This is a genomic window from Herpetosiphon giganteus (genome assembly GCF_016907925.1).
Classification (GTDB): domain Bacteria; phylum Chloroflexota; class Chloroflexia; order Chloroflexales; family Herpetosiphonaceae; genus Herpetosiphon; species Herpetosiphon giganteus.
This window is the reverse complement of sequence record NZ_JAFBCZ010000003.1, coordinates 288,358-334,128: the sequence shown is the minus strand read 5'-3', so window position 1 is coordinate 334,128 and position 45,771 is coordinate 288,358. Positions and strand designations below refer to the sequence as shown.

Below are 45,771 nucleotides of genomic sequence, written 5' to 3'. Positions count from 1 at the left end.
ATCGAGGACGTTCTGCGTTAAGCCAAGGGGTTTAGGGTTCATCCTTTCGGCATGCATCATCACAATCCGTTCATTTAACTAGCAACAGTGGTTATATAAAGCCAACAAAAAGCCCCTCTCCTGCTTAGCAAGCGAGGGGCTGTGGAGAAATTTAAGACCCTATTTCAGGGCTTTGACGACTTCCACACCATTGGCGGCCATATGGTGCAACGAGAACACATGATGAAAATCGCCAGGATGAGCATATAAACCAAGCTCGCTGGCCACTTCCAGCGGCGTGTCGTAGGTATCAACACATTCGGCGGGCAAGACCACGCGGCGCTGGACGTTGCGCGCATTGGCATCCAAACGCAAGAACATCGCCAATTGATAGACACATAAATCCGAGCAATCGCCAGTCACGATGTAGGTGTCAACTTCGGGATGCTCAGCGACCCACGCTGGGAAGCCAGTGCTCAAAGCAGCGCTCAACGAGTTCTTTTCGAAAATCGTAAAGCTATCGGCAAATGGCAAGGCCCGCAATTCGGGTGCGGTATCGGCTTCGTTCGTGCCGCGCAAACAGTGCACCGGAAACGCGCCGAATTCTACTGCATCGGCTGGATGCGCATCTTGCGGCAAGATGAAGTGGCGCACGCCGCCAGCATGAGCGGTTTTGAACAGCTCAGCAATCGGCGCAACGATGCTTTGTACCCGTGGGCTAGATAACGCGCCATCGGTGCAAAAACCCACAATAATATCCACACAGGTCACCGCTACCCGATCAGCGCCAGCGACCAGTAAATCGTCGAGTGGCAATTCGGGCAAGTTGGCGTACCAGTTATCCAAATATTCCAAAAATCCTTGGCTATTCTTCGCAAGCATGGAAACTCCCTTTGAAAGGATGAAGTATGAATTGTGAGCTTAACTATTTCATCCTTCATAATTTCTAATAATCGACTGGCCGCAAGTAATATTCGCCGATGGCGGTGCTGGAGAGCATGGCAGTGCTTGGCAAATGGCGTTTCCAGTGGGTTGTATTGACTCGCCGTTGCACAATTGCCACTTCATCGGCATTAAAACCACGCGCAACCAATTGCTCAGGCCGATAGCCGCTTAGCAAATAAGCCAACACCCGATCAGCCTTGCGATACGAGATGCCAAAATCATCTTCGTCGGTTTGGCCAACCACCAGATCTGCTGAGGCTGGCTTATGCACAATCACATCGGGCACACCGATGGCCGAAGCCAATTCCCAAACTTGGGTTTTGAATAAATCGCCCAGCGGATTGACCGGCGGCGCATCGTCGGCATGCCAGGTGTAATAACCAAACAAACGCTCGGTTTTATTGCCAGTGCCAATCGGAATACAACCAAGTTTCTGTGATTGATCAAACAGCACGATCATGCGCGTGCGAGCCATCACATTGCCGCGTCGCCGACCATCTGCATCTGGCTCAAAGGCCAAATAGCCATCAACAGCGTTGGTAATTTCGATTGTGCGCTGCTGAATGCCCAAATCATCAATCACCAACTGCGCGTGATCTAAGCTGTCCGACGATGAAGTGCGATAGGGCATGCGCACGGCCAACACGTTCTCTGGGCCAAACGCCTTGGCACACAGATAGGTGGTCAAGGCCGAATCCACACCGCCGGATAGCCCAATGACAACTTGTTTAAAGCCACGTCGAAATCCAACTTCATCGCGCAGAAACTCGATCAGCCAATTAAGCGTGAGTTCGGGATTGATGCGCAATGGCTCGTCGCTATTTGGGTCGAAGCGCGGCGCAGCAATAATTGGAAAGCTTTGCTTGCCCACCGTTGCTTTAGCGCGCTTTTCGCCTTCGCTATCGATTGTATGTTTGTGTGAGCTGGCATCGCTCAGCCCTTGCGAATCGCTGGAAAGCGCCGTATCCCAGCTGCTTTGGCGCTTTTTGCCTTCGCTGGCAGCGTTAACATCGCGCAAAATAAAGGGCAAGCGTTCTTCCAAATCAGCTAACAAAGGCAAATCAGCCCGGGCCAAGGTCAAATCGCTCAGATCAATATCGACCAACAGCACCGCTTCCGACCACAAGGGAGCGCGCGCCCGTTCATCGGAGCGTGGCCCAACCACGACCGAGCCGCCAGCAAAGCCTTTGCCGCCTTCGAAGCCGACAATTTGGCAAACTGCCAAATATACGCCATGCTCACCAGCAATCTCACGAATCCGATCATCCCAACGAGCGAGGTTGCTTGGGCGATCTTCGTTGGAGCCACGGGCAGGCGAGGCGCTAACGACATATAGCATTTGCGCCCCATCGAGCGCGGCCACTGTGCCGCTCAGCGAGTGCCATGCATCCTCGCAAATTAAAATTGCGACGCGCCCAAAGCGGGTATCGAAAGCGGCAATTTCGCGGCCAGCCTCAACAAACCGTGCTTCATCAAACACGCCATAGGTTGGCAAAAACATCTTGCGATGCACATGACCAATGCCCGCCAAATTGCTATCGCTGCCCAGCGTGGCGTATAAAGCGCTATTGTAAAAACGCTCGCGCCAACGTTCATAAAAACCAACCACAATATCCAGCGCGGGAGCGTCAGCGCCACAAGCAGCCAAATACGTCTGTTGCAAATCGTGAAACAGCTGGCCTGCGGTGAGAGCTTGTTCACGCACGCCGCCTTCAAGGAAATAGCCAGTCAAGGCAGTTTCCGGCAACATCAGCACATCTGGGCGGCGCTCGTTGCTGCCAAATTGGGCGAATAATTCGCCAAGCCGCGCTAAATTCGCAGCATAATGCCCCTTGCGTGGGCGAAATTGAGCTAAAGCTAAAGTATACATAAACACCCCTATTGAAAGGATGAAGGATGAGGGTTGAAGGATGAAGTAATCAAACTTAATCTGTTTCGATCAGCCTTCAGCGATCTAGCCTGAGATACGCAAAGCAGATCACTCGTTAGAAGGACGAAGGATGAGGGTTGAAGGATGAAGTAATCAAGCTTAATCCTGTTTCGATCAGCCTTCAGCGATCTAGCCTGAGATACGCAAAGCAGATCAATTTTTGGATCATAATTTGCGTTAAGGCTTAATATTCAAGTTTGAAAGATGTTTCATCCTTCATAATTTATCCTTCATCCTTCATAATTATCCTTCGTCCTTCTTTTTGGCTTCGCGATAGCGAAAAACAAAATCGCCTTCAATGCGTGAATCGCGGAAACGATAGAGCCGAGCTGGCCGCCCGCGACTATTGAGCAGTTTGCCAGTATCTTCGAGCAAATCCGAATCACGCAGCTTGCGATAAAAATTAGCTTTATCGAGCTTCTCGCCCAAAATTTCTTCATAAATTCGTTTGAGCTTGGGCAAGCTAAATTCCTTGGGTAGCAATTGAAAGGCCAAGGTGGTATATTCAAGCTTCGAGCGCAAACGATCAATTGCAAAGCGCAAAATCTTTTCGTGGTCGAAGGCTAAATCCTTGGGCAATTCATCGACTGGAAACCAGCGCACTGCATTCGATTCGTCGGAAACTTGCAGGGCTTGTTCTTCGGTGCGAATTAAGGCAAAATAGGCCACGCTAATCACGCGGGTGCGCGGATCGCGCCCAGGCTCGCCGAAGGTATACAGCTGCTCCATATACACATCGTGCACCCCAGTTTCTTCTTCCAACTCGCGCCGAGCAGCCATTTCTAACGATTCATCCATGTTGACAAAGCCACCAGGGATGGCCCAATGGTCGGCGTAGGGCCAATGTTTGCGCTGCACCATCAGCACATGCAAGCGCCCACTGCGTAAGCCAAATATCACCACGTCGACCGTTACAGAAGGCCGCTCGTATTTTGTCGCATCGTAGTTTTCAGCAGTTTCGGTCATAGCTGCTCCTAATAGTGTTATTATGACACAAAGTATAAACATGAATGGAGCAGTTGTCAATAGGGAGTATTAGAACATAGAACATAGAGCATATAAATTTTTATGGTTAACAATGAAGCATACAAAGCGAGCAGATATTTACTCTGAGCGCTGTAACATTTCGATAGCCAATAGCCTGAAGCATAATGTTCTATGCTCTATGCTATTTTTACCAATCCCTGATCCCTGCCCCCTGATCCCCAACCCCTATGTTCTATGTGTACTGATTCATTACGTTAACAACGATTCCCCCCTCACCCCCTAGCCCCCTCTCCCGCCCGCGAGCGAGGGGGAACCGTTGAATCAGTGCTCCCCTCGCCCGCGTTCAGTGGGAGAGGGGCTGGGGGTGAGGGAATGCACCTAATCCCCAACCCCTATGTTCTATGCTCTATGCTCTTTCCCTCGCTTTTACAATCGGATGTTGGTTCTATTGCGTTCACTTCATGGCCATAGTACAATACTGGCAACTGCTCCAAGTGAGCTGCATTCTCACACAATCAATTGCCCAAGCCCATAAGCTTGTGGTTGGTTGCAGAGAATGACGCTGGTGAACAAATTGGGTGCTGGTTATAAGCACCGCACATTCGCAACACTTGGATCGTGAACGTACAATGCAATTCAGCATTGAGAACTGGTTAAATCTCCTCGCCCTTTGGTTTGCAATGGGGCTTTGATGCGGGTTGAGGATTATGCGTAACAGCAGCAGCCAATTGAAGAACGTTCCACTAGGAGCAGCCCTTTGCCAGCTTCTTACCTTGCTTGGGTAAGAAGCTGGTGCACTTTAGGTTTTTTTAAGGAGGCGTACCGTGGAATGGAACATTAAGAGCCGTAATATTAAGCTACACGATGCGCAAAAAGCATTTATCCAAGAAAAATTAGGCAAATTAGAACGCTACCTTGACGGAATTAACGATTGGAAAGTGGAATGCCGTTTTGAAACATTGCGAGGTAGCGGCGAAACATATACCGTCCAAGTAACGTTGTTGGCCGACCACGGAATTATCTTACGAGCCGAAGAAAGTGATCGCGAGCTGTATCCAGCGGTCGAAGCAGTGCACGATAATTTGCAGCGCCAAATTCGCCGCTTCAAGGAAAAACATTATCGCCGTGGCAAATTGCGCCGCTCAGCAGGCGAAATGATTGCCGCTCCGCTGCCAGCCTTGCCCGAAGATGCGGAACAAGCAGAAGAACGCCAAATTATTCGGGCCAAAGATGTAACCTTGCGCCCAATGTTTAGCGATGAAGCCATTGAACAAATGGAGTTGCTGGGCCACTCGTTCTTCGTGTTCCGCGATGCTGAAACCGAAAAAATCCAAGTTGTCTATCGCCGTAACGATGGCAATTATGGCTTGATTATGCCACGCTAAATCGCCTTCTTGCAGCAGGGATCACATGCATGTGTGATCCCTGTTTTGCTTTAATCAGGCATAATGCAAGAGCCTTGATTTTTGTGGAGTGTGCCAATGATTTTCTATTTTGTGCGCCATGGAATTGCCGAAGATTGGGCCGAAAGCGGCCTTGATCAGGATCGGCGCTTAACCGAGCGCGGGCGTAAGCGGATTCGCCAATGTGCCCAAGCCTTGCGCTTGCTGGAAATCAAACCAGATCTGATTTTGAGTAGCCCCTTGCCGCGAGCCGCCGAAACCGCCAGCATTATTGCCGAAGCGCTTAGCACTGACCCACCAGTGCACAAAGCGCAATTGCAGCCCGATGCTGCCAATAGCGATTTTATGGCCGAATGCCTCAACGCCGGTTGTTCAAGCTTGATGATCGTTGGTCATCAGCCGAATCTTAGCGAGTATGTGGCGCAGCTTGCAGGCTATGGCACCAACCTGATTTTCAAAAAAGGCACGGTTTGCCGAGTTGAAATGCAGGGCGAGCATGGCCAAATTAGTTGGCTGCTAGCGCCAAAAGTGCTGATTGCGCTGGCCGATGCCCGCCAAGCCAAGCCCATAAAACAGAAGCATTAGCAGCTCATTTTCAGCAAAATTATAGCTTGTAAGCAAACTACAAGCCTGTTGAGAGCAACGTTTCATCGTTATCAGCGACCTAGTTGCGTATACTCACGCCTATAGTTATCTAGGAGGAATACTGATGAAACGTTGGATTCTCTTGTTCGTTGTTGTTGTTGGTTTAGCGTTACCCCAGGCGAGTTATGCCGCCGAACAGCAATGTTTCGAGCAAACTGGCTTTTGTATCGAAGGTCGCTTTCTACAATATTGGCAGCAAAATGGCGGCTTGCCAGTCTTTGGCTATCCACTCAACAAAGCAGAAGATCGCTACAATCAGGATAGTCAGCAAACTTTTTTGACCCAACAGTTCGAACGCGCTCGCTTTGAGTTGCACCCTGAGTTTGCCGCTCCGTACGATGTGTTGCTGGGACGGATGGGCGATGATTTGCTGCGTTATCGCAATCTCGATAGCTCAATGTTACCGCGTGAGACCGGTTCCAAAGTCGATTGTTTGTGGTTTGAAACCACTGGGCACAATGTTTGTAATCAGGCCAATGGCTTGGGCTTTATGCGCTACTGGCAAAGCAATGGCTTGAACGACCCAAAACTCGATAGCTTTGGCCGTTCGTTACAATTGTTTGGCTATCCGCTAACTGATGTGCAAATGGAAACCAACGCCAACGGCGATACAGTGATGACCCAACATTTCGAGCGTGCGCGATTCGAATGGCATCCCAATCAACCTGATCAATTCAAAGTGTTACTTGGCTTGGTGGGCAAAGAATCGCAGCAATTGCGCTATGGCGAAGGCTCAAGCCCCAGCAACCTCACCATGATCGATAGCCGCTTGTTTTTCACCGCTGATGATGGCGTTCATGGTCAAGAGTTATGGGTCAGCGATGGCAGCGATGCAGGCACGCGCATGGTCAAAGATATTCGGCCAACTGGCTCAAGCAACCCATATCGATTAACCGCCGCGCTTGGCCAAGTGTTTTTTGTAATTACAACTGATGCTAACGACCAATTATGGGTCAGCGATGGCACTGAAATTGGCACCAAACTGGTCTATTCGTTTATGCGCCCAGCCGTCGAACAACCAGCAATCGTTGATATTGCAGCAGTTGCTGGCGGGGTCATTGTTTTGGGCAATAGCATTGAAACTGGAATTGAGCCATGGTTCAGCAATGGCAGCAGCGCTGGCACGTATCTGATTCGCGATATTAACCCAGGCCCAGCTGGCTCGGAAATTAAAGTTGAAACCTGTTGTAATTATTATTTTGCTGGGGAATTCACTTCCATGGCCAATGGGCTGGTGTTTATGGCCAACACTGGCAGCGCTGGCAACCAACTGTGGCTCAGCGATGGCAGCAGTCAAAACACGCGCCAAATTAGCAACTTTGCAGCAAATAATGAATTTGTGGCCGAACTCGAACGCTTGAATGATCAGCAGATTATTGCAGCAGTTCAGCAACCTGAGGCTGTCCAAATTGTCCAGATCGACATGGCAACCGGCAAGCAAAGCCAACTCACCAGCCATGCCCGCTTTTACCTTGGCACGCGCTTAATCGTTTCGGCGCATAATCTGGTCAATATTGGCAACAAGGTTTATTACCACGTGGTTGATGAGCTTAATTCAACCCTCTGGCAGGTTGATGGCCAAACAGGCGCAAGCCAAATCAATTTAGCTGGCTATCAGCTTAAAAACATCAGCAACGACCAGAACCAAAGCCAATTGCATCTCCAATTGCTGAATGCTGATCGCAGCGAGGCTGGCTTGTGGGCCTGGGATGGCACGAAGCTACAACAACGCAGCGGGCTTAATATTCAACAACTGCGGATTAATGGTCAGCGCATCTTTGGGATTAGCGGCGAAACATCACCCTACCGCGTGTATGCTAACTCGACCAGCAACCAAACGCTGGCCTACCTTGGCTCGGGCTTTCATCGTTTGGCCAATAGCCCAGCGTTTGCCCAAGTAAGTCGCTTTAGCACCAATCAAGGTATCTTCTTGGCCTTGCCAAGCTTGGCTCATGGTTTAGAGCTGTGGTATAGCGATGGCAGCACGTTGCGCATGGTCAAAGATATTCGCCCATAACAAACGAAGTTCAACAGCTGGCTCCACTTGTCGCAACAGGTGGAGCCTTTATGGGCGCATCAGCACCAGCTCAGATTGAATTTAGCTTGTAAGCAAATTCGCAGTCGTTTCGCAGCAAAGCATCATCGTTATCAGTGAAAGGGCTTTCTATACTCTACGTATCGATGTAGTGGAGGAACCATGATGAAACGCTGGATGCTGTTGGGTTTGATCGTCGCAAGCTTGGGATTACCGCAAGCGAGCCATGCCGCCGAACTGCAATGTTTCGAGCAAACCGGCTTTTGCACTGACGGACGTTTTTTGGAGTATTGGCGGCAAAATGGTGGCTTGGCGGTTTTTGGCTATCCGTTGACCACAATCGACCTTGTATACAATAATGATAGCAGGCAGCACTTTCTAACTCAGCAATTCGAGCGCGCCCGCTTTGAGTTTCACCCCGAATTGGCCGCACCTTACGATATGTTACTCGGGCGGCTGGGCGATGATCTGCTGCGCTATCGCAATCTTGATAGTGCATTGTTGCCACGCGAAGCTGGGCCGCAACAAGGCTGTTTGTGGTTTGAAACGACTGGCCACAATGTCTGCAATCAAGCCAATGGGCTGGGCTTTATGGCCTATTGGCAGAACCATGGCCTGAACGATCCACAGCTTGATAATTTTGGCCGTTCGTTGCAATTGTTTGGCTATCCATTGACCGAAGTTCAAACCGAAACCAATGCCAATGGCGATAGCGTACTAACCCAACATTTCGAACGCGCGCGCTTCGAATGGCATCCCAACCAGCCCGATCAATTCAAAGTGCTGCTTGGCTTGGTTGGCAAAGAATCACAGCAATTGGTGTATGGCGAAGGTTCCAATCCTAGTCACCTGACGATGATCGATTCGCATGTATTTTTCACTGCTGATAATGGTGTGCATGGCCAAGAGTTGTGGGTCAGCGATGGCACTGACAGCGGCACACGCATGGTCAAAGATATTGTGGCAGGAGCCGAAGCGACGTGGCCAACTCAATTAGAGCCTGCCAATCACGGCGTATTTTTTGTTGTCAATCAGCAAGCAGCAGATCAATTGTGGTTCAGCGATGGTACTGAGCTAGGGACGCGGATTGTTAAAGAGTTTGAAGCCAACGCCAAGCTTACCAATTTTAAAAGCTTGGGCAATGGAGTTATTTTTTGGGCCGATGATGGCGTGCATGGCATCGAACCATGGTATAGCAACGGCACTGAAGCGGGAACCTATATGCTGCGTGATCTCAACCCTGGCAGCGAAGCTTCTGCTATTTCCGATGGCTATATAAGTTATTGGATCGATTATGCCCCAATTGATAAGGGCATGGCCTTTATTGCCTACGACAGCCAAAATGGCGCACAGATCTGGTGGACGAACGGCGAAAGAAATGGGACGCGCCTCGTCAGCCGCTTGCCTAAATCGTTTGGGCGCTTCGAGTTAGAACGCTTGGACGACTTACACCTAATTGCAACCTCAGGCCATTTGGACTATGAGCTGGGAGTATGGAATATTAACCTTGCCAATGGCGATCCTCAATTTTTGGCCAGCTACCCGATGATTGCCACCACCCGCAATCCAAACCCAGTCAGCCAATTAACCGCGGTTGGCGGAATGGTCTATTATCTGAGCAAAACCCAAAATGGCGAGCTGAGTTTATGGCGCACCAATGGCGATCCAGCCCAAACAAGCCAAATCAATCTGCAGGGCTATCAAATTGAAAGGCTGGTCGCATCAAGCGAGCAAGTGTATTTCGCGTTGAGCACAGCTGAATTTGGTAAGGTTGGCTGGTGGTATTTTAATGCGAAGAATGAACTAACCCAACTAACACCTTTGGCGCTACAGTTGCATCCTACAGGCAATCGGGTGTTTGGCTGGGAATCGCTGCCTGCTGGGCTGCGGCTGTATAGCAACGACGGACGCAATCAGCCACTTAAATATCGTGGCTCGGTGATGGGCAAAGGCACAACCTTTCCATATTCAACCAACGAGCAGTTTTTTGACCTGAGCGATTTTCAGCATGGCAAAGAACTGTGGTATAGCGATGGCAGCACGCTGCGCATGGTCAAAGATATTCGCCCATAACGATCTGATCTACGTTTAGCAATAAACTCCACTTGGAGCAACAGGTGGAGTTTTTGCTTGCCAATCAGCCAAATTTCAGCTTGCCATGAGTTTGTAAGTTGATTCACAGTCGTGTACCACACGCCGTTCATCGCCCAAAACAAGCCCAATCGCTATACTCAGCATATTGATGTATTGGAGGAATAGCGATGAAATATTGGATTCTTTTGGGCTTGATCGTTGCCAGTTTGACAATGCCTTACGCCAGTCGAGCGGCTGAGCAGCAATGTTTCGAGCAAACTGGCTTTTGTATCGAAGGCCGCTTTTTGGAGTATTGGCAGCAAAACGGCGGCTTGCCAGTCTTTGGCTATCCGTTGAGTATTGCTGAAAGTCGCTACAATCAAGATAGCAATGAATTTTTCCTGACTCAGCAATTTGAACGGGCACGCTTTGAATTGCACCCTGAGTTTGCCGCGCCCTATGATGTGTTGCTGGGGCGGCTTGGCGATGATTTGCTGCGCTATCGCAATATTGATAGCGAGATGCTACCGCGTGAAACTGGGACACAACAAGGCTGTTTGTGGTTTGAAACAACCGGGCATAATGTGTGTAATCAAGCCAATGGCTTGGGCTTTATGGCCTATTGGCAAAACCATGGCCTGAACGACCCCAAGCTCGATAGCTTTGGCCGTTCATTACAATTATTTGGCTATCCGCTGACTGATGTTCAAACCGAAACCAATGCCAATGGCGATACGGTGTTGACTCAACATTTTGAGCGTGCGCGCTTCGAGTGGCATCCCAATCAGCCTGATCAATTCAAAGTGTTGCTTGGTTTGGTTGGCAAAGAATCACAACAATCACGTGGTGGTGAAAGTTCGTGGCCTTATGAATTAACGTTGGTCAATGACACGCTCTTCTTTACTGCTGAGGATGGGATTCATGGCCGTGAGTTATGGGCGAGTAATGGCAGCGAAAACGGCACGCGCTTAGTTAAAGATATTGAGCCTGGCGCAGGCGATGGCTGGCCATATCAACTTGCTGCTGGCAAGCAAGGCCTGTTCTTCCTACGCTATGCCAATGATAACTACGAACTATGGTTTAGCGATGGCAGCGAGGCAGGAACCCGTTTGCTAAAACAGCTTGCAGGTAGCAATACCTATATGACCAACCTAATAGCCTTGGGTGATGGAATCCTCTTTTTTGCCAACGATGGCATAAGCGGAGTTGAGCCATGGTATAGCGATGGCACAGCAGCAGGCACGCAGCTGTTGCGCGACATCAACCCTGGTGCAGGTCACTCGAACGTAGAAACTGGCTATAGCTATTTTTGGAGTGAATACACGCCCATGGCCGGGGGTATGGCCTTCTTAGCCCGCAACGAGCAGGCTGGAGCACAAGTGTGGTGGACTGATGGTAGCGAGGCTGGCACGCGCCAGATCAGCAATTTTGCTGGCGATCTGCATAGTGTTTTTGAATTAGAGCCATTAGATGCAAACCATGTAATCGTTGCAGCGAGCAATGAAGGCACATTTGGCATCTGGAATGTCAATATCAGCACTGGCGAGCAGCATGTTTTGGCAACTCACCCATGGATTACGGGCAGCATTCGCAACCCATTACCAGCATCACAACTGACCAAGGTTAATAACGAGGTGTATTATCAAGTCTATACTCAAGGGATTGGCACCAGCCTCTGGCGTACCAATGGCCAACCGCAACAAACCAGCCAACAAAACCTGAATGGCATGACACCCTATCGCTTGCTGAGTGCCAATAACCAACTGTTTGTCCAGCTCTACAATGAGATAGAACCAACTGGTTGGTGGCGTTTCAACTCGGCTAACGGCTTAACTCAATTCACCCCACTCGACTTGATTCTAGAGGATACGGGCAATGGCTTGATTGGCTGGCATTTGGGCGAAAAGGGAGTACGGGTCTACCGCAGCGCCGCCGACTATCAAGCTATGAGCTACCAAGGCTCATTGATGAGCATGAGTGGCAATACATTCGACGCAACGAAACGAGCTAGCAATGCCAAACGCAGCTTCTTTACCTTGCTCGATATGCAACATGGTGGCGAGCTTTGGCTGAGCGATGGCCAAGGTTTGCGCTTGGTCAAAGACATTCGGCGCTAATCGAATGCGTGGCGCAACCTTGCCTGTTGCGCCACTTTGCTTATTCGGCCACTACCTCAAGTTTGGCTTTGAGCTGGCTCCATAGTTCAAGTGCTTGCACTTGACTCAAGCCCGAAAACTGTCCATCACCAACTTCAATCACAATCCAATCGCCATTGATAAGTTGGCCAATATCGACAGCAATAAATGGTGTGCCAACCCGCCGAGCAGCTTCGCAGGCTAAATTCTTGACGCTAGCAAGCTCGGCAGCATTCAGTACAAATTCCTCACTTGGTGCATCCCAATAGAAGCCATAGGCCAAAACTTGATTTTGATAGACAAAGACACGATATTCGCGACCTAATGGAAAGGCCTGATAATGGCTTTCAAGCATGCGCAACTGAACTAAACGACGCAAAATAACCCGCCCACGCGCTTGCGCTGGTTGGCTCAAGAGTTGGGCACTTAGGCGTTCAAGTTCGGCGCTGGTCGTTGCTACACACGCTTGCCAACCCTGCTCCTTATTCGATTTGATTGCGCCTTTGACAAAGATCGGCCAACCCAAGCGAGCTTCTGCTGCGGCTAATTGGCCAAGCTCAGTAATGACACAACTTAATGGCGTTAGCTCGTCAAGCAAGGGATAGAAACGATCGAATTCCATGGCAGTTTGATACTGTTCTGGGGTATTGATGAGCCAAATATTGCGGGTTGCTGCCGCTTGATAGAGCGCAGTGTAATGCTCCGGCTTTGGAATATAGCCAACCCAAATTCCCGTTTGCGGCTGCTCGAAAACTGGCACATAGGCTAAAGCAGCATCAACATCTACCCAGTGCTCAGGCTCTGCTGGCAACGAATAAACCCGCATGCCAAGCATGCGGGCAGTTTCCGTAATTTGGTTGAGTTCGCGAGCATTAACAGTGTGCTGCTGGACGGTTGCTTGACTCAGAACAACCAACATCGCTGCTCCTTTATGCCTTCTGTAACCATTGGCCAATCACCTGCGACATCCCTGTGGTTTCTTCTTCGAAGCCCAATTGCAAGTAGAAGCGTTGTTGATCATCGGTAAATAAACAAACGTGTTGGCCTTGCAAATCGGCCAAAATCTGCTTCACCAAACTGCTAGCAATACCTTGGCGGCGATAATCGCTGCGCGTCCAGACATCGACGATGTAGGCGTTGCATACGCCATCGGATAAGGCACGCGCTTTGCCGATAATTCGTTCGCCATCGAGCGCAAAACAGACGCTATAGCTGGCGGCAAACGATCGTTGGTATTGCTCTGGCGTGCGCCCATTATCAAACTTATCGGCTGCAAGCTCAGCTTTTAATCTGGTCCAATCGATGGCTTCTAAATCGCGCTTGTAGTGAATTGACATTGCACTCCCTCATTGAAGAACATAGAGCATAGAGCATAGAGCATAGAGCATAAGCGCGGTTTGGAGATCGGTCTCGGGAACGGGGGTTGGAATTTGTAGGAAAAAAAAGGCAATCGGTTACATTGGATCTGATCCCCTCACCCCCTCGCCCCCTCGCCCGCCAGCAAGGAGAGGGGGAACCGCTGAATCCGTGCTCCCCGCCCGCGTTCAGTGGGAGAGGGGCTGGGGGTGAGGGCATGCCTCTAATAACCAAAAGCCTGATCCCCGACCTCCGATCCCCAACCTCTATGTTCTATATTCTTTACGGATACTGCGCCCAGCCTTGGTAGAGTTGACGGCCAAGCAGGCCTAGCTGAATTTCGTAGGCACTGCCAGCCAGCTCAGGATGATGCTCGAAGCGGTTACGCTCGAAATATTGCACCAAAAAGCCTTTGCCTTGGGCCTCGTCGTATTCCCAAAATGCTTCGCTGACCGGAAAACCATACAAGGCAATGCCGCCATTTTGCTCCCAATATTGCTTGAAGGGATAGCACAAGCTATGACCAGTTTCGACGAAATAGCTACATTCAGCAGGCGGATTTTGGGCTGGCGGAAGGCTACGCCAATCAACACCACCACGTTCGAGCGAACGCACGCCCAACAAACTGAGTTGCACCCGAAATTCGGGCTGGTTGTTAGGATGTAATTCAAAGCGATTGCGCTCAAAATATTGCACAATCGTTGGCATGCGGCCTGGGCCTGGCTCGGTCAATTCGTCGGTTAATGGCAAGCCAAAGCGAGCCAAACCACCATTTTGATCCCAGTAGCTCAGGAAACCACCAAGAATCGTATGCGGCGTTTCGGCGAAACTCCGGCCTGCACCGCTGTAGCCGCCATATTCAACCCAAATTGGCATGCCACGTTGATCGGGCTGGATTTTGACGGTGCCAGTGTCGGTGTTGACGACACGTAGCAGCGTTCCATCGTAGGCTCGTACTTGCACATGCTTGCAATCACAATTAATTTCGAGATAGGGCGGCGATTGCGCTTCGTGGACCCACCACAAAATATCAACCGAACGATCGCCGTTGCTCCAATGTTGCCAACCAAGCCCACCATCATAGGGCAATGCATAATTTGCTTGCCAACTCAAGCCACCCAAATTATGGGTCAGATGATAATAGGCGCTATAGCTTGGCTTGCGAATCCGTTGATCATCAAAATTGAGTGGATAGGTGCGCCGCAACATGCCAAAGTGAAATTGATTTTCCGTTGGGTCGTTGATCGGGCGGGTGTAATTGCTATTATCACCTGTGTCGTTGCGGAAATCGTACCAAAAGATTTTCTCAACGCCTGGATGGGTCATCGCCAGCAGATAGAAGCGTTGCAACCACGCCGCTTGTTCAGCTTCATCAACAATTCCATCGCTTTCTGTCGACCAACCAACCTCGGTATACCAAATCGGCTTGCTGCCAAATTGTGCCAGCAGGGCATCGATTTCGGCAGCTTGTTCGCGATAGGTCTGGGTGCGATCGCGACGTAAAACCGGCACTTCGGGCGCATCTGGGCGGTAGGGGTGCAAGCCCAAAATATCAAACATTGGCCAAGCGCCAAGATTATACAACCGTTGCAGATAATCGGGCGTATCGTAGGCAAATTCGGGAATTTCGCTCCAAATATCTGCGACACCACCCAAGACAATTTTGGCCTCAGGGTCGGCAGCGCGAATTGCAGCACTAGCAGTTTGCAGGACGCGCACAAAATCATCGACGTTGTAGAGGCCACTTTCATAGCCCGATGGCACCAGATTTGGCTCGTTCCAGACTTCCCAATATTTGATCTGGCCACGCTCACGGCCATAGCGGGCGACCGTTGCATACACATAATCGCCCCAATCGTTCAACCATTCTTCTGGGTGCGGATTGCGGCCTTTGAACCAAGCAGGATTATAATCGAGCAAGCCCAAAACGTTGATGCCAGCTTCGGCCTGCAACTGAATCGCCCGATCATAATTATAGAATTTTGAGCTATCGCCATCCCAGCGAAAGGGGCCATCTGGCTCAAACTGAACCTGATCCCACCAAATTTCTTCGCGGTTCCACTGAACACCAGCTTCGCGCATCAACCGAATCATGGTGGGCATTTCATCGGCGCGCACGCGGTTGCCCAATGAGACCACCATGCCAAATGGCGTTGTTTTATCACCCCATGGAATCTCGGCAGCAGCGGCGGGAGTAGCGGGGTTGGCCAGCAAAAACGGTGTGACGACGAGCACCAGCGCCAGCACCAGAGGGAGCAAGCGTTTGTGCATTGCAGTTTATCCCTTGTACAATCAGAATTCTTCTCAACGTTGCGTAGTGTACCATGCTTGCCTTGGTTTGCTGCTGATAAAAAGCTGAAAAGTTACCAAAGAGCATAGAGCAAAGAACATAGAACATAGTAGGGGTTGGGGGTTGGGGATCGGGGATCAGGCTATGGGCTATGGGAACAATAATCAAACAAATCTGTACAATCTGTGGCCAACGAAAAGGATGAAGGATGAATTATGAGGGATGAAGGGCTAAAATCAAAAGGCAGAAGTCAAAAATCAAAAATCAAAAGCCTAATCCTAAAAATCTGTGTCAATCTGTGGCCAACGAAAAGGATGAAGGATGAAGCCATTTCCCCCTTCGTGCTCTTCGCGTCCTTCGTGGTTTCGTTATTCGTTCTTCGTGCCCTTCGTGTCCTTCGTGGATCAAAAATTACGGCTCACTATAGCCCACAACTGCTAGTTCTGCTTGCTTGGGATCGCTGCTGAAAATCAGGGTTGCGCTTTGCTCAGCGTGGCCGGGCAGGAGATCAATCGTTACATTGCTTTCTTGATCATCCACCTTGCCAACAACCTCGACCGCTGCCGCTGCTTGATCGCCATCGTTGCGCACGGTTATTTCAAGATAAAACTGCTCGCCAACTTGGCGCACCTCGCCCATTGCAAGGCTAAATTGAGCTGGTTCGTCGCCTTCGGTGGCCCACAGCCAGCCAATCAAGCCAACCAAACAGCTGAGCAGCAAGACTGCGATCGCGAGCGAAACCCATTCGGCGGTTGTGCGTGCTTCGCGTTTTTTCATACGGCTAATCTCCCTGCCGCGCCGCCAACTGTGGCAGGCAAGCCCAAAACAATCGTGTAATCGATAATTTGCGCCAATGAGGTGCTTTCATCAATTTGGTTGAATACCCGCAACGTGACCAAGGCAAACACCAGCGAGATAATGTATGAAGCAATCGTTTCGCTGAGCGGCGATTGAAACAAGCCACGATCGCTTTTACGCTGCTGATGGTCGCCAAACTCAGCTTGAAACACAATCACATACGAAATCAGCAACGAGGCCGCCATAATTAGCCACAGCCACCACGGCGGCAACGAAGCAGCAATCACGCCAACTTCATCGGTTGGTGCAATCGAAAGTCCAACCACCGTTGCTCCAAGCATCGTCCCGCCTGCATCAACCAAGGTCGCATGCCAAAAACTTTGCTGCTCGGCTTCCTCTTCATCATTATCTTCGCGGCGCAACAAGCCATTGGCCATGCCAACGCCAATGGCACATGGCATGGTTTCCAAAACAACTTTGCCCAAAATAACGTCATACGCCAGATCAAAACTGACGCGCCGTAACACAATCAAACTAAAACAGGCCACTAACGCACCGAGCGCCAAGGCTTCGATGCTATCCGCGAGCGAGCGGCCCCAGGTTTCATCGCTATTGCGTCGAAAGCCAGTTGCCCGATTGAGCGCAACCAAGGCGATATAGGTTAGGCCAAGGTACAACAACATATGCAACGGCGTGAGATCGCTGCCAATATCCCACACTTCCATTGTGTAGAGCAACGGAATGCCAAACAAAAACGCGCCAGCTATTCCATTGAGCAAATCGTCAAACTCACGCCGCCACATACTTGATTCCTATCGTTGCTGCTCGGCCAATTTTTGGTCGAGGCGTTGTTCGGCTGCCAAACGCTCCAAGGCATGCTCGCCCAAATCGACAAATTGCATGCCTTCGATCAAGCTTGGATGGACATGTTGCAAAGCCAAGTACATCTGTTGGGCAATCGCGCGATAGCTCGGGTGGCCTTGCGGCGCGGCGCGTAGCTCAATCAAATGATAGGCTTCGCGCAAATTCAAGCGAAACCGCCAACGAATACGATAAGCAAACGGCACCAGATATTGCGCGGCTTCAGGCAAATCGTCCTCGATAGTTTGCACCGCTGCTGCCGCCTGATCAAGCGCTGTGCAATAGGCCTCGGCAACGCCAGCGCCCTCAAGCTCGGGCGCAACTGTATAGCCATGCACCACGCTATAGCGCTGACGCTCTTGGGTCAGAATTCGGTGGCGCTGCAAATCGCGATAAGCGCCAATATCGGCTAGAAAATCAAAGGTATAGTAAGTTTCTTCGAAGGCGCGGCCTGGGCGATGGAAACGCGAGCCGCGTTCGCCAACGTAGGCCCGTAGAATCGCAATCCGCTGATCAGTTGGCAAATTTCGTGCCCAGCTTTGGAGGTTTTCCAAGGGCTGGTCGCTGTGTGGATAGAGGATCGCCGCCACAACTTTGGCCTCTGCATCAGGATCATATTCCACTAAACTAACGCTCTGTTGATTGGGGCTAGCTCGAATTTCGGGGCTAAACGCAGCACCTGATTGACGCATCGTCGCGAGATATTGGCTATAAGCAGCGCCGCGCGCGGTTTTGGCCCGTTTAACGAATGAAGGAATCAGTTGATCAAGCTCATGTTGCAGATTAACCCCCACACCACGAACTTCGCTATGTTCGGAGCCAGCTAATTTGGTCAGCAAATATTCATAGGCTCGACCATTGCCAAACAAGCCAACATTGGTGAGCGTCGCCATTGGCAGCAAACCGCGCAATAAATCAAGTGCTTTGGCCCGCGTCGCGCTGGCGTAGGCCCGTTCGCTGGTTTTGGCATCGCGCGGGCTGGCGCTTTGGACCCACGCTTGCACAGGCTCGATCAAGGTGCGATAGCTGTCGAATAAGCGATCAAGCGTTTGTTCATAGAGCGCGGCGTGGGGTGATTGCATAATTTCCGCCACCCGATGATAGCGATATTTGCCAGCCACTTGGCGATCGAATGGCACATAACGGGTAGATTTTTCCAGCGGATCGAGGCCCAAGCGGCTATCTTCGAGCGCCTTGGCGACAATGTTGCTTACGCCTTCGCATGCCACGTGTGCCCCACCCAATTCGGCAACCGAATCATCGCCATAGCCCAACAACACCCTTTCGTAGAAAGCTTCGGCCTGTTTGGTTGCCACCAATTGATCGTTGCCATTGCTGGCGGCATGGCCAACAATTGCCTGAAAACCAGCCTCTGGCGCTTGAATAAATTCATCGAGCAACATGCGGCGTAGGCTCTTATCGCTGCGGCTGTAACGCGAGAACAAGGCACCTTTGACAACTTCTGGGAGATTGCGCAAGCCAAAAATTGGCTGATCGAGGTTGGTGACAAACGGTGCTAGAATCGCCTGTTCTTCAGGCGTAAATGTATCGCCCCAAGGGTCGTGCATGAGAATTCTCCAGTAGATTATTTGTTTCAAACTTGGCTATTTTATCCTGAGATGGGAGAGTTGATACCGAGGATAGCTACTAGGGTGGATAGATCAAGATGGTTTTGATGTGGTTTGAGTGGCTATTATGAGGATTTTAAGTGTTTCAAGCATTGATTCACCACCCTTCCGTCCCGCCTCAAGGCGGGAGACGCAGGGGTTTTCATCCCCTGCACCCCTAATATTTATCTTGTGGACTATTGCAATTGATACTGTGACCCCAAAGTTTCCCCTTCGTGATCTTCGCGATCTTCGCGGTTTCATCCTTCGTGCTCTTCGTGGATCAGAGACCTACCACATAACGAGCTGATCAATTTCGCTAGCTGATAAGCAAGCCAGTTGCTCAGGCAGTTGTTGCTGCACAAGTTGCTGAATGGCGGCGGCAATTAACGAAGGATTGCTCGGTCGCCGACCTGCATCTTGCAATGATGTTGCCAGCTGCGCCAAAACGATCAAACAGCCAAAATTGCGAATTTGGGTAGGCTCGATTGCTTGATTAACAGCAATTTTTTGATGCGCATGGCCATAAGTGGTTAACCCTGCGGCCAAACCTATTAATATCGCTTGGCGGTAGCTTGGATCAAACGGCACGTGCCGATAGCGCAGCAAACATTGCTCAATCTGGCTAAAATAGCTAAATTGCAGGCCAAGCTTAATGTGAACATGCTCATTCGCAGCCTCAAACTCAAGATATGGCTGGGGATTTAAGTTGTTGTAAATTAATTCATCAAGATAATCGCGCAGCCCATTGGGATAAAACAGGTGGTTGATTGTAGCGTGAAGCTGATCGATGACTTCAATTCGACAGCCAGCAAACAGCGTTGCCAAGCCACGCAACGAACCGAGTAGTTGATGGATTGAGCTAGCCCGCTGGATGAAAATAGCGTGGTTGGGCACAAAATGGATGCTTCGGTAGTTAGCTTGGCTGGAACCAAGCTGCTGTACCGCTGGGACAGTAAGTTCACCGTTGTAGCTCAATTGATAATGTTGACCATCGTGGTGCAAATCGATTGTGCAATGTTGAGCAGCGCCAAATAGATGCAGCAACTCGGCTGTCGGCAAGCCACAATCAGCAACCGATTCTAGAGTTGCTCCAAAATCTTGCACTATAAAGCTGGCTTCTGGCAAGCTAGTTATCTGAATCCGCTGTGCATGCTGCTTGGTTAGGAGAAAATCGATATATTCAATCAATAAGCCTTGAATTGCTGTGCCATCATTGCCGCCATAGTACATTCCTACATTTTCGCGGCGAAGTTGGATTTGGTTTAGATTCGATGGTAGTTGAATGTTGCTCGCGCTGTATACAGAATTATCGGGCATTCATAAACCTCTGCTCAGCGTTTATTGGCTTGAATCAAGGCGTTTTCTCCACCCTTCCGTCCCGCCTCAAGGCGGGAGACGCAGGGGTTTTCATCCCCTGCACCCCTAATATTTATCTTGTGGACTATTGCAATTGATACTGTGACCCCAAAGTTTCCCCTTCGCGCTCTTCGCGTTCTCCGCGGTTTCATCCTTCGTGCTCTTCGTGCTCTTCGTGGATCAATCGCGTGGCGGCTGATCGGCTTTGGGGCGTTTTTCGTGTTTTTTGCGCAGCACAGCGGTCACTTCCGAGCGATTATGGAATAGTTGGCGTGCGCCAATCACCCAATAGGCGGTGCGTAAAATACTCAGCGAGTGATAGGCAATTTGGGCGCTATGCTCGTGAGGCAATTTGAGCGTAACCACCGCCAAGCCATCATTGGTCAAAGCATTGGCAGCATCAACCATCAGCCACGCCGAATCGCGGGCATCAATCCGCATATCATTGACAATCACAGTAAAGCGCTCTTGAGTTGGCAAAAAGCGTTGCGCCAAGGTTTGCAAATGGCGCACACCTTGATCGTAGCGCAAGCTGGGGTGCAAATCAGCTGGATCAATCGCGACAACTGGCAAGCCAGCGCGGCGCAAAATCCGCGTCCAACCACCTGGTGCAGCGCCCAAATCCAAGGCTTGTCCATGATCGGGCCAGTCGATATTGAACAAGGCTTGGGCTTCGAGCAACTTAAATTCAGCGCGGCTTAATTGGCCTTGTTCGCGGGCAAAGCGATGTGCACCACCAGCCCATGCCGAGCGATTGAATTCAACGCTCGAAACGCCAAGATAGGCCCGATCCATACTCAAGGCAACCGAAAGCACACCCTGCGGATTGCGCACATCCAAGGGCAAGCCGCTCACTTGCGAAACTGCTTCGGCCAAGGCTTCGTTGATTTCAAAACGAGTTAATTTCACATGCTCATCGAGCAAGCGGGTTTGCACTGCAAACGGCTTGCGGGCTGGCAAATGCGGCGCAAGATTCAACGCCACTTGGGTCAAACGCTCCAAATCATCGGGCGTGCCTTCGAGCACAACTTCGCGATGAACTGGCGCAATATGGCGGATAAAAACGGCTGGCCGTTTGGCCAAGGTTGCTTGCCATTCAGCTAAAGGCTGCTCTAGCTCAACCAAGGCGACCTCAGGCGCAAGCCGCTGAACAGCAATTCCAAATTTACCAAAACGAATTTCTTCTATGGCTGCCTCAAGCATTTCAGGCGCAGCACTAATCAACACACGATAAGTATCAAGCACAAAAAAGTCCCCTTCGAAAGGATGAAGGATAAGGGATGAAGGATGAAATTTCAGCCTATCCCGCATCAATACTATATTTTGACGCTCTGTAGCTAGGATTTATGATTTTAAAACTTCATCCCTCATAATTCATCCTTCATCCTTATTAATACAGGTTTATCGGGCTGGTTGGCGAGGGAATTGCTGCCAGTTGGCCACAGGCGGCGGCAATTTCAACTCCGCGTTCAACCCGCACCGTACACGAAATTCCTGCCGCTTGCACAATGCGCTGAAATGCCGTTACTCGCTCGCGATGCGAACGCGTCAAGGGCGTACCAGGCACAGGATTCCACGGAATCAAATTGACATGGCACAGCATGCCTTTGACCAAACTAGCCAGTTGGGCCGCAAGCTCAAGCGTATCGTTTTTATCGTCGAGCAGCACATATTCAAACGACACTCGACGATGCGTTTTATCGGTGTAATAGCGAATCGCAGCCATCAAATCGCTAATATCAAAGCGATCGTTGACTGGCATCAGTTCGCTGCGCAATTGATCGTTGGGCGCGTGCAACGAAACCGCCAAATTAACTTGCAAGGCTTCATCGGCCAATTGGCGAATGCCTTTGACCAAGCCCACCGTCGAAACCGTCATATTGCGTGCGCCAAGATTGAAGCCCTGTTTATCGTTGAGCCGTTCCACCGCCGCCCACCAACGGTCGTAATTGGCAAATGGCTCGCCCATGCCCATAAACACCAAGTTGGTGATATGGTCGGGTACTGGCCCGCCATGGCGTTTGGCAATCGCAGCGCCTTCAGTGCGCAGATAGCGCTCGAAATACAGCACCTGCTCCATAATCTCGCCACTGGAGATATTGCGCAACAAGCCTAGCTTGCCAGTAGCGCAAAAAACGCAGCCCATGGCACAACCAGCTTGGGTCGAAACACAAATTGTCGCCCGATCAGGCGGGTAGATCATCAGCACGGTTTCAATCACCGCATTGCCTGGACAGCGCCAAAGCACTTTGCGGGTCAAGCCATCGTCAGTCGTTTGTTCGCGCACCAGTTCAAGGCCGCCAATTTGAAATTTGGCCGCCAATTGTTCGCGCAAAGCCGCCGATAAATCGGTCATGGCAGCAAAATCGTTGGCTAATTTTTTATATAAATGGGCATAAATTTGGCGCGCGCGAAAGGCTGGTTGGCCTAATTCAGTCAATTGCGCAGTCAAGCCCTGCAAATCAAGATCGTAAATATTCATGGGTTCCTCGTTTGTTACGCCCAATGATACCATCTTTCTTTATCGTGGGGATCGGTCGTTTGGGAATCGGGGATCGGCTTGATCTACGAAGGACACGAAGGGCACGAAGGACGGAAACCGCGAAGATCACGAAGATCGCGAAGTTAAGTTTTTAGTCACGAATTCCACGAATGTGGCTGTAGGCTTTTGGCTTTTGGAACCAGTGGCATGCCCTCACCCCAACCCCTCTCCCACTGAATGCGGGCGAGGGGAGCACGGAGTCGGCGGTTCCCCGTCGCCTCGCGGGCGGGAGCGGGGGTGAGGGGGCAATCGAAGGTTAACGCAATGAACCATTACATATAGCCCATAATTCCTCTGCGTTAAAACGGCCTGTTTGTGGTTTTGAGCTTTGACTTTGGCATTTCATCCCTCATCCTTCATCCTTCGGTTCTCTGCGCCGCTGCGTTAAAAACATTTCACGAATTGCACGAAGATTATTTTTTTGCCACAGATTATTTTGATTATTAATTTCCCATAGCCAAAAGCCTATAGCCTCGCCCCTTTTTCCCATAGCCAAAAGCCTACAGCCTATAGCCTGATCCCCGACCCCTGATCCCCAAACCCTATGTTCTATGCTCTATGTTCTATGCTCTATGTTCTTTCATCCCTCATCCTTCATCCTTTCCCCCGCCATATCGTATAATAGTGCTACGCCTAATTTAATTCTATTTCCCCATCTTGAAGTCTACGGCAGCCTGCTGGATGGAGCTTTCTTGCGCATGGCCAGCATTTGCCGGGCATGCATTGTTGGCTTGATTCAAAGGAGTTGATCTGTGGCACGCAGCACTTCGCGGCCTGACGCTGGCTTGGCAGGCTTTTTTCGCTTTGCCGAACGTGGAACCAACCTTCGCACCGAAATTCTGGCGGGCGTAACCACTTTTTTCGTGATGGCCTACATTATTTTTGTCAATCCATCGATTTTATCGAGCGGCCCCTTGGCAGAAGCAGGCCCGCCGTTCAACGCAACCCTCACCGCCACATGTTTGGTTTCGGCCTTGATGTGTATCGCGATGGGCTTATTTACCAATTATCCTTTTGCCCTCGCTCCAGGCCTTGGCTTGAATGCGGTCGTCGCCTTTCAATTAATTCTGACAATGGGCCTGCCATGGCAAGCAGCTATGGGTGTGGTTGTGCTCGAAGGCTTGTTAATTACGGCCTTGGTACTAACCGGTTTTCGCCAAGCGGTGATGCATGCAATTCCGCTTTCGCAGAAACGGGCGATTAGCGTTGGCATCGGTTTGTTTATTCTCTTCATTGGCTTGAATAACGCTGGCATTGTGCAACGTGGCGAGGGCACGCCCATGGCCTTGGGCAATTTCACCACCTTTTCAATTTTACTCACCATGATTGGCTTGTTTTTGACCTTGATTTTGCTGGCGCGCAAAGTTAAAGCCGCCTTGCTGATTGGCATTTTGGCCACAACAATCATCGGCGTTGTCAGCCATTATGCCTTTGGTGCTGATGTAAGTGCTCAAACTGGGGTGCAAGGAGCCTTCCCAAGCGAGTTGGCTAGCCCAAGTTTCGAGACGATTGGACAAGGCATCAATTTTGATGTGTTTAAATTAGCTGGAGTGCTTTCAGCAGTCTTGGTAATTTTCTCGCTGATGCTCTCAGATTTCTTCGACACGATGGGCACAATCATTGGCGTGGGCGAACAAGCAGGCTTTGTCAAAGCAGACGGCGATTTGCCCAACTCGAATCGGGTGCTGATGGTCGATTCAGTTGCGGCGATTGCTGGCGGCGTATTTGGCACTTCATCGGTCACCACCTACATCGAAAGTGCGGCGGGCGTTGGCGAGGGCGGACGCACAGGCCTCACCGCAGTGGTCACTGGGATTTTGTTCCTGCTGAGCATTCTGATCGCGCCATTTGCGGGCATTGTGCCAAGCGAAGCAACCGCGCCAGCCCTAATTATCGTGGGCTTTTTGATGTGTGGCGGCATTCGCGAAATTGATTTTGGCGAGCTAGAAGAGGGCTTTCCCGCCTTACTGACCATGACGATTATGCCATTCAGCTATAGCATTACCAACGGCATTGGTGCTGGCTTTATCAGTTATGTGGTGCTTAAATTGGCCTTGGGCAAAGCCAAGCAAATTCATCCATTGTTGTGGGTTGTTGCTGTATCGTTCTTGGTCTACTTCCTGTTGCCCTTGATCGAAGCGAAGATTTAGTTTGAAACAAAAAGCCCCTCTCTCAACATTTGGGAGAGGGCATCAATTCCGTATTGAACACAAATTCTGAAAAACTCATAATCATAGTCGTTGGGTTACTAACCGTAACGTGGCTATTTCAGCTCAATCAAATTGGTTCAAGGCCTGCCGCAGAGCGCGAATAACCCTTTGGCGCTTCGGCTCCTTAAATAGATAGGCTGGCAGGCGCTCATACCAGCGTTGCCAATAATGCTCAAGGCTATAGCCTGGCTCGCGGCTGCTTGGGTGCAATTTCTGCTCAAAGTGGCCGAGACAGGTGCGAAGCTGATCAAGCGAATGGAAAAGGAATGTAAATGAGCAGACATGGACGCAATAAACCCACTGAGGCACAAGTGGTGTTGCTTCACGCATTGCTTTTTGCCCGCCAATCCAGCTTGAGGACATATAATCTGGGTGTAATTCAGGATCATACTGTTCTTGCCAGCAACGAGACATACGAATCTCCTTTCCCAATCGTAAACTTCCCCAAACCAAGCTAAAACCACCAAATTAAAGCCCCTCGCCCGTTGGACGGGCGAGGGGTTGGGGTTTAGGAAGTTCTAGCTCGCTACTTTCACAGTCGCTTGATCGCCAGTTTCAATCAAATAAACGCTGCCTTTATGCGCCTTGGCCCGCTTTTTCACATCGGCGGCCAAATCGCCAAACTCGGCAAAGTGGCTAATGTGGTGATTGAGGCTTGAAACCACGCCAATCGAGATGCTCACAAACGGAAATTGCTTGGGATTGCCCTCGCGATCATTTTGGCGAATAAAGCCACGTTGGCGCGATTCAATGTCGTAATACAACGGAGCAAGCTGATCAAACTCACGAATGATCGATTCGCAGATCGCCGCCACATTATCGGGATGAGCCAAAAACACAAAATCATCGCCGCCGATGTGGCCCACAAAATCGCCAGCAGCTCCCGAACGCTCCACCGCGCCAGTAATTATGCGCGCCGTTTGGTGAATAATCGCATCGCCTTTGAGAAAGCCATATTCATCATTGTAGGCTTTGAAGTGGTCGAGATCGCAGTAGCCCACCACAAACGGCTGTTTGCGATCAAGCCGCGCCGCGATGGCTCGCTCAATTGCCCGATTGCCTGGTAGCATCGTCGATGGGTTGGCGTTGCCTTCGACTTCGCGGCGACGCAGCGAGGCACTAATCCGCGCCAGCAATTCGTTCCAATCAAAGGGCTTGGTAATATAATCGTCTGCGCCAAGTTGAAAGCCGCGGACTTTTTCTTCGGGCTTGCCCAGCGCCGAAACCAGCATCAGCGGCGTAGTGGCGGTTTGGGTGCGCTCGCGCAACTGGCGCAGCACCGTCCAGCCATCAATATCGGGCAACATCAAATCGAGCATAATCAAGTCGAAGGGCTGGCGCATGGCGAGCCGCAAGCCTTCCTCGCCGCTGGTCGTGACCGTAATCGAATAGCCAGCATTCGATAAGCCTTGACTGACAACTTGTTGAATTTCTTGATCATCTTCGATAATCAAAAGCTCGGCAATGGTTTTCTTGCGGCTTTTGATCACCAGTTCGCTGACCATAATTGGCAAACGATCCAAGGCCTCGTCTTTGCGAATAATTTGCAGCCGTGGGTCAAGCTCTAGTTTTTCGGTTTGAGTTGCTTCCAAACCAGTGTAAATAATAATTGGAATATGCTTGGTTTCTGGATCTTCGCCCAACACAAAGGCCACTTGTTCGCCATTGAGATGCGGCAACATCAGGTCGAGAATAATTGCGACCGGCTGATAGGCCCGCGCCAAATCTAAGCCCGCCATGCCATCGGGCGCAGTAACCACGTTATAGCCCGATTGCGTCAAGCGAGCCGAAACCACGGCCCGATAGGTCTGCGAATCTTCAATCAACAAAACACACGGCTTGCTGGTGTCGATATCGGGAGGATATTTGGGCAAAGCCGAATGTGGCGCTTCTGCAGGCGCTTGGTTGGTTTGTTGCGGACGTTGGGCCAGCACCTCATCAGGGATAATCACCTGAATGCCGGTTGCATGGTCAAACATATATTCTTGCAACACATCAATTGCGCTGCCCAAGCGTGTTGCCGAGCGATTGAGTAAGCCCATCACCTCGGCAATTTGGGCCGAATTGGCGTTGGTTTCGGCTAAATAACGTTCAAGCAAGGCCAAACCTGCGTTCAAGGTGGTGAGCGGCGTTGCAAAACGGTGAACAAAACGAGAACGGCGTTCGTAGCTATCCATACAGGTGTCTCCAGATGCCTTGCGCTTAGGGACGTTGTCGCTCAACCGAGCCGGAAGGGCGATCGCCTTGGTCTTCCATCAGCGCCAACTGACGGGCCACTTCTTCCACCGCCACCCGTTGTTTTCGATAAAAATCCGATTCGCTCATTGCGAGCTTATCTATAATCTCGCGAATCCGTAAGCCTTTGAGAAAGCGTAACTCTAAAATATTGTAAATCATCCATTCGGGCGCAGAAGGATCAAGTTGATCTTCAGGCCGAATATTTTCAATTGCTTGGCGCAACACGCCTTGCAAGGCGCGGGTTGGGCTGCCACCTTGAGTATTAAGCAATTGACGCACCGTGCGCAAATCGAGCAATGGGCTATCGCTCAGTTTTGGCCCGCCCCAATAATGCGAAAGCGCATCTTTCACCAATTGGGGAAACTCAGGGTGCAACGCCACATCCGCAATCGCATCGGCCATTTCTGAGGCTGGCGTTTCAATTTCGCTGGTCAATTGTAACAGCGAAGCGCTCTGCGGGGCTAGCCCACGCAACGAGCTAAATAGATTTTGCTGCAATTGCATATGAGTCAGCGCCAATTCCATCTGATGCGCCAAGGTTGCGATTAATTGACGAGTTGGGATGGTCAGCTGCTCAGGTTTACAGCCAATGCCTATTGCGCCCAGTAATTCCTGCTGGCTATTGTACAATGGCAACAAACAAAACCCATCGTGAATGCTAAAATCCTCGACCTCAGGCATGCGATCGTTGCGAAAAGCGCCGTGTGGCAAGCTTTGCAAGAGTTCGCTAATATTATTGACATTTAAAAACTGTTTGATCGTGCGGCGCGGGCCACACGAGGCTTGAACTGTAAATTGATCCTCATTGGGAGCCAGCACAAAGCCCGATTCAACCCGCAACGAGCCACAAACGGCGACCAAGGTATTTTCGAGCAATTGGCGTAAATCTTGGCGCGTAAAAGCTCGCTCCTCGAAGCGCCGCATCCAACGCACTTCATCGCTATCTTGGCGATAAATTAGGGTATCGACGGTTGGCCGAATTCGCCCAATAAAAATTGGCATCACCACCGTCATCAGCATCACCCCAAAGATCGTGATCGTTGCGCGCGGCAAGCCAGTTGAAGCACTCAACGGCTCAACCAATTGTAAACAGATAATCAAGGCCACGCCAACCACTGGCCCATATAAAATGTATCTTAAGAAATTATACTTAACTAAGCGATCCGGAACAATCACCCCATGGAAAGCGACGCTATAGGTCATGAGGGTCATCATCACTCCTACGCCGGTCGTGCTCGCACCTAGTAACATCAACGAAAGCCAGGATGGCACAACCGTAGTATTGGCAGCGATGATTAAATAGGGAAACACCCCCAAAAAGGGTGCTAAAAAAGAAGTACTTAAATACCATAAGCGCCGCCGATTGGCCGGAGTGATCGAGCGGCGATGGGCTTGGCGAATGCACCACACGCCCAATGAACAGACCGCCACAAAATAGCTAATAAAAAACCAAAAGAGCGGCCCTTTGCCAAAACCAACATACGGCTGGCTGGGAACATCGATCACCAAAAGATTGCTGGTGAGCGCCACCAACCAAAAGCCAACGCTAAATGTATAGAATAATGGTAAGAGCACTCGCGTCCACATACGTGGATCACCAGTGCTGCGCAGCAGCGATTCAGCAAAGTGGTAGTAGGCCGCAGGCACAAGGCTAATCCCTGCCCATTGAATGCGCCAAAGCACATGGCGAGTAGCTTCAGTTTGTGCTTGACGTTGTAGAATTGCGCCCCCAAGCACAATCATCAAGCCAACGATCAGCAAACAAAACGAACGCGCTACCCCATTGCGCCAATTGTGCAGAGCAATATAGGCAAATAACGAAAACCCTACGACCACAATTGCTGCTAGCGTTAGGTCATTGGCTGCTAGCAAAAAATTAGTCCACGAAAACGCCGCCACCATACCTAAATTTCCTAGCGATTGAGAATGTAGTTTGCGAACTGTGGCCGCAGCATTGCCGCCAACTTGAATTATAGCATGGCGCGACGAGCCGTTTCTAAAGCACTAATTTGATTGCTGCCAACCATGCCACAATCCCCGCAATCAGACCTACGCCTAAAAGCAAGTTTCGGTTGCGGGTTGATTCGGGCGTGTTCGATTGCATCACGCTAAAGCAACTAAAGCTAACGCCAGCCCCAAGCAGCATCAGGCCCGTCCAAAGATCGCCAAAGATGCTTAACAACAAGCCAGCCAAGGCCAAAATCGCCCCTAAAATGATCAATAACTTCGAGCCAAGCACCTTACCTGGCGCATCGTTGGGGTTACCATAGGGTGTTAGTGGCATATGTATGCTCCTGCATGCAACAAGCACGGGCTAAGCCGTGCCTGTTGTGGGTTTGATTAAATTATTTCTGCATTAAGCTTGCCAAGCAATCCGCAGTTGATTATGCTCGTCGTAGGAATAATGCGCAAAAAATGGCGGATCATGCGGCTGCATGCTCAACACTTTTGGCAATAGAATCGCCAAATCATCAACTAAATCGCTGGTTGGCAGTTGGTTTGCCGCGTGCCATTCCAACGCGCCTTCAACACTTGGAACGAAGTTTTGATTGCTAGCTTCGGCAGTCCACACCGCCATCACAATGCCCACTTCAGCGCCGCTATCGATATGCACAATCCCAGCCAGTCTGGGAGTGGCAACTGTCAAGCCAGTTTCTTCGTGCACCTCGCGCAGCGTCGCGCTCAGAAAATCTTCGTTGCGCTCGATATGGCCACCAACCCCGTTTAAGCGATTGGGCCAAACCCGCTTGGTAGGAGCGCCGCGCAGCAGCAACACTTGGCGCTCGGCTCCGCTGCCATAGGTTACAAAACACAGCGTCCGTGGAATGGCCTGCCAACGATGCAAATTGTTGTTAATCCCTTGATCTTCACGCCCCATAATGCTTACCTCGGTATTGCCCCAGGGCCACGCACTTTGGCCATGCCCATCACGGCTTCGGCTAAATTCGCGTCGAGTTTATAGGCTTTTTCGTAGGCTTGCAAGGCATCGTTATTTTTACGCAGATCAAAGAAGGCTTGGCCTTTGCCACACCATGCCTGAGCATCGCGCGGATTGACCTTCAAGGCTTGATCGAAGTAGTACAAGGCTTGCTTGGCTTGATTTAATTCGAGCGAGGCATAGCCCATACTGCGCCACGTAATTGGATCATTTGGGTCGAGCTTGGAAGCGTATTCATAGGCTTGGAAGGCCTCTTTGGGCAAGGCCAACGCACTATAGACGCGGCCACGGCCCAGCCATGCCCGCCGCTCTTTTTTATCCAAGTTCAAGGCCAAATCGTAATCTTCCAAGGCTTCGCGCAGCTGATACAAATATTCGTGCGATTCGCCGGAAAGCCAGTGCAAGCGCACTTCTTCATCGCGCGTTGGATAGAGCGTCAAGGCATGTTCGTAGCTTTTGAGCGCATCGTTGTAACCCAACAAGGCCACTTGGCACATCCCCAAATTGAGCCAATAGGTTGCGCGCGCACTTTCTAGCTCGGTGGCTTGGCGAAAGCATTTGAGCGCAGCACTATATTCGTGCAACGACATATGCACAATGCCCTTAGCATTCAGATCAGCGGCTTGAGTTTCGACGCTAATCGTCACGGTTGGGCGGGCCAGTTCTTCGCCCAAGTGATATTTGCGCAGCCACTGCAAATCATGTTCAAGTTCATCGAACGATTGGTAGCGGTCGTTGGCTTTTTTGGCCAAACAGCGCAAAATCACGTGGTCGCAACCGCGGCGCAAATCGGGCCGCACTTCCGAAGGCGTTGGCGGTGGCACGTTGCAATGCAAATGGGTCAATTCAGCAACCGTCGGCGCTTTGAAGGGTAAATCGCCAATCATCATCTCATATAGCATCACGCCCATTGCATAAATATCGCTGGTTGTGCCTAGCGGCGTGCCTGGCGCACGTTGCTCTGGCGACATGTATGGTTGGGAGCCGCCAAACAAATCGCTAGCATGGGTCACAATTTTGCTGTCGTTATGTTGCGAATCGTGGCCCCAGCGCACTTTATTTGAAACGCTGGCACCTTGGGCCAAGCCAAAGTCGGTCACTTTGGCAATGCCTTCGGGCGTAACCATCACATTATCGGGCTTGAGATCGCGGTGAATCAAATTACAACGATCGTAGGCATATTGCATGCCCCAGCAAATTTGGATGGCAAAATCGAGAATATGTTTGAAGCGCAAACGGCCACGGCGCATCATCTCGCGCAGCGAAACCCCAGGCACAAACTCCATAACGATGTGCGGACGGCCTGCAATCGTCACAATTCTGGTTGCTTCGACAACATTTGGATGCGAACCAAGCCGCATCCAAACTTCGGCCTCACGGGTGAAATTGGCAATTGCACTATCGACCCATGTGAATTTGGCTTGAAAGGTTTTCATGGCCACGGTCTGCTCCGAACGCAAATCGCGGGCAATGTAGACCAAGCCCATAAAACCTTTGCGCACATTGCGCACCAAGTAGCGTTGGTCGATAATATCGCCAACTTTAAACTCTACGCCCTTTAAATTATCGGCATCATCAGAGCGCGAGAGGAGCTTATCGAGAATGGCCACAGCTCACCTCATTGATTGTGATTGGGTTGATGGTCGCCGACTGAAGGTGAACGTTGTTCGCGTAGAATCGCTGCTGGTTGATTGCTCAAGGCATCGAGCACTCGCTCACGATGTTTTGGCAGAAATTGTTCGGTGGGCAAGGATTCTGGGGCAAACCACTGATGTTCCGCAGATTCCTCGGTTGTTTGGAGTTCGCCGCCAAGCACATTGCACTCAAAGGTTAGCACGACTTCATGCTTTTGGGGCTTGGAATAGACCCCAACCAGCCGATTTACGGCAACCTCTAAGCCTGTTTCTTCACGCACCTCACGAATAATGCCCTCGCTGACACTTTCGTGGGATTCAACTCCGCCACCTGGCAAATTCCACCAGCCGCTATCAGCCCGTCGTGAAAGCAACACTGCACCATTGGAATTAAAAATAAGCGCAAATGCCGCTACCCGATGGCTCGGTGGATGGATCTTGGTCATCGTTGACGCTCCTAAAAACGAAAAATGAATAATAGTCGTCGCAGACCAAAGCAAAAGAATATCCAATGCTCTAAACATTGGCTTAACACTATCATAACGTGGTGATCAAGAGGGGCAAGATTAGGCCTTTGGTTGTTGATCAAGACTTTTAGCTAATAGCATGCCTTGTAGTAGGATGGTCGCATCGGCGGCGCGCCGTTGACGACTCAATGCTTGAATCGATTCTAGTAAGGCTGCGTTAGCATCGTTTTGTGCTTGCACAATTGGCACAACAAAATCACGAGTGGCTAAACGTAATAGGCCGTTGCGAATTGCCCCCAACCACGGTCGCCGCGCTGGAATCGGCGCTGGTGCAACATTCACTTTAGCACGAAGTTGGCGTTCAATCCATTGCAATTCGGTTTCGCCACCGTCGGCAGTTTCATCAGGAAAAATATCAAGCTCGCTGATCACCGGCTGCGATTCATGGTTTAAAAAGGCTGATTGATAGGCTAAATAGGCAATCTTCAGCGCTTGAATCTCATCGTCGCTTGCACAAGCCCGAATATGGCCCATCTCGGCGGGCAGCCAAGTGCGCATCAGCCAAGTATTGTTGAAATATTTAAAGAGGTAGCGCAAGCGATTGAAATGATAGAGCTGCAAGTAGACAGCGCTACGATGGCCCACGCTTGAGCCTTCAATATGGGTTGCAACAGCCCGCGGCGTATACAGAATATCAAGCCCTGCCCGTCGCATGCGGGTGCAAAAATCAACTTCTTCGTAATAGGCGGGGTAAAATTGCTCATCAAGCCCATCGAAGCTTTCCCAGGTGCTGCGCCGACAAGCAAAGGCCGCGCCAGTCACATAATCAACAGTTTCTAGCGCGTTATATTGGCCATGATCAAGCTCACCGACTCCCCGATGATGGCCTAAGCCCCATGGCAAGCGCAAAACTCCACCAGCATGCTGAAGCGTGATTCCATCGCGATAGAGTAATTTGCCGCCAACCGCACCAATATTTGGCCAGCGTTCCAAGGGCGCAATTAGCTGCTCAAGCCAAGCGGACTGCACAATTAAATCGGGATTAGCCAGCACAATATATTCAGCGGACGTTAATCTCGCTCCTTGATTGCAGCCGCCTGCAAAGCCCAAATTGGCTCCGGTTTGCACAAAGCGCACTTGAGGAAATTGGCTTTTGACGATTTTGGCGGTTTCATCACGCGAGGCATTATCGACCACCACCAATTCGCTGGGCGCAGGATCAAGCGCCAACAATGAGTTGAGGCAATCGCCAATATAGCGAGCGTGGTTGTAGGTTACAACAATAATCGCAGCATCAAGCATGGTCATGAGTAACCTCTTCAGCAGCCTGGGTCGGCATCAGGCTGGTTTGCCAAGTTTGCACCGCCCCAGCGGCTCGCAATTGGTTTTGAATCAAGGCTGCACGCTCAGCGGGAACGAGGGCTAGCATAATTCCGCCCCAGCCAGCGCCCGACATTTTTGCGCCCCAAGCCCCAGCTTCAAGCGCCGCGTGCACCAAGTGATCAAGTTTGGCGCACGAAACGCCGAGCGTTTGGAGTAATTGATGATTTTGGCTCAGCAATTGGCCAAATTCTGGGCCAGCATTGCCCGCGAGCGCTGCTTGAATCTGCCGCACCAAGCTGCCAACCGCTGCAAATTGAGCATTATAGCGATCTGGCTCAGCCAACCAGCGCTGGCGCAAATCGCCGACTACCGCTTTGGTTTCGCTGGCGATGCCACTATCGGCGACCACAAAATGCCATTGCTGGCCCACCGCTAGCGGCGCAATAATCGGATCAGCATGGGCTTGGCGCTGAAACAGAATTGGCTGTTCGTAGGCAACGACGGTATTATCAATGCCTGAGGGCGTACCATGAAACGCTTTTTCGCTCTGATACACCAAATCTGAAATGACTTGGGCTGCAATCTGCTGGCCCGCCTGTTCGGCCAAGGCGCGCACCAAGGCAGCGCCAACCGCAGCCCCACTGCCCATGCCACTAGCAATTGGAATGCTGGAGCTGATCGTCAAGCGCAAATCAGGCTCTGGCAATTGCAAATAATCTAAAGTGCGCTGAGCTAAATCGCTGAGCGGCGCGGTTGCCCGTAAACGCCAAACCAAGCCCAAATCGGGCGCGTGCACCGTCATGCCAGCGCCAGAAGGAGCTGGTTCGGCGACGACGCTCGCGCGGAGGGCGGCAATCGGCATAGCTAAAGCAGGTTGATCATACACCACGGCATGCTCGCCCGCTAAAATAAGTTTTCCAGGCGCACTATTCATCGCGAGTATTATAGATCGAATATCTTAATTTGCTGCGTGCTCTGATCGATTGAATCTGATTGGTCACGCCCTCACCCCAACCCCTCTCCCGTGGCGCGGGAGAGGGACTTTAATGCGGTGGTTCAGCAATAATTCGTTGGTAAAAACAAACGCGTGCTCCCCTCGCCCGCGTCCAGTGGGCGAGGGGGCTGGGGGGAGAGGGAACAAAATTTAATCCCATAAGAAATAACGCCCAGCTTGATAAATCATGCCAACAGCGGTCAAAATCACTGCCACATACCATGGCACATCGAGAAACATCATGCCAACAACTAAGACCAAAAATAAAACCGCATAGATAATTAGCCAATTCCGAAAGCCCTTGGACATAGCCATAACTCCTACACACAACAAAACGTAGCTTGATTAAAGCTTGTGCAATACTAAAAATGCACGTTTGTGGACATCGATTTAGTGCATGGTACGCATAGCTGGCCTAGAATGCAAACCGAAGCTGAATCTGACTGATCCAAGCTTTATTGATAGCCACAATAGTTATACACGCTGGGAAACATACGTGGCTAATGGCCAGTGTAAAGCATTTTTCCTACAGTTTTGATGCCAAAATAACTCAAATTGCAACATTAGGAGCGCTAAAGTTGCCTTGCCAACAAAAAACGCAGGCTACCGTGAAGGTAACCTGCGCTGTAACCAGAACCAAGCAGCTAATTAGGCGGCTTCGGCTTCGCTGGTTTCGCTATGGCCATGCTTATCGCCAAAGCCAAAGCGTTTTTTGAGGCTTTCAACCAAGCTATACACAACTGGCACAACCAGCAAGGTCAAGAAGGTCGAGGTGAACAAGCCACCAATCACCGCAATCCCAAGGTCTGCGCCAATAAAGCCGCCTTCTTTGAGGCCCAAAGCCAATGGCAGCAAGGCAACCATCGTCGCAATTGCGGTCATCAAGATTGGCCGTAAGCGCACGCGAGCAGCTTGCACCAACGATTCGTAGACTGGCTTGCCTTCTTCACGATATTGTTCAACCAACTCAATCAACACGATTGCATTGGTCACCACAATCCCAATCAAGAGCAAGACCCCAATCATGGTGGTGATGCCCAGTGGCTTGCCAGTGAGGAACAGCGAGGTCAAGACCCCGATAATCGCCAATGGCAACGAGAAGAGAATGATTAATGGGTTCATCAACGAGCCAAACGAGAGCACCATCACCAAATACACCAAGATAACGGCCACGCCCAAGGCGAGGAACATATCGTTGAAGGTGTCGGTTTGTGATTGGGCTTGGGCACCAGCTTGAATAATTACGCCTTCGGGCAAGCCAATGTTATCGCGAATTTCAGCCTCGACCGCAGCTTGGGTCGAGAAGGTATCATCGCTGGTAAATTGACCTGAAATCGAGGTGGCGCGGTCGCCGTTGATCCGCACGATGCTGCTTGCGCCAGGCACTTCGCTAATCGTTGCAACTTGTGAAAGTGGCACGGTGTTGATTGTGCCGACTTCCAGCGCGCGCAATTTTTCAGCATCCAAGGCCGCAGGATCGACTTGTACGTAAATATCAAGCGGTTTGTTGGTGCCATCCAATTGGACAGTCCCAGCGTTTTCGCCAGTCAGCATTGCGCGAATTTGCAAAGCGATTTGGGCTGTGCTGGTGCCGCTGTTGATTGCCTTGGCAGGATCAACCGCAACTTCAAGCTCTGGCTGCACTTCGGCCAAGCTGCTCTTGACGTTGGCAATATCGAAGCGATCGCTGACTTTATTGCCACCGATTACGGCCATAATTTTGTCGTTGGCTTCGCGCAGTTTGTTAATATCCGAGCTAACCAAGGTAATGTCGAGGCCAGCATTGCCAGGGCCGCCACCTTGCGAAACAACTTCGGCAGTTACCGATTCGAGGCCAGCAACGCCTTTGATTTGGGTTTCCAGTTCTTTGGCGAAAGCAGCTGGGTCGGTTACTTTGTCGTTATCGATCGTCAAGCTGAAGCGGGCGCTATCAGGAGCGCTGGCACCACCGGATCGATCACGAGCTGCGTTTGCACCGCTTGAGCTACCAATGACGGTTTGAATATCGCGCACTTTGCCTGCATCACGTTGCACCAACAACAATTTTTCAATTTCGTTGGCTTTGGCAACGGTGGTTTCAAGGTCAGTGCCCGATGGCGTGTTGATCTGGATTGAAATCAACTTTTCGCTGCTATCAGGCAAGAAGGTGAATTTCAAGAAATTGACGAAACCAAAGCTACCCAGCAACAAGGCAAATGCAATGACCAATGTCCAAGCGCGGTTGCGCAAAGCCCACAACAAGGCTGGAGTGTAAGCGCGTTGCATCCAAGTGTTTTCTGGCTCTTCTTTGGTTTGGCGAATAAACAGATAGGCCAAAAGCGGCACAATCGTAATTGCCACAATCAACGAAGCCAACAAAGCGTAGGTAACGGTCAAAGCGAAGGGCAAGAAGAATTTCGAGACGATCCCGCCGACCAAGCCCAAGGGCAAGAACACACAGACGGTGGTCAAGGTCGATGAGGTAATTGCGCCAGCAACTTCCTTGGTGCCTTCGATCACAGCTTCGCGGCGATTCGCGCCTTTATTCAAGTAGCGATAGATGTTTTCCAGCACCACAATCGAGTCGTCGACCACCCGTCCGACCGCGACGGTCAGACCGCCCAAGGTCATCACGTTGAGCGAGAAACCTTGCAAACGCATCAGAATCAAGGCCACCATAATTGAAAGTGGAATTGAAACTGCGGTTACCAAGGTGGTGCGCAACGAACGCAAGAACAAGAAGATCACCACAATCGCCACGACTGCGCCAATTGCGCCTTCGGTCAACACTGCGCTAACCGCTTGGTTGATTGGGGTGGCTTGTTCGCTGACGATTTGAATCGTCAAACTACCATCGTTGAATTTGGCGAATTCAGCTTCAACAGCTTCGACAATTTCAACCGTGTTGCCAGTGGTATCTTTGGAAATTTCCAAGCCCAAGCTGGCTTGGCCGTTGGTACGGGTTACAGTGCTGCCACCAACTGCGCCAACTTCAACCGTCGCCACATCCTTCAAGCGAATCAGCAATGCTTCAGGCACGCCAGCGCTGCCAGCTGCATCGGGATTGTTGAGCTTTTGCGCCAAGGCTGCTTGGCTTTCTTCTGAAAGCAAGGCAGTAATTTCAGGCGTAAAGGCCGATAAGAATTGAGCTGGAATTTGCTCGATCAGCTCAGGCGTAATTTGATCAGGGCTAGTAATGCCAAAGGCCGCAAATTCTGCTGGCAAGGCACTTGCGCCATTGCCTGGAGCTGGAGTAGCAGCAGGAGCAGCGGCCACAGCTTCGGCCAAAGCAGTTTGGCTAGCTTCGGGCAAAGCCAAAGCCAAGTTGACTGGGAATTGAGCCAAGCCAGCAGCTGGCAATTGGCCAATTACCGTTGGCGTAATTTGGTCAGGTGCTGTAATGCCAAAGGCCGCAAATTCTGCTGGCACTTCAGCTTCTGGCAAGCGTTCGGCCAACGCAGCTTGGCTATCGTCGCTCAAGGCCAAGGCCAATGGCAAGCTGATTTGGCTCAAGCCAGCAGCAGGAAATTGGCCAATCACCGCAGGTGTAATTTGATCAGGGCTCGTAATACCAGCAGCTTGCAATGGAGCAGGAATCAAGCTGGTTGTGACTGGTTGGGTTGGGGCTTGGGTTGGGCTAGGAGTAGCTGCCGCAGTTGGTTGGGCAGCCGCACCGCCAAAACCACCAGTTGCACCACCAAGGCCACCGCTGGCTCCACCACTTAGATCAACACCCTTGATCCCAACTACAACGTTTTCAATTTCGTTGGTTGAGCTATATTTGTGGGTAATCCGCAAAGGCAAGCCACGGCCTTCGTCGGTAATCGTGCCCACGGGGAAGACCAAGTTATTGGCTTGCAAGAATTGCACAACTTGGGCTTGGGTTAAGTTGTTGGCAGCCATTTTCTCAGGATCAAGCGTGACCAAAACTTTTTCTTGCTCGCCGCCGGTTACCGCCACGTTGTTCACGCCAGGGATGGCCGACAAGGCTGGCACCAGTTCGCCATCGACCTTGGCTTGAACGTCGCTCAAGTTTGCGCCGCTAACGCTGGCCACGACAATTGGCAACGAATTGAAGTTAAACGTGCCAATCGTTGGTTTTTGGGCGTTCTCAGGTAAGCTCAACGAGCTAATTTTCTCTTGAACCTCAACCTTGGCATCTTTGGGGTCAACATCAACATCAAAGGTCAAAATGGTAAAGGCAAAGCTTTCTGACGATGTTGATTGAACTGCTTGAACGCCCGACAAGCCATTAACGGCCTTTTCGATTACCGATGTCACTTCGCTATCCATGGTTTCAGAAGAAGCCCCCGGATAGATCGTGGTGATGCTGACGATGGGGAAGGAAATATCCGGGAAGAGTTCCCGTTTCAGCCCTGCTGAAGCAACCAGCCCCGCAATGATCAAGACCACTGAGATCATGATCGTAATTGGCGAGCGCTTAAGCGATTGACGTGTAAACCACAACACTACGTGGCTCCTTTCGGCACGAAAATGTTTGACGGCAAGATTATTTGTCGCTACGATTATATATGTCGATAATATTTCGGCACGCGAACTATTATAGGATTTGTGAATTTTGTGTCAAGATGCCAATCGCCCTAAAGTGGCATGGTACTGTGGTTTTTCACAATTGTTCACAACAAGGAAATCTTTATGGAAGATGAACATCGTAGTTCACTACTCAGCTCAATCTCCGATATGATTCGCCAATTGACTTGGCTCTCGCATCGCCAAAGCAGCCAAACTATGGAACGCTTGGGCTTGACGCTTTCGCAGGCAATTTTATTAATTGCCCTCGATGCCCACCAAGGCCGCGCCAGCATGAGTGACCTTGGGCGCATTACTCAGCATGCACCCGCCACATTAACCGGCATTGTTGATCGGCTGATCAACAACGATTTGGTGGCTCGCGAGCGCGACGAACAAGATCGTCGCGTAGTGTTCGTAGAGCTTACGGATGCAGGGCGCAAAAAGATTGAATCAATCAATGCTGAACGCTATCGCGATATGTCGCAGCTGATGGAGCAATTCGATAATCAGGAATTGGCGCTTTTGGCCGATATTGTGCAGCGCTTTGTGCAAGAACTTGCTCGTTTGGATGCTGCCAACTACCATGGCTCACGCTAATTGTGTTGCTATGGAAGGATGCAAGCCATGCCAAGTTTGCGCGAATTGTTGGATGTTGCGAGCGAAGCTGCCTATTTAGGTGGTCGGCGCACGCTGGCCTATTTTGGGGCCGATGTTCAGGTTGAAACCAAAGGCGATTCGACTCCGGTTACTCGCGCCGATCGCGAAGCCGAAACGATCATTCGGGAATGTATTGGGCGCTATTTTCCAAGCCATACGATTATTGGCGAGGAACATGGCGAACAACAGGGCGATGCTGATTATCGCTGGATTATCGACCCAATTGATGGTACTAAAACCTTTATTCATGGCGTGCCGTTTTATGGCGTGCTGATTGGGCTAGAAGTCAAAGGCCAAGCCAGTGTGGGCGCAGTCTATTTGCCAGCCTTCGATGAGATGCTAGCGGCGGCTGATGGTTTGGGCTGTAGCTGGAATGGGCGGCCAGCGCATGTGAGCAAGGTCGACACGCTAGCTGAGGCCACATTGCTCACGACCTCGGTAACTTCGGCCATGAAACGCTCTGATGCCTACGCGCAACTGGTGAGCAAAACCAAACTTCAGCGCACCTGGGGCGATTGCTATGGCTACGTGTTGGTGGCAACTGGGCGGGCCGAAATTATGCTTGATCCTGCCATGAATCCGTGGGATTGCGCGCCATTGCTGCCAATTTTGCGCGAGGCTGGCGGCCATTTTACAACCTGGGCTGGCGAGGCCAGCATTTGGGGGGCAGATGCGGTGGCGACGAATGCAGCGTTGCAGCAAGAAGTTTTGGCAATCTTGGCCAATGAACGCCGCCAGCAGTAGCCACCTTTTGGGCAAAGTTGCGTAAACGTGTATCATACGTGAAAAGCCTTTAATTGAGACCAATCTATGCAATGTCCTGCGTGTGGCACAACCGTGGCTAATGCCCAAAGCTCTAGCTGTGATCAATGTAACGCACCGCTACCTCAACTGCTGGTAGCTGGTGCGTTGATTATGGGTCAATATCGGGTACTTCAACCCTTGCGCGAGGGTGGCACTGGCCAAATCTACCTTGCCGAAGATACCCGTACCTTCAATCGGCAATGTATTTTGAAGCGCACGCAACTCCAAGGCGGCAGCGAATCGCGGCGCATGTTTGCCACCGAAGCTGAGCTGCTAACCAAGCTCCGCCATCCCCAAATTCCCCAAGTTTTTGCCTATTTTGAGGAAGACGGGGTTGCCACAATTGTGATGGAATATGTGGCAGGTCGTGATTTGGAGTATGGGCTAAGCCATATTCTGGTTGATGGCAGCTTTATGGCGGGTAAGGCTCGGCCATTCGAGCAAGTGCTGCGTGATGGGATTGTGGTATGCAAAATTTTGGAATATTTGCATGGCCTCAAGCCACCAATTGTCCATGGCGATATTAAGCCCGCCAATTTGATTCGTGATCGTGAGAGTAACGAGTTATTTTTGGTCGATTTTGGCGCAGCCGCAATTAGCGGTGCAGGCAAAACCTATGGCACGCCTGGCTATGCCGCGCCTGAGCAATATCGCAATCAGCGCTATCCTGCCAGCGATATTTATAATTTAGCCGCCACCATCTATCAACTGCTCACTGACGATGATCCAACCCAACACCCGTTACACTTCCCGAAATTAACCAGCTTGCCCCAACGCATGCAACAAGTGCTTGGCCGCGCGTTGCATGAAGATTTAAGCCAACGGCCAAATGCCACCATTTTCCGCGATTTGCTTGAGGAAACGCTTGAGCCAACGCTTGTGCAGCCGTTTAAGTTTCCGAGTGGAGTCACGCCCTATAATGGCCATGATTTGGCCCAGGCGATTCAGGCCGATTGGGGCTATGGCTTGCATGCCTTGGTCAACGGCGATCTGAATACATGGTTGCGTCAGCATCAACACACGGAATTGGCGATCAAAGTTCATCGCATGCTGGTGCAAAACGAACGTCCAGAGCGGGTGCTTGATTTTTTGGTTGGAAGCTTAGCGCCGAATCTATTGGCTGCTGAAGTTAAATTTGAATACAACACCGTGATGTTGCCGTTGGATGGTATGACCGCCACGCCATTGACGGTTACGGCGCGCAATCGGGCAGCGCATATTAAGGCCGTCGATGCACCTGGCTGGTTGCAAGTTGGGCCACCAGAGCTTTACGTCGTGCCCGATCAACCCCAACAGTTTCAATTTGGCCTCGATCTTGATCGTAACCCAATGCCTGGTCAATCTGCGAGCGTAAGCTTTGAAATTCGGATTGGCACTGAAAAACCGCAGCGGCGCAAATTGAAGATTCAACTCGCCCAAGGCACGCTGCCCAAGCCAGATACCGGCGATTTATGGCCCTTGATTGCTGGCTTTGGCGGCGGTGCTGTATTTCTGAGCATCGTTTTGGCGGTAGTCTATTATCCCAACAACAGCCTCTTGATTGAGGCAGCAGTTGGCGCATTAATTGGCATTATTTGGGCGATGATGTTTGCTGAGCGCAAACATGATGTGATTATTCAGTTGCTGTTGAGCATTGGTGGGGCGTTGTTAGCAGGCAGCGTGTATGCGATTTATATTTTCGGAGCGTTTAATCCATTTTCATTAACTGCCTTCTTTTATGCTTTAGGCGGCAGCTTAGGGAGTAATGCCATCTATCAATACTTTTTTAAACAGCTCTAAAACAACAAATCCAGCCATTGAAGTGGCTGGATTTGCTTGATCTTGGTGGAGATGGCGGGAATCGAACCCGCGTCCAAAAAGTTAAACCGCAAGCATCTACAAGCGTAGTCTATTGATTAAATCTTATCGTAGCACCACCCGATAGACAAAGCGGGCCACGACCAGCCTGTTAATCTTAGCCCCTAGCCCACAGACATAACTAAGGGAGCGACCCGACTAAATGTCGCCGCTACAAGCCCATCGGGCTGAGGCTAGTAGAGGCGTGTTGCCTTAATTAGGCAGCAAGCGCTACAGGAGCGCGGAAAGTGTTTTTGCCAGTTAATGGCGTTGCCGATTTAACGAGGCTCAGCGTCTCGGCTTGCCACTTACGATCGGCCCTCCCTGTCGAAACCAAGCATCCCCAGGTAGTAGGCCTCTGCGTTCGAGGTCTTTGTATTATAGCATACTCATCACGACTATTTATAAGACTTTTGTTGGAATTGGTATGTTTGGGGATCGGGGGTTAGATGTTAGGGATCAGGAACCACGAAGAACACGAAGTTCGCGAAGAGCATGAGGCTATAGGCTCTAGGCGTTTGGCTAGCGGAAATCATTGGGGTTGGCAACAGATGGTTGGTACAGCACGGGATTCCGATCCCCAGCCCCTGGCCCTTACAAGGGTTGGTTTTGAGCGATTGGTCGGCGGTGGAGCGTTCCCTCACCCCAACCCCCTCTCCCACGAAAACGCGGGCGAGGGGGAGCACCAATGTTTACTACAAATCATGCAACAACCACGCCATTAAAGCCCCTCGCCCGTTGGACGGGAGAGGGGTTGAGGTGAGGGGGATCGTAACAACCTACCCTTGAAAGAACCGCTGGCACCCGCCCCCCATCCTCAGACTTTTGATGGAATCTTAAAAGCTGCTTGCTGGCCTTGATTAAAGCCAAGGCTTGGCTTTTAGGGCTTTGGGAACAAACAAAGCCCATGATCCGTTTGATGGATACTTGGATCCAGGCCTGCGAAGCCCAAAAAGCTTTATGGTATGATGCGACACAATTACGCAATGAGGGTTCCGGTTATGACAATAGTAGATACTCCTCCTCCGAATACGGCGCGGGTTTTGCTTGATGGCGATTTGTTGGTCAACAAAATCAAAGTGCCAGTGCTCATTTCCGCAGGCAATCATCGCTTGGTTGTGTTGCAATCGCAAGCACTCTACGATATTAAAGTTGGCGATAGCGGCATGTTGGTCAGCGAAGCTCGCGGCCAGCAAGAAGTGCTGATTAGCGATATTGATCGGTTGGCCATGGTAATGCGTTATGAATTATCAACCCCAGCCCCTAGCGACGACGATTTTGTGCTGCCATCGCCAGAATAAAGCTGGCGAATTATGGTCGTTGGTGGCTGAATCAATTCATTGGCAATAATCTGGCGTGGGCAATCTTGCCAATTGTGCTGATAATCGCTTGCTAAAATCGAGCGCAGCCATTGGGGATACAACTCGGCCAAATTGCTATCGAGGCTGAGCCAATCGGCATACATTGTTGGTTCCTCGCGAGAGCGCACCACAACCATGGGATCTTGCAAGTGCGCTCGGTAATAAAACACGATTTCGTGTTTGGGCTTGGGCTTTTTGCGCCCAGCCATAAACATGCCCTCGGCAATATACACCAACCGCTCCAGCTGAATTGCCACCCCAAATTCTTCGGCAAACTCACGCACCACACATGCTTCGGTCGTCTCACCCACTTCGAGGTGACCACCTGGTAAGGCACAATAACTGCTGCCTTGCTGCTCAGAGCGATGCACCAGCACTTGTTGATTGCGGATAATAATCGCCGCGACGCGCACAAAAAACTTCATTCGATAACCTCCCATAACGAAAGCACTAATCGTTGCCCAAAACCCAAAGGGGATAGCCAGCATTTGCGCGTTTATGCTATCCTGAAGTGAATCATACCTAGGAAAGAGTGTCGTTTATGGCTGATTTACGTCCTGCAATTCTTGGCGGTACGCCTTTGGCAACGTCGCCAATTCGCTTAGTTCGTCCTGTTTTGCCTGAGTTTGCAACCTTAGCCCCAGCTGTTGAGCAAACATTAATTAGCGGAATGGTCACCAAGGGCCAACATTTGGCTGCCTTTGAACAAGCCGTTGCCGACCATCTCGGGGTTGCCCATGCAATTGCGGTTTCAAGTTGTACAACTGGTTTGGCCTTAACGTACCGTGCCTTGGGCTTAAACGGGCCAGTGATCGTGCCAAGCTTTACTTTTATGGCAACCGTCAGTGCCTTGATTTGGGCAGGCGCAACCCCGCGCTTTGTCGACATCGACCCAGCAACGACCAATATTGATGTTAAGGCAGTACGGGCGGCGCTTACGCCAGAGGTTCAGGCAATCGTTGCAGTCCACAATTTTGGCAATCCGGCAGCAATTGCCGAGCTTGAAGCGCTGGCCAACGAGGCTGGCATTCCCTTAATTTTCGATGCAGCCCATGGATTTGGAGCACAATACAACGGGCAACCTGTTGGCGGATTTGGCACCGCTGAATGTTTTAGCCTTAGCCCAACCAAGCTCTTGATTGCTGGCGAGGGCGGCATTGTCGCCACCAACAACGACGAATTGGCTCACAAAATTCGCACAGGCCGCGAATATGGCAACGATGGCAAGTATGGCAGCGATTGGGCTGGGCTGAATGCTCGCATGGCCGAATATAACGCCATTATGGGCCGCCATAGCCTTGATCAACTAGAGCAAGCAGCCCGCCAGCGCAGCCAATATGCAGCCTTATATTGGGCAGCCTTGTTTGCCACACCTGGAATTGATTTTCAAGCGGTGCGTCCAAGCGATCGCTGTTCCTACAAAGATTATTCAATTACCATCGACGAAACCTACTTTGGTTTGAGCCGCGACATGCTGCGCCAAGCGCTGGCTGCCGAGGGGATTGAAACCCGCGCCTACTACGATCCGCCAGTTCATCGCCATGCAGCCTATGCCCAATTTGCGCCAGCCGAGGGTAGCCTGCCCAAAACTGATTGGTTGGCAAAGGCCAGTTTAAGCTTGCCAATGCACTCCGAAATGGAGTTCGACACAATCGAAACCATCTGCAATGCAATCAAGCTGATTTGCGCCTATGGCGAGGAAATCGCCGCCAGCCAATAGTGCTCTGGCTATAGGCTATAGGCTATGGGCTATTTTGGGGAGTTCCAAACGCTTCTTTGCTTCAAAAAAACAAGGTTAAGGCTCAAATAAATGGGCGATAGGCACTCAAAACCATTCCTAGAGCCTATCGCC

35 protein-coding genes and 1 other RNA gene are annotated in these 45,771 nt (G+C 50.8%); 11 read left to right on the top strand and 25 right to left on the bottom strand.

The annotated features are described in order from the left end of the window. Window positions 1-159 precede the first annotated feature (159 nt). The 3 genes from JOD20_RS04370 to JOD20_RS04360 all read right to left on the bottom strand — a co-directional run bounded on the left by JOD20_RS04370 (window position 160) and on the right by JOD20_RS04360 (window position 3,820). Window positions 160-861, bottom strand: a complete 702-nt coding sequence (locus tag JOD20_RS04370) for a cysteine hydrolase family protein (RefSeq protein ID WP_204754092.1) — start codon at window positions 859-861, stop codon at window positions 160-162. Between the two features lie 64 nt (window positions 862-925). Continuing rightward, window positions 926-2,794: an NAD+ synthase gene (locus JOD20_RS04365; protein WP_204754091.1), complete on the bottom strand. Its 1,869-nt coding sequence runs from the start codon at window positions 2,792-2,794 to the stop codon at window positions 926-928. 303 nt (window positions 2,795-3,097) lie between these two features. Next, the gene (locus JOD20_RS04360; RefSeq protein ID WP_204754090.1) at window positions 3,098-3,820 is read right to left on the bottom strand and encodes an NUDIX hydrolase; all 723 of its coding nucleotides are present in this window, start codon (window positions 3,818-3,820) and stop codon (window positions 3,098-3,100) included. A gap of 845 nt (window positions 3,821-4,665) precedes the next feature. On the opposite strand from JOD20_RS04360, the gene hpf reads away from it, so the two are divergent. The 5 genes from hpf to JOD20_RS04335 all read left to right on the top strand — a co-directional run bounded on the left by hpf (window position 4,666) and on the right by JOD20_RS04335 (window position 12,114). Beyond that, complete coding sequence (gene hpf, locus JOD20_RS26850) at window positions 4,666-5,226, top strand: ribosome hibernation-promoting factor, HPF/YfiA family (RefSeq protein ID WP_204754089.1); 561 nt, start codon at window positions 4,666-4,668, stop codon at window positions 5,224-5,226. Window positions 5,227-5,322: 96 nt separating this feature from the next. Then, window positions 5,323-5,829, top strand: coding sequence for a phosphohistidine phosphatase SixA (gene sixA, locus JOD20_RS04350; protein ID WP_204754088.1), 507 nt, complete (start codon window positions 5,323-5,325; stop codon window positions 5,827-5,829). 124 nt (window positions 5,830-5,953) lie between these two features. Further along, window positions 5,954-7,906 carry an ELWxxDGT repeat protein gene (locus JOD20_RS04345; RefSeq protein WP_204754087.1) on the top strand — a complete coding sequence of 651 codons (1,953 nt, stop codon included), beginning with the start codon at window positions 5,954-5,956 and terminating at the stop codon, window positions 7,904-7,906. Between the two features lie 180 nt (window positions 7,907-8,086). Further along, window positions 8,087-9,997 carry an ELWxxDGT repeat protein gene (locus JOD20_RS04340; protein ID WP_239583706.1) on the top strand — a complete coding sequence of 637 codons (1,911 nt, stop codon included), beginning with the start codon at window positions 8,087-8,089 and terminating at the stop codon, window positions 9,995-9,997. Between the two features lie 188 nt (window positions 9,998-10,185). Beyond that, complete coding sequence (locus tag JOD20_RS04335; protein ID WP_204754086.1) at window positions 10,186-12,114, top strand: ELWxxDGT repeat protein; 1,929 nt, start codon at window positions 10,186-10,188, stop codon at window positions 12,112-12,114. Between the two features lie 40 nt (window positions 12,115-12,154). Here the strand turns inward: JOD20_RS04335 and JOD20_RS04330 are convergent, their stop codons facing one another. The 9 genes from JOD20_RS04330 to rlmN all read right to left on the bottom strand — a co-directional run bounded on the left by JOD20_RS04330 (window position 12,155) and on the right by rlmN (window position 22,885). Then, the gene (locus JOD20_RS04330; RefSeq protein WP_204754085.1) at window positions 12,155-13,051 is read right to left on the bottom strand and encodes an ATP-grasp domain-containing protein; all 897 of its coding nucleotides are present in this window, start codon (window positions 13,049-13,051) and stop codon (window positions 12,155-12,157) included. Between the two features lie 10 nt (window positions 13,052-13,061). Further along, window positions 13,062-13,469, bottom strand: a complete 408-nt coding sequence (locus tag JOD20_RS04325) for a GNAT family N-acetyltransferase (protein WP_204754084.1) — start codon at window positions 13,467-13,469, stop codon at window positions 13,062-13,064. 301 nt (window positions 13,470-13,770) lie between these two features. Further along, complete coding sequence (locus JOD20_RS04320) at window positions 13,771-15,759, bottom strand: cellulase family glycosylhydrolase (protein ID WP_204754083.1); 1,989 nt, start codon at window positions 15,757-15,759, stop codon at window positions 13,771-13,773. Window positions 15,760-16,189: 430 nt separating this feature from the next. Then, window positions 16,190-16,555, bottom strand: coding sequence for a hypothetical protein (locus JOD20_RS04315; protein WP_204754082.1), 366 nt, complete (start codon window positions 16,553-16,555; stop codon window positions 16,190-16,192). Continuing rightward, window positions 16,552-17,379 carry a TIGR02587 family membrane protein gene (locus JOD20_RS04310; protein ID WP_204754081.1) on the bottom strand — a complete coding sequence of 276 codons (828 nt, stop codon included), beginning with the start codon at window positions 17,377-17,379 and terminating at the stop codon, window positions 16,552-16,554. Before JOD20_RS04310 ends, JOD20_RS04315 begins: the two co-directional genes overlap by 4 nt. A 9-nt stretch (window positions 17,380-17,388) precedes the next feature. After that, a complete protein-coding gene (locus JOD20_RS04305; protein ID WP_204754080.1) occupies window positions 17,389-19,005 on the bottom strand; it encodes an FAD-dependent thymidylate synthase in 1,617 nt (538 codons plus the stop codon). 330 nt (window positions 19,006-19,335) lie between these two features. Continuing rightward, complete coding sequence (locus tag JOD20_RS04300) at window positions 19,336-20,364, bottom strand: DNA topoisomerase subunit B (protein ID WP_204754079.1); 1,029 nt, start codon at window positions 20,362-20,364, stop codon at window positions 19,336-19,338. 219 nt (window positions 20,365-20,583) lie between these two features. After that, on the bottom strand, window positions 20,584-21,648 hold the full coding sequence (locus tag JOD20_RS04295) for an SAM-dependent methyltransferase (RefSeq protein ID WP_204754078.1): 1,065 nt from the start codon (window positions 21,646-21,648) through the stop codon (window positions 20,584-20,586). 145 nt (window positions 21,649-21,793) lie between these two features. Further along, a complete protein-coding gene (rlmN, locus tag JOD20_RS04290) occupies window positions 21,794-22,885 on the bottom strand; it encodes a dual-specificity RNA methyltransferase RlmN (protein WP_204754077.1) in 1,092 nt (363 codons plus the stop codon). A gap of 812 nt (window positions 22,886-23,697) precedes the next feature. Between rlmN and JOD20_RS04285 the strand changes: the two genes are divergently transcribed. Beyond that, window positions 23,698-25,095: a solute carrier family 23 protein gene (locus JOD20_RS04285; protein ID WP_204754076.1), complete on the top strand. Its 1,398-nt coding sequence runs from the start codon at window positions 23,698-23,700 to the stop codon at window positions 25,093-25,095. Window positions 25,096-25,218: 123 nt separating this feature from the next. Here the strand turns inward: JOD20_RS04285 and JOD20_RS04280 are convergent, their stop codons facing one another. The 11 genes from JOD20_RS04280 to JOD20_RS04230 all read right to left on the bottom strand — a co-directional run bounded on the left by JOD20_RS04280 (window position 25,219) and on the right by JOD20_RS04230 (window position 39,198). Further along, window positions 25,219-25,569, bottom strand: coding sequence for a hypothetical protein (locus JOD20_RS04280; RefSeq protein ID WP_204754075.1), 351 nt, complete (start codon window positions 25,567-25,569; stop codon window positions 25,219-25,221). A gap of 104 nt (window positions 25,570-25,673) precedes the next feature. Then, window positions 25,674-27,332 carry a response regulator gene (locus JOD20_RS04275; RefSeq protein ID WP_204754074.1) on the bottom strand — a complete coding sequence of 553 codons (1,659 nt, stop codon included), beginning with the start codon at window positions 27,330-27,332 and terminating at the stop codon, window positions 25,674-25,676. Window positions 27,333-27,357: 25 nt separating this feature from the next. Continuing rightward, the gene (locus tag JOD20_RS04270; RefSeq protein WP_204754073.1) at window positions 27,358-29,295 is read right to left on the bottom strand and encodes a histidine kinase N-terminal 7TM domain-containing protein; all 1,938 of its coding nucleotides are present in this window, start codon (window positions 29,293-29,295) and stop codon (window positions 27,358-27,360) included. A gap of 94 nt (window positions 29,296-29,389) precedes the next feature. Next, the gene (locus tag JOD20_RS04265; RefSeq protein ID WP_204754072.1) at window positions 29,390-29,677 is read right to left on the bottom strand and encodes a hypothetical protein; all 288 of its coding nucleotides are present in this window, start codon (window positions 29,675-29,677) and stop codon (window positions 29,390-29,392) included. Window positions 29,678-29,749: 72 nt separating this feature from the next. After that, window positions 29,750-30,271: an NUDIX hydrolase gene (locus JOD20_RS04260; RefSeq protein WP_204754071.1), complete on the bottom strand. Its 522-nt coding sequence runs from the start codon at window positions 30,269-30,271 to the stop codon at window positions 29,750-29,752. Between the two features lie 5 nt (window positions 30,272-30,276). Beyond that, complete coding sequence (locus JOD20_RS04255; RefSeq protein ID WP_204754070.1) at window positions 30,277-31,941, bottom strand: protein kinase domain-containing protein; 1,665 nt, start codon at window positions 31,939-31,941, stop codon at window positions 30,277-30,279. An 8-nt stretch (window positions 31,942-31,949) separates the two neighbouring features. Further along, a complete protein-coding gene (locus JOD20_RS04250) occupies window positions 31,950-32,411 on the bottom strand; it encodes an NUDIX hydrolase (RefSeq protein ID WP_204754069.1) in 462 nt (153 codons plus the stop codon). A gap of 120 nt (window positions 32,412-32,531) precedes the next feature. Continuing rightward, complete coding sequence (locus JOD20_RS04245) at window positions 32,532-33,740, bottom strand: glycosyltransferase family 2 protein (RefSeq protein ID WP_204754068.1); 1,209 nt, start codon at window positions 33,738-33,740, stop codon at window positions 32,532-32,534. Next, window positions 33,727-34,689 (bottom strand): mevalonate kinase, encoded by a 963-nt coding sequence (gene mvk, locus JOD20_RS04240; protein WP_239583705.1) that lies wholly within the window; start codon window positions 34,687-34,689, stop codon window positions 33,727-33,729. Before mvk ends, JOD20_RS04245 begins: the two co-directional genes overlap by 14 nt. Window positions 34,690-34,899: 210 nt before the next feature. Further along, window positions 34,900-35,058, bottom strand: a complete 159-nt coding sequence (locus tag JOD20_RS04235) for a hypothetical protein (protein ID WP_160319473.1) — start codon at window positions 35,056-35,058, stop codon at window positions 34,900-34,902. A gap of 339 nt (window positions 35,059-35,397) precedes the next feature. Further along, complete coding sequence (locus JOD20_RS04230; protein WP_204754066.1) at window positions 35,398-39,198, bottom strand: efflux RND transporter permease subunit; 3,801 nt, start codon at window positions 39,196-39,198, stop codon at window positions 35,398-35,400. 186 nt (window positions 39,199-39,384) lie between these two features. Here JOD20_RS04230 and JOD20_RS04225 point away from each other — a divergent pair, with 186 nt between their 5' ends. The 3 genes from JOD20_RS04225 (at window position 39,385) to JOD20_RS04215 (ending at window position 42,501) form a co-directional block, all read left to right on the top strand. Further along, the gene (locus JOD20_RS04225; protein WP_204754065.1) at window positions 39,385-39,858 is read left to right on the top strand and encodes a MarR family winged helix-turn-helix transcriptional regulator; all 474 of its coding nucleotides are present in this window, start codon (window positions 39,385-39,387) and stop codon (window positions 39,856-39,858) included. Window positions 39,859-39,885: 27 nt separating this feature from the next. Further along, the gene (gene hisN / locus JOD20_RS04220; RefSeq protein ID WP_204754064.1) at window positions 39,886-40,662 is read left to right on the top strand and encodes a histidinol-phosphatase; all 777 of its coding nucleotides are present in this window, start codon (window positions 39,886-39,888) and stop codon (window positions 40,660-40,662) included. A 66-nt stretch (window positions 40,663-40,728) separates the two neighbouring features. Then, window positions 40,729-42,501: a serine/threonine protein kinase gene (locus tag JOD20_RS04215; RefSeq protein WP_204754063.1), complete on the top strand. Its 1,773-nt coding sequence runs from the start codon at window positions 40,729-40,731 to the stop codon at window positions 42,499-42,501. Window positions 42,502-42,544: 43 nt separating this feature from the next. On the opposite strand, the gene ssrA is transcribed toward JOD20_RS04215, so the two are convergent. Beyond that, window positions 42,545-42,903, bottom strand: a transfer-messenger RNA (tmRNA) gene (gene ssrA / locus JOD20_RS04210). 656 nt (window positions 42,904-43,559) lie between these two features. Between ssrA and JOD20_RS04205 the strand changes: the two genes are divergently transcribed. Next, complete coding sequence (locus tag JOD20_RS04205; RefSeq protein ID WP_204754062.1) at window positions 43,560-43,859, top strand: hypothetical protein; 300 nt, start codon at window positions 43,560-43,562, stop codon at window positions 43,857-43,859. Here the strand turns inward: JOD20_RS04205 and JOD20_RS04200 are convergent. Beyond that, window positions 43,799-44,344 carry an NUDIX hydrolase gene (locus tag JOD20_RS04200; RefSeq protein WP_204754061.1) on the bottom strand — a complete coding sequence of 182 codons (546 nt, stop codon included), beginning with the start codon at window positions 44,342-44,344 and terminating at the stop codon, window positions 43,799-43,801. The genes JOD20_RS04205 and JOD20_RS04200 overlap by 61 nt on opposite strands. Window positions 44,345-44,460: 116 nt before the next feature. Between JOD20_RS04200 and JOD20_RS04195 the strand changes: the two genes are divergently transcribed. Then, a complete protein-coding gene (locus JOD20_RS04195) occupies window positions 44,461-45,639 on the top strand; it encodes a DegT/DnrJ/EryC1/StrS family aminotransferase (RefSeq protein WP_204754060.1) in 1,179 nt (392 codons plus the stop codon). Window positions 45,640-45,771: the final 132 nt, after the last annotated feature.

Bases quoted from the DNA above. Each gene is read 5' to 3' on its own strand.
- JOD20_RS04370 (WP_204754092.1), bottom strand. From the start codon at position 861: ATGCTTGCGAAGAATAGCCAAGGATTTTTGGAATATTTGGATAACTGG.
- JOD20_RS04365 (WP_204754091.1), bottom strand. From the start codon at position 2,794: ATGTATACTTTAGCTTTAGCTCAATTTCGCCCACGCAAGGGGCATTAT.
- JOD20_RS04360 (WP_204754090.1), bottom strand. From the start codon at position 3,820: ATGACCGAAACTGCTGAAAACTACGATGCGACAAAATACGAGCGGCCT.
- sixA (WP_204754088.1), top strand. From the start codon at position 5,323: ATGATTTTCTATTTTGTGCGCCATGGAATTGCCGAAGATTGGGCCGAA.
- JOD20_RS04345 (WP_204754087.1), top strand. From the start codon at position 5,954: ATGAAACGTTGGATTCTCTTGTTCGTTGTTGTTGTTGGTTTAGCGTTA.
- JOD20_RS04340 (WP_239583706.1), top strand. From the start codon at position 8,087: ATGATGAAACGCTGGATGCTGTTGGGTTTGATCGTCGCAAGCTTGGGA.
- JOD20_RS04335 (WP_204754086.1), top strand. From the start codon at position 10,186: ATGAAATATTGGATTCTTTTGGGCTTGATCGTTGCCAGTTTGACAATG.
- JOD20_RS04330 (WP_204754085.1), bottom strand. From the start codon at position 13,051: ATGTTGGTTGTTCTGAGTCAAGCAACCGTCCAGCAGCACACTGTTAAT.
- JOD20_RS04325 (WP_204754084.1), bottom strand. From the start codon at position 13,469: ATGTCAATTCACTACAAGCGCGATTTAGAAGCCATCGATTGGACCAGA.
- JOD20_RS04320 (WP_204754083.1), bottom strand. From the start codon at position 15,759: ATGCACAAACGCTTGCTCCCTCTGGTGCTGGCGCTGGTGCTCGTCGTC.
- JOD20_RS04315 (WP_204754082.1), bottom strand. From the start codon at position 16,555: ATGAAAAAACGCGAAGCACGCACAACCGCCGAATGGGTTTCGCTCGCG.
- JOD20_RS04310 (WP_204754081.1), bottom strand. From the start codon at position 17,379: ATGTGGCGGCGTGAGTTTGACGATTTGCTCAATGGAATAGCTGGCGCG.
- JOD20_RS04305 (WP_204754080.1), bottom strand. From the start codon at position 19,005: ATGCACGACCCTTGGGGCGATACATTTACGCCTGAAGAACAGGCGATT.
- JOD20_RS04300 (WP_204754079.1), bottom strand. From the start codon at position 20,364: ATGCCCGATAATTCTGTATACAGCGCGAGCAACATTCAACTACCATCG.
- rlmN (WP_204754077.1), bottom strand. From the start codon at position 22,885: ATGAATATTTACGATCTTGATTTGCAGGGCTTGACTGCGCAATTGACT.
- JOD20_RS04280 (WP_204754075.1), bottom strand. From the start codon at position 25,569: ATGTCTCGTTGCTGGCAAGAACAGTATGATCCTGAATTACACCCAGAT.
- JOD20_RS04275 (WP_204754074.1), bottom strand. From the start codon at position 27,332: ATGGATAGCTACGAACGCCGTTCTCGTTTTGTTCACCGTTTTGCAACG.
- JOD20_RS04270 (WP_204754073.1), bottom strand. From the start codon at position 29,295: ATGGTGGCGGCGTTTTCGTGGACTAATTTTTTGCTAGCAGCCAATGAC.
- JOD20_RS04265 (WP_204754072.1), bottom strand. From the start codon at position 29,677: ATGCCACTAACACCCTATGGTAACCCCAACGATGCGCCAGGTAAGGTG.
- JOD20_RS04260 (WP_204754071.1), bottom strand. From the start codon at position 30,271: ATGGGGCGTGAAGATCAAGGGATTAACAACAATTTGCATCGTTGGCAG.
- JOD20_RS04250 (WP_204754069.1), bottom strand. From the start codon at position 32,411: ATGACCAAGATCCATCCACCGAGCCATCGGGTAGCGGCATTTGCGCTT.
- JOD20_RS04245 (WP_204754068.1), bottom strand. From the start codon at position 33,740: ATGACCATGCTTGATGCTGCGATTATTGTTGTAACCTACAACCACGCT.
- mvk (WP_239583705.1), bottom strand. From the start codon at position 34,689: ATGAATAGTGCGCCTGGAAAACTTATTTTAGCGGGCGAGCATGCCGTG.
- JOD20_RS04235 (WP_160319473.1), bottom strand. From the start codon at position 35,058: ATGTCCAAGGGCTTTCGGAATTGGCTAATTATCTATGCGGTTTTATTT.
- JOD20_RS04225 (WP_204754065.1), top strand. From the start codon at position 39,385: ATGGAAGATGAACATCGTAGTTCACTACTCAGCTCAATCTCCGATATG.
- hisN (WP_204754064.1), top strand. From the start codon at position 39,886: ATGCCAAGTTTGCGCGAATTGTTGGATGTTGCGAGCGAAGCTGCCTAT.
- JOD20_RS04215 (WP_204754063.1), top strand. From the start codon at position 40,729: ATGCAATGTCCTGCGTGTGGCACAACCGTGGCTAATGCCCAAAGCTCT.
- JOD20_RS04205 (WP_204754062.1), top strand. From the start codon at position 43,560: ATGACAATAGTAGATACTCCTCCTCCGAATACGGCGCGGGTTTTGCTT.
- JOD20_RS04200 (WP_204754061.1), bottom strand. From the start codon at position 44,344: ATGAAGTTTTTTGTGCGCGTCGCGGCGATTATTATCCGCAATCAACAA.
- JOD20_RS04195 (WP_204754060.1), top strand. From the start codon at position 44,461: ATGGCTGATTTACGTCCTGCAATTCTTGGCGGTACGCCTTTGGCAACG.